Source organism: Ramlibacter rhizophilus (assembly GCF_004681965.1).
GTDB classification, from domain to species: Bacteria; Pseudomonadota; Gammaproteobacteria; order Burkholderiales; family Burkholderiaceae_C; genus Ramlibacter; species Ramlibacter rhizophilus.
The window spans coordinates 439,808-497,478 of the sequence record NZ_SMLL01000003.1; the positions used below are offsets into that span (position 1 = coordinate 439,808).

At 69.2% G+C, this 57,671-nt stretch carries 47 protein-coding genes and 1 tRNA gene (2 of these 48 running past the window's edge); 31 read left to right on the forward strand and 17 right to left on the reverse strand.

Annotated elements, in window-relative coordinates; genetic code table 11:
• The 7 genes from EZ242_RS08565 to EZ242_RS08595 form a co-directional block, all read left to right on the forward strand.
• A protein-coding gene (locus EZ242_RS08565; RefSeq protein WP_135284718.1) for a DNA translocase FtsK crosses the window boundary here: on the forward strand, positions 1 to 457 show its 3' end. Its footprint begins 1,880 nt before the window's first position; the window shows 457 of its 2,337 coding nt (coding positions 1,881-2,337); its start codon lies beyond the left edge, outside the window; the stop codon is at positions 455 to 457.
• A 42-nt stretch (positions 458 to 499) separates the two neighbouring features.
• Positions 500 to 1,150: an outer membrane lipoprotein periplasmic chaperone LolA gene (gene lolA / locus EZ242_RS08570; protein WP_205960621.1), complete on the forward strand. Its 651-nt coding sequence runs from the start codon at positions 500 to 502 to the stop codon at positions 1,148 to 1,150.
• 28 nt (positions 1,151 to 1,178) lie between these two features.
• Positions 1,179 to 2,486, forward strand: coding sequence for a replication-associated recombination protein A (locus EZ242_RS08575; protein WP_135284719.1), 1,308 nt, complete (start codon positions 1,179 to 1,181; stop codon positions 2,484 to 2,486).
• A gap of 181 nt (positions 2,487 to 2,667) precedes the next feature.
• Positions 2,668 to 3,597, forward strand: a complete 930-nt coding sequence (locus EZ242_RS08580) for a branched-chain amino acid ABC transporter permease (protein ID WP_135284720.1) — start codon at positions 2,668 to 2,670, stop codon at positions 3,595 to 3,597.
• Between the two features lie 15 nt (positions 3,598 to 3,612).
• Positions 3,613 to 4,704, forward strand: a complete 1,092-nt coding sequence (locus tag EZ242_RS08585) for an ABC transporter permease subunit (protein WP_135284721.1) — start codon at positions 3,613 to 3,615, stop codon at positions 4,702 to 4,704.
• 10 nt (positions 4,705 to 4,714) lie between these two features.
• Complete coding sequence (locus tag EZ242_RS08590) at positions 4,715 to 5,485, forward strand: ABC transporter ATP-binding protein (RefSeq protein ID WP_135284722.1); 771 nt, start codon at positions 4,715 to 4,717, stop codon at positions 5,483 to 5,485.
• The gene (locus tag EZ242_RS08595) at positions 5,486 to 6,202 is read left to right on the forward strand and encodes an ABC transporter ATP-binding protein (protein WP_135284723.1); all 717 of its coding nucleotides are present in this window, start codon (positions 5,486 to 5,488) and stop codon (positions 6,200 to 6,202) included.
• 85 nt (positions 6,203 to 6,287) lie between these two features.
• On the opposite strand, the gene EZ242_RS08600 is transcribed toward EZ242_RS08595, so the two are convergent.
• The 3 genes from EZ242_RS08600 to EZ242_RS08610 form a co-directional block, all read right to left on the reverse strand.
• Positions 6,288 to 6,896, reverse strand: a complete 609-nt coding sequence (locus EZ242_RS08600; protein WP_167784696.1) for an outer membrane beta-barrel protein — start codon at positions 6,894 to 6,896, stop codon at positions 6,288 to 6,290.
• 97 nt (positions 6,897 to 6,993) lie between these two features.
• The gene (locus EZ242_RS08605; RefSeq protein ID WP_135284725.1) at positions 6,994 to 7,965 is read right to left on the reverse strand and encodes a Bug family tripartite tricarboxylate transporter substrate binding protein; all 972 of its coding nucleotides are present in this window, start codon (positions 7,963 to 7,965) and stop codon (positions 6,994 to 6,996) included.
• Between the two features lie 45 nt (positions 7,966 to 8,010).
• A complete protein-coding gene (locus EZ242_RS08610) occupies positions 8,011 to 9,093 on the reverse strand; it encodes a CDP-6-deoxy-delta-3,4-glucoseen reductase (protein ID WP_135284726.1) in 1,083 nt (360 codons plus the stop codon).
• A gap of 46 nt (positions 9,094 to 9,139) precedes the next feature.
• Here EZ242_RS08610 and EZ242_RS08615 point away from each other — a divergent pair, with 46 nt between their 5' ends.
• A complete protein-coding gene (locus EZ242_RS08615) occupies positions 9,140 to 10,072 on the forward strand; it encodes an SDR family oxidoreductase (protein WP_135284727.1) in 933 nt (310 codons plus the stop codon).
• Here the strand turns inward: EZ242_RS08615 and EZ242_RS08620 are convergent.
• Complete coding sequence (locus tag EZ242_RS08620) at positions 10,069 to 11,760, reverse strand: hypothetical protein (RefSeq protein WP_135284728.1); 1,692 nt, start codon at positions 11,758 to 11,760, stop codon at positions 10,069 to 10,071. The two genes, EZ242_RS08615 and EZ242_RS08620, sit on opposite strands and share 4 nt — an antisense overlap.
• A gap of 362 nt (positions 11,761 to 12,122) precedes the next feature.
• On the opposite strand from EZ242_RS08620, the gene EZ242_RS08625 reads away from it, so the two are divergent.
• Positions 12,123 to 12,590, forward strand: a complete 468-nt coding sequence (locus EZ242_RS08625) for a type III secretion system chaperone (RefSeq protein WP_167784697.1) — start codon at positions 12,123 to 12,125, stop codon at positions 12,588 to 12,590.
• Here EZ242_RS08625 and EZ242_RS08630 read toward each other — a convergent pair.
• The 3 genes from EZ242_RS08630 to EZ242_RS08640 form a co-directional block, all read right to left on the reverse strand.
• Positions 12,553 to 13,125 (reverse strand): ATP-binding protein, encoded by a 573-nt coding sequence (locus EZ242_RS08630; protein WP_135284730.1) that lies wholly within the window; start codon positions 13,123 to 13,125, stop codon positions 12,553 to 12,555. The two genes, EZ242_RS08625 and EZ242_RS08630, sit on opposite strands and share 38 nt — an antisense overlap.
• A gap of 50 nt (positions 13,126 to 13,175) precedes the next feature.
• Entirely contained in the window at positions 13,176 to 13,799 is a 624-nt protein-coding gene (locus EZ242_RS08635; RefSeq protein ID WP_135284731.1) for a BspR family type III secretion system anti-sigma factor, read from the reverse strand.
• A gap of 109 nt (positions 13,800 to 13,908) precedes the next feature.
• A tRNA-Leu gene (locus EZ242_RS08640) sits at positions 13,909 to 13,993 on the reverse strand.
• Positions 13,994 to 14,035: 42 nt separating this feature from the next.
• Between EZ242_RS08640 and cysM the strand changes: the two genes are divergently transcribed.
• The 3 genes from cysM to EZ242_RS08655 are packed head-to-tail and all read left to right on the forward strand — an operon-like array spanning position 14,036 to position 15,715.
• Positions 14,036 to 14,938 (forward strand): cysteine synthase CysM, encoded by a 903-nt coding sequence (gene cysM / locus EZ242_RS08645; RefSeq protein ID WP_135284732.1) that lies wholly within the window; start codon positions 14,036 to 14,038, stop codon positions 14,936 to 14,938.
• On the forward strand, positions 14,904 to 15,461 hold the full coding sequence (locus EZ242_RS08650) for an NUDIX domain-containing protein (protein ID WP_420821245.1): 558 nt from the start codon (positions 14,904 to 14,906) through the stop codon (positions 15,459 to 15,461). The genes cysM and EZ242_RS08650 overlap by 35 nt, the downstream gene beginning before the upstream one ends.
• A 26-nt stretch (positions 15,462 to 15,487) precedes the next feature.
• The gene (locus tag EZ242_RS08655; protein ID WP_135284734.1) at positions 15,488 to 15,715 is read left to right on the forward strand and encodes a sulfurtransferase TusA family protein; all 228 of its coding nucleotides are present in this window, start codon (positions 15,488 to 15,490) and stop codon (positions 15,713 to 15,715) included.
• Between the two features lie 11 nt (positions 15,716 to 15,726).
• Here the strand turns inward: EZ242_RS08655 and galU are convergent, their stop codons facing one another.
• Positions 15,727 to 16,614, reverse strand: coding sequence for a UTP--glucose-1-phosphate uridylyltransferase GalU (gene galU, locus EZ242_RS08660; RefSeq protein WP_135284735.1), 888 nt, complete (start codon positions 16,612 to 16,614; stop codon positions 15,727 to 15,729).
• 107 nt (positions 16,615 to 16,721) lie between these two features.
• On the opposite strand from galU, the gene EZ242_RS08665 reads away from it, so the two are divergent.
• The gene (locus tag EZ242_RS08665; RefSeq protein WP_135284736.1) at positions 16,722 to 17,684 is read left to right on the forward strand and encodes an NAD(P)-dependent oxidoreductase; all 963 of its coding nucleotides are present in this window, start codon (positions 16,722 to 16,724) and stop codon (positions 17,682 to 17,684) included.
• Positions 17,685 to 17,697: 13 nt separating this feature from the next.
• Here the strand turns inward: EZ242_RS08665 and EZ242_RS08670 are convergent, their stop codons facing one another.
• The 9 genes from EZ242_RS08670 to ugpB form a co-directional block, all read right to left on the reverse strand.
• Positions 17,698 to 20,523, reverse strand: coding sequence for a valine--tRNA ligase (locus EZ242_RS08670; RefSeq protein ID WP_135284737.1), 2,826 nt, complete (start codon positions 20,521 to 20,523; stop codon positions 17,698 to 17,700).
• An 88-nt stretch (positions 20,524 to 20,611) separates the two neighbouring features.
• Positions 20,612 to 20,800 (reverse strand): DUF2783 domain-containing protein, encoded by a 189-nt coding sequence (locus tag EZ242_RS08675; protein WP_135284738.1) that lies wholly within the window; start codon positions 20,798 to 20,800, stop codon positions 20,612 to 20,614.
• Positions 20,797 to 22,530, reverse strand: a complete 1,734-nt coding sequence (locus EZ242_RS08680) for an FAD-dependent oxidoreductase (RefSeq protein ID WP_240787026.1) — start codon at positions 22,528 to 22,530, stop codon at positions 20,797 to 20,799. Before EZ242_RS08680 ends, EZ242_RS08675 begins: the two co-directional genes overlap by 4 nt.
• The gene (locus EZ242_RS08685) at positions 22,530 to 23,156 is read right to left on the reverse strand and encodes a VOC family protein (protein ID WP_135284740.1); all 627 of its coding nucleotides are present in this window, start codon (positions 23,154 to 23,156) and stop codon (positions 22,530 to 22,532) included. The genes EZ242_RS08680 and EZ242_RS08685 overlap by 1 nt, the downstream gene beginning before the upstream one ends.
• A gap of 78 nt (positions 23,157 to 23,234) precedes the next feature.
• Entirely contained in the window at positions 23,235 to 23,987 is a 753-nt protein-coding gene (ugpQ, locus tag EZ242_RS08690) for a glycerophosphodiester phosphodiesterase (RefSeq protein ID WP_135284741.1), read from the reverse strand.
• On the reverse strand, positions 23,984 to 24,994 hold the full coding sequence (locus EZ242_RS08695; RefSeq protein WP_135284742.1) for a sn-glycerol-3-phosphate import ATP-binding protein UgpC: 1,011 nt from the start codon (positions 24,992 to 24,994) through the stop codon (positions 23,984 to 23,986). Before EZ242_RS08695 ends, ugpQ begins: the two co-directional genes overlap by 4 nt.
• Positions 24,995 to 25,048: 54 nt before the next feature.
• Positions 25,049 to 25,900 (reverse strand): sn-glycerol-3-phosphate ABC transporter permease UgpE, encoded by an 852-nt coding sequence (gene ugpE / locus EZ242_RS08700; protein WP_135284743.1) that lies wholly within the window; start codon positions 25,898 to 25,900, stop codon positions 25,049 to 25,051.
• A 13-nt stretch (positions 25,901 to 25,913) separates the two neighbouring features.
• Positions 25,914 to 26,801, reverse strand: a complete 888-nt coding sequence (ugpA, locus tag EZ242_RS08705) for a sn-glycerol-3-phosphate ABC transporter permease UgpA (protein WP_135284744.1) — start codon at positions 26,799 to 26,801, stop codon at positions 25,914 to 25,916.
• 238 nt (positions 26,802 to 27,039) lie between these two features.
• Positions 27,040 to 28,350: a sn-glycerol-3-phosphate ABC transporter substrate-binding protein UgpB gene (gene ugpB / locus EZ242_RS08710; protein WP_135284745.1), complete on the reverse strand. Its 1,311-nt coding sequence runs from the start codon at positions 28,348 to 28,350 to the stop codon at positions 27,040 to 27,042.
• Between the two features lie 196 nt (positions 28,351 to 28,546).
• On the opposite strand from ugpB, the gene EZ242_RS08715 reads away from it, so the two are divergent.
• From EZ242_RS08715 to EZ242_RS08800, 18 genes are all read left to right on the forward strand, one after another.
• Entirely contained in the window at positions 28,547 to 32,437 is a 3,891-nt protein-coding gene (locus EZ242_RS08715) for a DUF3683 domain-containing protein (protein ID WP_135284746.1), read from the forward strand.
• Positions 32,437 to 32,868: an HIT family protein gene (locus EZ242_RS08720; protein ID WP_135284747.1), complete on the forward strand. Its 432-nt coding sequence runs from the start codon at positions 32,437 to 32,439 to the stop codon at positions 32,866 to 32,868. The genes EZ242_RS08715 and EZ242_RS08720 overlap by 1 nt, the downstream gene beginning before the upstream one ends.
• Positions 32,869 to 32,883: 15 nt before the next feature.
• Positions 32,884 to 33,294 (forward strand): gamma-butyrobetaine hydroxylase family protein, encoded by a 411-nt coding sequence (locus EZ242_RS08725; protein ID WP_135284748.1) that lies wholly within the window; start codon positions 32,884 to 32,886, stop codon positions 33,292 to 33,294.
• A 107-nt stretch (positions 33,295 to 33,401) separates the two neighbouring features.
• Positions 33,402 to 34,133: a bifunctional demethylmenaquinone methyltransferase/2-methoxy-6-polyprenyl-1,4-benzoquinol methylase UbiE gene (ubiE, locus tag EZ242_RS08730; protein ID WP_135284749.1), complete on the forward strand. Its 732-nt coding sequence runs from the start codon at positions 33,402 to 33,404 to the stop codon at positions 34,131 to 34,133.
• A gap of 64 nt (positions 34,134 to 34,197) precedes the next feature.
• Positions 34,198 to 35,211: a Tim44 domain-containing protein gene (locus EZ242_RS08735; protein ID WP_205960622.1), complete on the forward strand. Its 1,014-nt coding sequence runs from the start codon at positions 34,198 to 34,200 to the stop codon at positions 35,209 to 35,211.
• Positions 35,212 to 35,261: 50 nt separating this feature from the next.
• Positions 35,262 to 35,819: a hypothetical protein gene (locus EZ242_RS08740; RefSeq protein ID WP_135284751.1), complete on the forward strand. Its 558-nt coding sequence runs from the start codon at positions 35,262 to 35,264 to the stop codon at positions 35,817 to 35,819.
• Positions 35,816 to 37,384, forward strand: a complete 1,569-nt coding sequence (ubiB, locus tag EZ242_RS08745; protein WP_135284752.1) for a ubiquinone biosynthesis regulatory protein kinase UbiB — start codon at positions 35,816 to 35,818, stop codon at positions 37,382 to 37,384. The genes EZ242_RS08740 and ubiB overlap by 4 nt, the downstream gene beginning before the upstream one ends.
• A gap of 83 nt (positions 37,385 to 37,467) precedes the next feature.
• Positions 37,468 to 38,946 carry a high affinity choline transporter 1 gene (locus EZ242_RS08750; RefSeq protein WP_135284753.1) on the forward strand — a complete coding sequence of 493 codons (1,479 nt, stop codon included), beginning with the start codon at positions 37,468 to 37,470 and terminating at the stop codon, positions 38,944 to 38,946.
• Positions 38,947 to 39,065: 119 nt separating this feature from the next.
• Positions 39,066 to 39,419, forward strand: coding sequence for an FmdB family zinc ribbon protein (locus EZ242_RS08755; RefSeq protein ID WP_135284754.1), 354 nt, complete (start codon positions 39,066 to 39,068; stop codon positions 39,417 to 39,419).
• 27 nt (positions 39,420 to 39,446) lie between these two features.
• Positions 39,447 to 40,067, forward strand: a complete 621-nt coding sequence (locus EZ242_RS08760; RefSeq protein WP_135284755.1) for a DUF502 domain-containing protein — start codon at positions 39,447 to 39,449, stop codon at positions 40,065 to 40,067.
• Positions 40,068 to 40,097: 30 nt separating this feature from the next.
• A complete protein-coding gene (gene aspS / locus EZ242_RS08765; protein ID WP_240787027.1) occupies positions 40,098 to 41,900 on the forward strand; it encodes an aspartate--tRNA ligase in 1,803 nt (600 codons plus the stop codon).
• Between the two features lie 110 nt (positions 41,901 to 42,010).
• Complete coding sequence (gene glgB / locus EZ242_RS08770) at positions 42,011 to 43,888, forward strand: 1,4-alpha-glucan branching protein GlgB (protein WP_135284756.1); 1,878 nt, start codon at positions 42,011 to 42,013, stop codon at positions 43,886 to 43,888.
• Positions 43,881 to 45,962: an alpha-1,4-glucan--maltose-1-phosphate maltosyltransferase gene (locus tag EZ242_RS08775; protein ID WP_135284757.1), complete on the forward strand. Its 2,082-nt coding sequence runs from the start codon at positions 43,881 to 43,883 to the stop codon at positions 45,960 to 45,962. The genes glgB and EZ242_RS08775 overlap by 8 nt, the downstream gene beginning before the upstream one ends.
• A gap of 12 nt (positions 45,963 to 45,974) precedes the next feature.
• Positions 45,975 to 49,295: a maltose alpha-D-glucosyltransferase gene (gene treS, locus EZ242_RS08780; protein WP_135284758.1), complete on the forward strand. Its 3,321-nt coding sequence runs from the start codon at positions 45,975 to 45,977 to the stop codon at positions 49,293 to 49,295.
• Between the two features lie 16 nt (positions 49,296 to 49,311).
• On the forward strand, positions 49,312 to 50,037 hold the full coding sequence (locus tag EZ242_RS08785; RefSeq protein ID WP_135284998.1) for a mechanosensitive ion channel family protein: 726 nt from the start codon (positions 49,312 to 49,314) through the stop codon (positions 50,035 to 50,037).
• A gap of 3 nt (positions 50,038 to 50,040) precedes the next feature.
• Positions 50,041 to 52,191: a glycogen debranching protein GlgX gene (gene glgX, locus EZ242_RS08790; RefSeq protein ID WP_135284759.1), complete on the forward strand. Its 2,151-nt coding sequence runs from the start codon at positions 50,041 to 50,043 to the stop codon at positions 52,189 to 52,191.
• A gap of 18 nt (positions 52,192 to 52,209) precedes the next feature.
• Entirely contained in the window at positions 52,210 to 54,051 is a 1,842-nt protein-coding gene (treZ, locus tag EZ242_RS08795) for a malto-oligosyltrehalose trehalohydrolase (protein WP_205960629.1), read from the forward strand.
• On the forward strand, positions 54,044 to 57,671 hold the 5' portion of the coding sequence (locus tag EZ242_RS08800; RefSeq protein WP_205960623.1) for a malto-oligosyltrehalose synthase. Its footprint extends 1,478 nt past the window's final position; 3,628 of the gene's 5,106 nt are visible here — the first part of the coding sequence; its start codon is at positions 54,044 to 54,046; its stop codon lies beyond the right edge, outside the window. The genes treZ and EZ242_RS08800 overlap by 8 nt, the downstream gene beginning before the upstream one ends.

Below are 57,671 nucleotides of genomic sequence, written 5' to 3' on the forward strand. Positions count from 1 at the left end.
CAAGATCGACAGCCGCACCATCCTCGACCAGATGGGCGCCGAAAGCCTGCTGGGCATGGGCGACATGCTCTACATGGCCAGCGGCACGGGCCTGCCGGTGCGCGTGCACGGCGCCTTCGTGAGCGACGAGGAAGTGCACCGCGTGGTGGCCTACCTGAAGGAGCAGGGCGGCGAGCCGAACTACATCGAGGGCGTGCTCGAAGGCGGCACCGTCGATGACGAGGGCGGGCCCGGCCTGGATGGCGGCGACGGCGGCGAGAAGGACCCCATGTACGACCAGGCCGTGGAAGTCGTGCTGAAGAACCGCAAGGCCAGCATTTCCCTGGTTCAGCGGCACCTGAAGATCGGCTACAACCGCGCCGCCCGGCTCGTGGAGGACATGGAGAAGGCCGGCCTCGTCAGCGCCATGAACGGCCAAGGGCAGCGCGATATCCTGGTGCCCAGCCGGGCCGAGTAGCCTCGACGCGAACTCCTCGGTCCTTTCCGGACCCAAGCTGTCATGCCTCGACATTCATCCATCAAGAAAGTGCTCGCATCGCTGCTTCTGGCGGCGGCTTGCATGCCCGCCTTCGCCGACGGGCTCAAGAGCCTGGAAAACTTCCTGCGCGACGCCCGCAGCGGCCGCGCGGAGTTCACGCAGGTCGTGACCTCGCCGCCGCGCCAGGGCGAGGCCGCGCGCAGCAAGACCTCCCGGGGCACCTTCGAATTCCAGCGGCCCAGCCGCTTCCGCTTCGACTACACCAAGCCCTTCCCGCAGACCCTGGTGGCAGACGGCCAGACGCTCTGGATGCACGACCCCGACCTGAACCAGGTCACCGCGCGCAAGCAGGACCAGGTGCTGGCCGCCACGCCGGCCGCGATCATCGCCGCGGCGCCCGACCTGCAGGCCCTGCAGCGCGACTTCGAACTCAAGGCCGCACCGGCACAAGGCGGCCTGGAATGGGTGGAGGCGCGGCCGCGCCAGCGCGAAGGGCAGCTGGACCGCGTGCGGGTCGGCTTCCGCGGCGACCAGCTCGCGGCGCTGGAGATCCTGGACAGCTTCGGCCAGCGCTCTGTGATCAGCTTCGAGCGCATGGAGCTCAACCCGCCACTTGCGGCCCGGACCTTCCAGTTCACGCCGCCGCCGGGCGCGGACGTGATCCGCCAGTGACACCGGGGCGAGCGCCTACACTCGCCGCGTGAGCACCTCGTCCCGACACGCCTCGGCCCATCCCCCGCTGGCCGAGCGCCTGCGGCCCCGCGCCTTGTCCGAGGTCATCGGCCAGCAGCATTTGCTCGGCGATGGCATGCCGCTGCGCATCGCCTTCGAATCCGGCCAGCCGCACAGCTGCATCCTGTGGGGGCCGCCCGGGGTGGGCAAGACCACCATCGCGCGGCTCATGGCCGATGCCTTCGACGCGCAGTTCATCACCATCAGCGCCGTGCTGGGCGGCGTCAAGGACATCCGCGAGGCCGTGGAGCAGGCCCAGGCGGCCGCCTCGGGCCTGCAGGCGCAGCGCACCATCGTCTTCGTGGACGAGGTGCACCGCTTCAACAAGAGCCAGCAGGACGCCTTCCTGCCGCACGTCGAATCCGGCCTCTTCACCTTCATCGGCGCGACCACCGAGAACCCGTCCTTCGAGGTGAATTCGGCGCTGCTCTCGCGTGCGGCCGTGTACGTGCTGCAGCCGCTCACGGAAGACGACCTCAGGCAGCTCGTCGGGCGTGCGCAGGCGCTGGGTGCGGTGCCGGCGCTGGAGGACGCCGCGCTGCAGCGCCTGCTGGCCTATGCGGACGGCGACGCGCGCCGGCTTCTCAATACGCTGGAGACCTTGAGCGTGGCCGCGGGCTCGGCCCAGCTCGCGCAGATCACCGACGCCTGGCTGCTCAAGGTGCTGGGCGAGCGCATGCGGCGCTACGACAAGGGCGGCGAGCAGTTCTACGACACCATCAGCGCGCTGCACAAGAGCGTGCGCGGATCGGACCCGGATGCCTCGCTGTACTGGTTGGTGCGCATGCTCGATGGCGGAGCCGATCCGCGCTACATCGCGCGCCGCCTGGTGCGCATGGCCACCGAGGACATCGGCCTGGCCGATCCGCGGGCGCTGCGCCTGGCGCTGGACGCGGCCGAGGTGTACGAGCGCCTCGGAAGCCCCGAAGGCGAGCTGGCGCTGGCCGAGTGCGTGGTCTTCCTCGCCGTCGCGCCCAAGTCCAATGCGGTCTACAAGGCCTACAACCAGGTGCGAGCCCTCGTGAAGAAGGACGGCACGCGCCCCGTGCCCATGCATCTGCGCAACGCGCCCACGCAGCTCATGAAGGACCTCGACTACGGGCGCGGCTACCGCTACGCGCACGACGAGGAGGGCGGATACGCGGCCGGCGAGACCTACCTGCCCGAGGGCCTGGCGGGCATGCGCTTCTACGAGCCCGTGGAGCGCGGCCTGGAGCTGCGCATCGCGGAGAAGCTCCGGCAGCTTCGCGACCGCGACCGCGATCAGGGTGCGTGAACGGTCCGCGTCGCCCCGGCGTCATCGCCGAGGGAAAACCCCGGGCCCGTGACGCGGCCCGGCGCATAGCTCATCGCTAGAATTCCCCGCACCCCGAAACCCGCATGCTGGCGGGTTTTTTGCTAGTGCTCGGAGGGCGTTTACGAGACGCTCTCCCGGAACGACAACGAAGGAAGCGCGAATGGACATCCTGCTGCAGCAGATCATCAACGGTCTGGTCCTGGGCAGCATGTATGCCCTGGTGGCCCTGGGCTACACCATGGTGTACGGCATCATCAACCTGATCAACTTCGCGCACGGCGAGATCCTGATGGTGGGCGCGCTCACCAGCTGGGCGATCATCGTCGGCATGCAGGACGCGATGCCGGGCGCACCGGGCTGGCTGCTGCTGCTGATCGCCTTGCTCATCTCCTGCGTGGTTGCGGCCACCCTGAGCTTCACCATCGAGAAGGTCGCCTATCGGCCGCTTCGCAACAGCCCGCGCCTGGCACCGCTGATCACGGCCATCGGCATGTCCATCCTGCTGCAGACGCTGGCCATGATCATCTTCAAGCCGAACTACAAGCCCTATCCCTCGCTGCTGCCGGTCTCGCCCATCATGATCGGTGGCGCGGTCATCACCACCACGCAGATCCTGATCCTCGCCATGACGGCCATCTCGCTGGCCGTGCTCACCTACATCGTGAGCTACACGCGCCTGGGTCGGGCCATGCGCGCCACCGCGGAGAACCCGCGCGTGGCCGCCCTCATGGGCGTGCGGCCGGACACCGTGATCTCCGCCACCTTCATCATCGGCGCCGTGCTCGCCACGATTGCCGGCGTGATGTACGCCTCCAACTACGGCACGGTGCAGCACACCATGGGCTTCCTGCCGGGTCTCAAGGCCTTCACGGCGGCGGTGTTCGGCGGCATCGGCAACCTGCCGGGCGCCGTGGTCGGCGGCGTGCTGCTCGGGCTGATCGAGTCCATCGGCTCGGGCTACATCGGCGCCCTGACCGGGGGCGTGCTGGGCAGCCACTACAGCGACATCTTCGCCTTCGTGGTGCTGATCGTGATCCTCACCCTGCGGCCCTCCGGCCTGCTGGGCGAGCGCGTGGCCGACCGCGCCTGAGCCCGGAGGTCCGACATGCTGAACTTCAAGGACAACCGGCGCGCGCTGATCATCGGCGGCGTGCTGCTCCTGCTGCTGCCGCTCCTGCTGCAGTACATGGGCAACTTCTGGGTGCGCATCGCCGACACCGCGCTGCTCTACGTGCTGCTGGCCCTGGGCCTGAACATCGTGGTGGGCTATGCCGGCCTGCTGGACCTGGGCTACGTGGCCTTCTTCGCCATCGGCGCCTACATGTACGCGCTCCTGGCCTCGCCGCACCTGGCCGAGAACTTCGCCTGGTTCGCGCAGATGTTTCCCGACGGCCTGCATTCCTCCATCTGGCTGATCGTGCCGCTGGGGGCCTTGCTGGCCGGCCTGCTGGGGGTGCTGCTCGGGGCGCCCACACTGCGCCTTCGGGGCGACTACCTCGCCATCGTGACCCTGGGCTTCGGCGAGATCATCCGCGTGTTCCTGAACAACCTGGACCATCCCGTCAACATCACGAACGGTCCCAAGGGCATCGGCCAGATCGACTCCATCAGCCTCTTCGGCCTGAACCTCGGGCGGCGGCAGGACATCGGCGACTTCAGCATCTCCTCGGTCACGCTCTACTACTACCTCTTCCTGCTGCTGGTCGTCTTCAGCGTCATCATCTGCCACCGCCTGGAGCTCTCGCGCGTGGGCCGCGCCTGGATGGCCATCCGCGAGGACGAGATCGCGGCCAAGGCCATGGGCATCAACACCCGCAACATGAAGCTGCTGGCCTTCGGCATGGGCGCGACCTTCGGCGGCGTGGCCGGCGCCATGTTCTCCGCCTTCCAGGGCTTCGTCTCGCCCGAGTCCTTCGCGCTGATGGAGTCCATCATGATCGTGGCCATGGTGGTGCTGGGCGGCATCGGCCACCTGCCCGGGGTCATCCTGGGGGCGGTGCTGCTCTCGGCGCTGCCCGAGGTGCTGCGCTGGGTCTCGGGCGTGTTCGACCTGCAGGCGCTGACCGGCGGGCGGCTGGACCCGGCCATCCTGCGCCAGCTGCTGATCGCCCTGGCCATGATCGTCATCATGCTGATGCGACCGCGCGGCCTGTGGCCCTCGCCCGAGCACGGCAAGTCGCTGCAGGGCAGCCGCTGAGGGCACGACCATGACGCAAACCGTACTTCGCGTGGCCGGCATCTCAAAGCGCTTCGGCGGGCTGCAGGCGCTCTCCGACGTGGGCATGACCATCGAGCGGGGCCAGATCTACGGCCTCATCGGCCCCAATGGCGCGGGCAAGACCACCTTCTTCAACGTCATCACGGGACTCTACGCGCCCGACAGCGGCAGCTTCGAGCTCGCCGGCCAGCCCTACAAGCCCAGCGCCGTGCACGAGGTGGCCCGCTCGGGCATCGCGCGCACCTTCCAGAACATCCGCCTCTTCGCGGAGATGACGGCCCTGGAGAACGTGATGGTCGGCCGCCACGTGCGGACGGACTCCGGCGTGATCGGCGCCGTCCTGCGCACCCGCCGCTTCAAGGAGGAAGAGGCCGCCATCGCGCTGCGGGCGCGCGAGCTGCTGGACTACGTGGGCATCGGCCGCTACGCCGACTACAAGGCGCGCACGCTCTCCTATGGCGACCAGCGCCGCCTGGAGATCGCCCGGGCTCTCGCCACCGACCCGCAGCTCATCGCGCTGGACGAACCGGCCGCCGGCATGAACGCGACCGAGAAGGTGCAGCTGCGCGAGCTGATCGACCGCATCCGCAAGGACCAGCGCACCATCCTGCTGATCGAGCACGACGTGAAGCTGGTCATGGGCCTGTGCGATCGGGTCACGGTGCTGGACTACGGCAAGATCATCGCCGAGGGCACGCCGGCGGATGTGCAGCGTGACCCGGCCGTCATCGAGGCCTACCTCGGCACAGGGGGACATTGAGTGAGCGACATCCTGCTGCAGGTCAAGGGCCTGCAAGTGGCCTACGGCGGCATCCAGGCCGTCAAGGGCATCGACTTCGAGGTGCGCGAGGGCGAACTGGTCTCGCTGATCGGCTCCAACGGCGCCGGCAAGACCACCACCATGAAAGCCGTCACCGGCACGCTGCCGCTGGCCGGGGGCGAAATCTTCTACCTGGGCGAGAGCATCCGCGGCCAGGGCGCCTGGAACCTGGTGAAGAAGGGCCTGGCCATGGTGCCGGAAGGCCGCGGCGTGTTCACGCGCATGACCATCGTGGAGAACCTGCAGATGGGCGCGCACATCCGGCGCGACAAGGCCGGCATCGCCGCCGACGAGGAGAAGGTGTTCACCATCTTCCCGCGCCTGAAGGAACGGCGCGACCAGTTGGCCGGCACGCTATCGGGCGGCGAGCAGCAGATGCTGGCCATGGGCCGCGCGCTCATGAGCCGCCCGAAGGTGCTGCTGCTGGACGAACCCTCCATGGGCCTGGCGCCCATCATGGTGGACAAGATCTTCGAGGTGGTGCGAGAGGTGCACGCGCAGGGCGTCACCATCCTGCTCGTGGAGCAGAACGCCAGCCGCGCCCTGCAGATCGCCGATCGCGGCTACGTGATGGAGTCCGGCCTCATCAGCATGAGCGGCGAGGGCCGCGAGATGCTGGCCGACCCGCGCGTGCGCGCGGCCTACCTGGGCGAGTGAGCGGCGCGGCGCCGCACAAGGAAACGCCCACGGCACCGGTCGGCACCGTGGGCGGTCCTGCTCTTGCCGTTCCCTGAGCTTTATTTCAGTAGCGCCACTGCAGCCCCAGGCTCGCGGCGCGAACCGGGTCGCGGCCGCCATTGGCGAAGCGGAAGTCGTGGCTGTCCAGTTCCACCACGGCGGACAGGCGCGGCGAGAACTGCCAGCTCAAGCCGGCCCCGAAAGACATGCCGAAGCCGGTGGCCGAGCCGCCTTGCAGGCCCGAACCGGGCAGGCCCATGCTGGAAGTGTGGCTGTAGGTGGTGCCCACCTTGCCGTAGGCACTGAGCGATGCGGACAGCGGCATGCGGCCCACCACGCTCAGGCTGATGCCCTGGGCACGGGCGCTGCCGCCCTCGAAGCCGATGCGGCCGGTGTCCAGCAGGCCGACCTCGGCGCCCCAGTGCTCGCCCATGGCGCGGTTGTAGAGGCGCAGCGACCGCTCCCCCTCCTCGCAGCGCGGGAGCGTGCAGGCCAGGCCGTCGCTGAAGACGCCGAGGGACAGGCCGATGCCCTTGTGCGCGCCGGGCGGCTTGAGCGTGGCGGCGTTCACATCGGGATCCAGCGCCAGTGCCGGCGCCGACGCACCGCACAAGGCCAGGACGCAGGCGGCGCAACGAGCGCCATCGGACAGCCTTGGGAGTGCAGTCGTCACAACCGTCTTTCGTGTTGTTGATGCGAGCCCCCAATCTAGCGAACGGCAGACCTTGCCGCTATCGGAATCGCCCTACAGCCTTGTAGGACGAGCCGGGTCAGTCCACTTTCGCGCCCGAGGCCTTGACGACCTTCTCGTACTTGGCCAGCTCGAAGCGCATGAAGGCGCCGAAGGCGTCGGGCGTGGTCGGCACGGGTTCGGCCATGAGCTGGGCGAAGCGGGTCTTGACCTCCTGCGACTGCAGGGCGCTCACGAAGGCCTGGTTCAGGCGCTGGATGGCGTCGCGGGGCGTTCCGGCCGGCGCCACCAGGCCCCACCAGGTGTCGATGGCGAAGCCCTTGAGCGTGTCCGCCATGGGCGGGATCTCCGGCAGGTAGGGCGATCGCTGCAGCGTGGTCACGGCCAGGGCCTTGAGCTTGCCCGCGCGGATGTTGGGGGCGGCCGTGGCGAGGTTGTCGAAGTTGAAGTCCACCTGGCCCGCCAGCAGGGCGAGCTGCGCCGGGTTGCCACCGTTGTAGGGGATGTGTACGGCGAAGATGCCGGCGTCGCGCTTGAACATCTCGCCGGCCAGGTGCCCGGCGCTGCCGTTGCCGCCGCTGCCGTAGTTCAGGCGCGCGGGGTTGGCCTTGGCATAGGCGATCAGGTCGGCCAGCGAGTTGATCTTGAGGCGGTCCGCCGTCTCGGCGTTCATCACCAGCACGTTGGGCACGCGCACCATCTGCGTGACCGGCGCGAAGTCCTTGGCCGCGTCGTAGGGCATCTTGGAGAAGAGCCAGGGGTTGATGGCGTGCGTGGCGACGGCGGCGATGCCGACCGTCATGCCGTCGGGCGCGGCCTTGGCGATGGCGTCGGCGCCGATGTTGCCGCCGCCGCCCGGGCGGTTCTCGATGATCACGGTGCCCAGGCTGTCCTTGACGCGCTCGGCGAGCAGGCGGGCCGTGGTGTCGATCGGGCCGCCGGGGGCGTAGGGAACGATGATGCGGATCGGCCGGCCGGCGGTCTGGGCCAGGGTGGTCAGGGGCGCGGCCAGGGTGGCGGCGGACAGGAGGAGGGCGGTACGACGTTGCATGGGGGCGTATTGTGTCGTGCTCCCCGGCCTCTGTGAATTCGTTCCTCAGCCTAGGTGCTTGTCCGCTTCCGTGGTGAAGGCGTCGGCGAAGAACTCCTCGGGCGGCAGCTGCGCGAGCGCGGTGTAGTCGCTGCGCGCGGAGTCCACCACCACCGGCGCACCGCAGGCGTAGACCTGGTGGCCCGAGAGGTCCGGGACGTCCTCCAGCACCGCCTTGTGCACGAAGCCGGTGCGGCCGGTCCAGTTGTCCTCCGGCAGGGCGTGCGAGACCACGGGCACGTAGCGCAGGTTCGGCATCTCGGCGCAGCGCTGGCGCACCCACTCATGGAGGTACAGGTCGGCCGGGCGCCGGCCGCCCCAGTACAGAGTGGCGGGCCGCGTGATCCCCTTGGACTGCATGTGCTCGATGACGGCCTTGATCGGCGCGAAGCCCGTGCCCGAGGCCAGCAGGATCATGGGCTTGTCGGAGTCCTCGCGCAGGAAGAAGCTTCCGTAGGGCCCCTCCAGGCGGAGGATCTCCTTTTCCTTCATGGCGGTGAACACATGGTCGGTGAACTTGCCGCCGGGCATGTGGCGGATGTGGAGTTCGATCACCGGCACCGCGGGCGCACCGGCCTCGCTGCGCATCATCGTATGCGGCGCATTGGCCATGGAGTAGCTGCGGCGGTCGCCGTCGCGCAGGATGAACTCCACGTACTGGCCGGCGTGATAGCGCATCACGTCGTTGGCGGGCAGTTGCATGCGCACGATCATCACGTCGTGAGAGACCTTTTCCAGACCCTGCACGCGCGAGGGCATCTTGCGGATCGGGAAGGCGCTCTCGTCGGTGACCTGGCGCGACTCCAGCACCAGGTCGGTCTGCGCCGTGGCGCTGCAGGTCAGCACGTAGCCGGCCGCTTCCTCCTCGGCGTTGAGGGCCTTGCTCTGGTGCGCGCGGTGCGTCACGCTGCCTTCGAGCTTGCGGCACTTGCACGAGCCACAGGCGCCGTCCTTGCAGCCGTAGGGAAGCCCGACGCCCTGGCGGATGGCGGCCGCGAGGACCGTCTCGTCCGCCTCCACCTGGAAACTGCGGCCACTGGGCTGCACGGTCACCTGGAACGGGCCCGAAAGGGCCGTGGTGCTCGTCATCTTGGCTATCCTTACCTGTTTCATTGCTGCTGCGGGACCTGCGATTTTGCCGTCAAACCAAACGCCCCTCGGCGCGCTGCCGGCGCGCTTTCGCCGTGAGCGGCTCCTGATCGTCGGCTGCGGCGACGTGGGCCTGCGGGTCGCGCGTGCCGTGACATCCCGCCTCGGGCTGTTCGCGCTTACCTCCAGCGCAGAACGCGTGCCCCTGCTGCGTCAGCAGGGGCTGCGGCCGCTGGTGGGCGACCTGGACGATCCGGCGACCCTCGGCCGGCTCGCGGGACTGGCCACGCGGATCGTGCATCTGGCGCCGCCGCCTTCAGAGGCGCAGGCCCAATGGTGGCGTGATCCGCGCACCGCCGCCCTGGTGCGCACGCTCGCACGGCGCTCGCCACCGCAGGCGCTGGTCTATGGCTCGACCACCGGCGTCTATGGAGACTGCCAGGGCGAGCGGGTGGCCGAGACCCGCCCACCCGCGCCGCGCACCCCGCGGGCGCAGCGGCGCGTCGATGCGGAGGCGCTGCTGCGGCACTTCGGCCGCGCCCACGGCGTGCGCACCAGCGTGCTGCGCATCCCCGGCATCTACGCGCCCGACCGCCCCGGCGGCACGCCGCGCGAACGCCTGCAGCGTGGCCTGCCGGTCCTGCGTGCCGAGGATGACGTGTACACCAACCACATCCATGCCGACGACCTGGCGCGGGCGATCGTGGCGGCGCTCTGGCGCGGCCGCCCACAACGCATCTACAACGCGAGCGACGACACGGAACTCAAGATGGGCGACTACGTGGACCTCGCCGCCGATCTCTACGGCATGCCGCGCCCGCCGCGCCTGAGCCGCCGGGAGGCCGGCACGGCACTGTCCTTGAACGTGCTGAGCTTCATGGGCGAGTCCCGCCGCCTGGACAACGAGCGGCTCAAGCGCGAGCTGCGTTTCCGGCACGGGTACCCCACGGTGCAGGAGGGTCTGCGCGAGCGCGCCTAGTTCACGAATCCCGGCGTGACCGACCAGCCGGGCAGCGTCGAGGGCGCGAGCGGCGCAAGGGGCACGGGCGGCTGCGTGGTCGCGAGGGGTGCGAGGATGTCGCGTTCGAGCCGTTGCCGCAGCCGGGCGGCCAGCGTCGAGGAGCCGCCATCGAGCACCGCGTATTCCACCAGGGCGATGCGTTGCAGCACGTGCTGCACGACGTTGTAGCTCCCAGCCGGGCTGGCCTCGAGTTCACCCAGGATCATCCGGCTGGCCCGCTCGAACAGGTACTGCGCCAGCCGATCGTCCACGTAGCGCACGAGCTGCGGCCGCATCGAGCGCGGGAAGAGCGCCGCGCCATCGCGCATGAAGCGGTACCGCTCGCGCACGGTGGCCGCAATGTCCTCCAGCCAGGGCTGCAGGTCCGCCCGCAGGGAAGCGGGCTGCCAGATTTCGACCGGTGCCTCACGCATGAGGCGCAGGTCCAGCAGGCGCAGGAGTCCTTCGCGCAGGCGGACCCGCTCTGGCGCGAGGGTGAAGCGTCGGTCTGCCTCATCCCAGCGCAGGCCGCCACTCGCACGGGCCAGCTGCTCGGCCCGGCGCCTCAGCTGGGCGTGCTGCGATTCGGCATCCGCCCGCACCTGCTCGACCCCTCGCGGCCCGAGCAGCGCCACCTCGCCCATGTGCGACAGCAGGCGTTCGTAGTCGGCGCCGAGCGGCGGCACGGGCGAACGCAGCCAGGCATGGGGATCCTGCGCCAGGACCGCCTGCTGGCGGCCGATGGCCTGCGCGGCCGATGCCATCCGCGCCGCGCTGGGGCCGAGCCCGATGCGGCTGGACGACTCGAACAGCACTGCCGGCGCAAGCCGGGAGAGTTCGTCTTCGGCCCCGAGCAGCTCGTTGCCGGCGAACCACCGGGCGTGCAGGGCGACCATGGACTTGGTCGCGCTGCAGCGCACGGCCGCGCCCAGCCTTTCCCGCAGCGCTTCCAGCTCGGGGCCGGGCAGGGAGGCCTGCGACAGGAACATCGAGATGCTGCGCGAGGCCGAGCCGGACAGCTCAGCGCCCAGCGTGTAGCGCACCAGCAGGCGCATGTCGTCGGGGCGCGCCGAGCGGGAGTCCTGCAGGGCGACGAGCGAGTCCACCGCACGGTCGAGCTGACGAATCGCTTCGAGCTGCTGCGCGGCGGCGGCGAACTCGGGAAGATCGCCCAGCGCAGCCACCCGGCCCTGCGCGGCGGTGGGCAAGGCCGCCGCGCGGCAGTCGGCGCTGGCCTGGAGCATGCCGGAGCCAGGGTCCAGCGGCACGCCGGTGATCGTGGCCGTTCGGTTCTCCAGTTCGCGCCGGATGGTCTCCACCACCACATGACCGAAGGCGCGGTCGACAGTTGCGGCGGCACGCTCCTCCAGGTCGTCGATCCAGCGCCACGAGCCGGGCATGACCAGGGACCAGCTCGTGTCGGCCCGCAGGCGCTCCACGGCCGAGAGCAGAGCGAGCGCTCGCTTGCGGTACCACTGGGGATGCACCTGGTCCCGTTGGCGCACGCTCGCGCGCAGCAGCTCGTCGCTGCGAAGCTGGATGAGAACGCGAGTCAGCTCCTCCTGCCAGGCGTTCAGGCGAACGGCCGCCACGGCCAGCCCGCACGCCCAGGCCAGCAGCAGGGCTGCCAGGAGCACTCTCAGCGCCTGGTATCGGCTGAGGGTCATGGGTTGGCCAGCATCTCCCGCACCGGCCACGTGTGCCACCACCAGAGCATCTGGCTGACCGCGAGCAGGGCCAGGGCGACGACCCAGTACGGCCCCCATCGCCGCAGATGTCGCAGCAGGCGATCACGAGGGGGGCGGCGAGTGATCCGGGACATGAGGCGGGAAGCGGGGAGGCAAGTTCCTGAAGGCTTTCGAGGCTAGCGCCGGGTCAGCGCTGGCGCGTCGGCCACCGGCGACAGCCGGCGTGGGAGCCGGACTGCAGAAACCTCATCCATTCGGGTACATCGGCGTTGACGGTTGAGTTCGATTGGATGAAGCTAGCGGCCGTTCAGCACGAATCCGCGCCCTGCGGAACCTTCATCATGGAACTCGGCGACCTGGACCGTTTGCTCTCCGACCTGGGGCAGCTGATCGGACTGCCACAACTCAAGGCCGACGAAGAGGGCCTGTGCCAGCTGCTCTTCGGGCGCGCCTGGCTGGTCACGCTGGTTGCACACGAGCCGGCCGGACGCATCTTTCTGCATTGCCCCTTCGGAACGCCGGACACTGCGGAACAGGTCGATGCCACCGCGCTTCGCATGCTGCTGCAGGCGAGTTTCCTCGGCCACGGGGCCGGCGGCGGCACCCTGGCGCTGGGACCGGACGGGCGCCTGTGCCTGCAGCGGGAACTGCTGATGGTGCGGCTGGACGGGCGGCAGGTGCTCGAGGAGATCGAGCGCCTGGTCGCAGCGGCGCAGGCCTGGGCGCTTCGCCTCGCCGAGGCGCCCGCGCCGGTCACGGCCCCCGCGAAACTCAGGCCACGACCGAGCCTGGCGAGCCGGATGGCGTGAGTTCGGGCCGCAGGCGCTTGCTGAACCAGACCCGGTTGCAGGCGGGCGAGCCGGTGCCCTCCACGCGCCGGTAGTGCAGTTCATCGGCCGTGCGCCGCACGAACAGCAGCCCCAGCCCCCCGGGTTGGCGTGCCTCCAGCGGCAGGCTGGTGTCGGGCAGCGGCACGAGCAGCGGGTTGAAAGCGGGTGCGAAGTCGGTGATGCCGATGACGAGCGCGTCGTCCTGCACCCGTGCCTGCACCAGCACGCGCCCGTCGGGGCGCTGTTGGTACAGCCAGGTGGACAGCTCCGAGGCGCCGCGAAAACTGGCGTAGCTGTGCGCGGCCTCGACGAAGGCCTGCTGGGTCAGGTCCTCGGCGTCCGAGCCCCAGCCGATGTGCTTGACGATGAAGCGGTACAGCCTATGCCGGTGATCCAGCACCAGTTGCCGGAACAGCGCGTCTTCTGCGGCACGGTCCCGCGGTGCAGGCGGGCATCCGCCCAGGAGGGCGGCCGAAGGGGATGCAAGCGCTTGGTTCTCAGGCTGGGAAAGCATGGCAACTCCAGAACTACAAAGTAGTCCGGAAGTTGCCTGATCATGAGAACTTAGTCAACAGCAGTTAATGCTTTTTTGATCACGGATTCGAGCCCGACGGTGGAAGCCGGGGAGCGGTTCAGCGCAGCCTCGGCCGCCACGTAGTCCCGCAGCTGCTCGTCGATGCGGACGCGTTGCTCGGCGGAGACGGCGCTCAGAGACATGCCCAGGCTTTCGAGGACGGAGCGGAAGCATGGACCGCTGCTCACGGCAGAGTAGCGCGCCAGGCTGGCGAAATCGACGCCCTGCAAGGCTTCGCGTGCGCAATCGGCGGCTGCGAGCCGCTCCAGGATCTGCTCGGAGGCGAGGACGTCGCGCTTGCCGGTCACGTCGGCCACCGAACTCGTGTCGAGCTGGAAGACACCGGATGTGAGTTGTTCGGCAAGGCGCTCGCCATAAGCCTGCGTGAGGGCAGACTTGAACAGGGCGGCCGTGGAGCCGGGCGCCGAGACCCAATGCACTTCTTCCGTTCGGCCGGTGGACGCACTGGCGTACAGCGAGGTGCCGAGCACCTGCATGGCGCCGCCCGCACCCGGTGCGATGCAGACGAAGTCGTTGTCCTGCGCGCGCGCCCGGAACTCCTCGAGGCGGGGAGCCAGGTGCCGATCGCTTCCGGTGGAATGGAGTTGGGTCATGGGTGGCGGTTCTGGAGCCGCAAGCACGAGGCTCCACGCGGCGACCCCACCTGAGTGGCCGCCCCTCGGGACGGGTTCCCGCGGCAGAGCTGTCAGAGCTGCCACACGCTGGTGCCCGAGGCCGGACTCGAACCGGCACGCCTTGCGGCGGGGGATTTTGAGTCCCCTGCGTCTACCGATTTCACCACTCGGGCAGTGAGGGAAGAGCAGCCAAAAATTATGGCACAGTGCTGCGGATGCATTACCCCACGATCGAGGACGCCATCGGAAAAACGCCCCTGGTGGCATTGCAGCGCATCGGTGCGGCATCGAATCGCGAGCGCGGCAATGTCGTGCTGGGCAAGCTGGAGGGCAACAACCCGGCCGGGTCGGTCAAGGACCGTCCCGCACTGTCGATGATCCGTCGGGCCGAGGAGCGGGGTGAGGTCAAGCCCGGCGACACCTTGATCGAGGCCACGTCCGGCAACACCGGCATCGCCCTGGCGATGGCAGCAGCCATCCGGGGCTACCGCATGGTGCTGATCATGCCGGAGGACCTGTCTATCGAGCGGGCCCAGACCATGAAGGCATTCGGGGCCGAACTCGTGCTCACGCCCAAGAGCGGCGGCATGGAATACGCGCGCGACCTGGCCGAGAACATGCAGCGCGAGGGCAAGGGGCGCGTGCTGGACCAGTTCGCCAACCCCGACAACCCCCGCGTGCATTACGAGACGACCGGGCCCGAGCTGTGGGAGCAGACGCAGGGCCGCATCACGCACTTCGTGAGCGCCATGGGCACCACGGGCACGATCACCGGCGTTTCGCGCTTTCTCAAGGAGCGCAATGCCGCGGTGCGCATCATCGGTGCGCAGCCGAGCGAGGGTTCGCGGATCCCGGGCATCCGGAAGTGGCCGCAGGAGTACCTGCCGCGCATCTACGACCCCAGCACGGTGGACGAACTGGTGTACGTGAGCCAGGAGGACGCCGAGGAGATGTGCCGGCGCCTGGCGCGCGAGGAGGGCATCTTCGCGGGCATTTCCGCTGCCGGTGCGTGCTGGGTGGCGCAGCAGATCGCCGCGCGGGTGGAGAACGCGACCATCGTCTTCGTGGTGTGCGACCGCGGCGATCGCTACCTCTCCACCGGCGTCTTTCCCGCCTGACGTGGATTCGCCCGCCTGGCACTTCTGTCCCCTGTGCGCCGGCGCGCTGGCGCCTGCGGTGCAGCGCGAGGATGGCGGCATGCGCGAGCGGCTGCGGTGCGCCGCCTGCGGCTGGACCCACTGGAACAATCCGACCCCCGTCCTGGCCGCTGTCGTGGAGTACCGGGGCCAGGTGCTGCTGGCCCGCAATGCCGCCTGGCCCGGCCGCATGTTCGCGCTCATCACCGGTTTCATGGAGGCGGGCGAGACGCCGCAGGACGGAATCGCGCGCGAGCTGAAGGAGGAGACGAACCTGGACGCGACGGCCGTCCGGCTGATCGGTGCCTATGACTTCCAGCGCATGAACCAGGTCATCATCGCCTATCACGTGCGTGCCGAAGGCGAAGTGGTCCTCTCGCCGGAGCTGGCGGAGTGGCGCCTGTACGACTACGATGCGGTCCGCTGCTGGCGTTCGGGAACCGGCCTGGCCCTGGCCGACTGGTTGCGCAGCACGGGACGCGAGCCGCGCTGGCTCGAGCCCTAGAATCCGCCTCAGCTCAGGAATTAGCCATGGACATCGCCAAGGAAATCGACACGCGCGGGCTCAACTGCCCGCTGCCCATCCTCAAGGCCAAGAAAGCCTTGGCCGACATGCAGGCGGGCCAGCTGCTCAAGGTGGTGGCCACCGATGCCGGATCGGTCCGCGACTTCCAGGCCTTCGCCCGGCAGACGGGCAATGAACTCGTGGACCAGCAGACGGCCGGCCAGGAGTTCATCCACGTCCTGCGCCGGCGCTGAGCCACGGGCCTTCAGCAGACTGTCTTGCGCAGGTAGGCGCGGAATTCCTCGCCGACTTCAGGGTGCTTGAGCGCCAGCTCGACGGTTGCTTCCAGAAAGCCGTGCTTGCTGCCACAGTCGTAGCGCTTGCCCTCGTACTGGTAGGCGTGCACCCCTTCGGTGTCCATCAGCCGCGCGATACCATCCGTCAGCTGGATCTCGTTGCCTGAGCCCCGGGGCTGCTGGCGGATCTGCTCGAACACCGCCGGGGTGAGGACGTAGCGGCCGGCCACGCCCATGCGCGACGGCGAGTTCTCCGGCTTCGGCTTCTCCACCATCTGCCGCACGCGGGTGAGGCGATCGCCCGCCGCGTCGCCGGCCACGATGCCGTAGCGGCGAACGTGCTCCAGCGGCACTTCCTGCACCGCCAGGACCGAGGTGCGCACCCGCTCGAACACCTCGACCATCTGCGACAGCACCGACTTGCCGCCGTCAGGCCCGGTCATCAGGTCGTCGGCGAGCAGCACGGCGAAGGGCTCGTCGCCGACCAGGGCCTGGGCGCACAACACCGCATGACCCAGCCCCAGCGAACGGGGCTGGCGAACGTAGGAGCAGTCCATGTCCTCGGGCTTGATGGATCGGACCAGCGCCAGCAGGTCGTTCTTCTGGGCAGCCTCGAGTTCGGTCTCCAGCTCATAGGCGGTGTCGAAGTGGTCCTCGATCGCCCGCTTGTTCCGACCGGTCACGAAGATCATGTGGCGGATGCCGGCTTCGTAGGCCTCCTCGACGGCGTACTGGATGAGTGGCTTGTCCACCACAGGCAGCATTTCCTTGGGCGCTGCCTTCGTCGCGGGAAGAAAGCGCGTGCCCAGGCCGGCGACAGGGAAGACAGCTTTGCGAACGGGGGTGGAAGGGCTCATCGACTCTGAAATTATTTGAAGCTAAAGTTCACGAATTTTTTCATGGCGTGTCGGGAAGGGGCTGTCGTCCACGACCTGATGTCGCTGTCGGACGGAAGCTTCTGCCCATGGACATCTTACTGACCGAGCCCTTGATCCCCGAGGCCATGGCGTGGCTCGGGCAGCGCTACCCCCTCGTGCTGCGCCCGGAGCTGGCCTCCGATGCGGCGGCGCTGCGCGCTGCCGCGTACCGACCGCAGGCGATGGTGCTCTCGCGCAAGCTGCGGGTCACGCGCGAGTTCCTGGACTTCGCGCCGCGCCTGCGGGTGCTGGCCCGTCTGCATGCCGATACCGACAACACCGACCTGGAGGCCTGCCGCGAGCGCCGCGTGCGGGTGATCCAGGCGCGGTCGGCCCACGTGCGCCCGGAGGCCGAGTACCTACTGTCCGCCTTGCTCATGCTGTACCGGCCCGGCATCGGCTTGCCCTTGGCCGGCCAGCGGCATGCGCAGATCGGCCTGGGGCGGGAGGTCAACGGCAGCACGGTGGGACTGCTGGGGCTCGCGCCGGCCGCGCACACGCTGGCCTTGCTGCTACGGGGACTGGGTGCCCGGCTGATCGGCTACGACCCGGCGGTGCATGCGTCCTCGCCCACCTGGCGCCAGTTGCAGGTCGAACCCGTGACGCTGCCCGAGCTGGTGGCTCAGGCCGATGCGGTGTCGGTCCAGGTCATCTACGCCTCGCGCTACAAAGGCCTCGTCGGCGAGCCGCTGCTGTCGCACTGCAAGCCGAAGCAGTGCTGGGTGGGCATCAGCCGGTCGGACCTCTTCGACGCCGATGCCCTGGCCCGGGCGCTGGCGGACGGCCGGATCGAGGCCTGCGTGCTGGACGGGGCCGAGGCGGGCTTCGCCTCGCGCGGCACGCCGCTGCACGAGGCCGCCAACCTGTACCTCACGCCCCGGCTCGGCTCGCACACCCGCGAGGCACGGGCGCGGGCCAGCTGGTACGTGGCCGCGCGCATCCACGAACTCCTGCGCACCGGGATGCCCGAGCGGGGCGGCTCGGCGCAGCGGGAGGCCCTGCCGCGCTGAGCGCCGGCCGCGATCAGCCCTCCAGCCGGGCGAGCTGGCTGCGCAGGCGCTCGAGCGTGGTCGAGAACTGCGCGATCCGCTGGTGCTCCTGCTCGATCACCGCCGCGGGCGCCTTGGCGACGAAGGCCTGGTTCGACAGCTTGCCCTTCGCCTTGGCCAGCTCCGCTTCCAGACGAGCCGCTTCCTTGCCCAGGCGGGCCTTCTCGGCGGCCACGTCGATGGTCATGTAGAGGCACAGCCGCAGCCCACCCACCACGGCCACGGGGGCCGCCTGCGCCGCCGCCGCCCAGGCGGCCTCGTCGGTGAACAGGCGTACTTCGCCGAGCTTGGCCAGGGCCTGCAGGACCGCGGACGATTCGCGCAGCACGCTGTCCTCACCCAGGGCATACAGGGGCAGCCGGGTCGAAGGCGAGACGTTCATTTCCCCGCGCAGGTTGCGGCAGGCATCGACCAAGGCCTTGAGCTGCGCCACCCAGGCTTCGGCCTGCGGGTCGATGCGGCTTTCGTCGCTGGACGGGTAGGGCGCCACGCTGACCGACTCGCCCTCGACGCCGGCCACGGGCGCCACCTTCTGCCAGAGCTCCTCGGTGATGAAGGGCACCAGCGGGTGCGCCAGGCGCAGGATGGCTTCCAGCACGCGGATCAGCGTGCGCCGCGTGCCGCGCTGCTGCGCGGGCGTGCCGGTCTGGATCTGCACCTTGGCGATCTCCAGGTACCAGTCGCAGTACTCGTCCCAGACGAACTGGTAGATGGCATTGGCGACGTGGTCCAGGCGGTAGTCGGCGAAGCCGCGGGCGACCTCGGCTTCCACGCGCTGCAGCAGCGAGACGATCCAGCGGTCGGCGGCGCTGCGCTCGGCGCCGTCCTCCGAGACCTCGTGGCCCTCGCAGTTCATCAGCACGAAGCGCGTCGCGTTCCAGAGCTTGTTGCAGAAGTTGCGGTAGCCCTCGCATCGCTTGGCGTCGAAGTTGATGCTGCGGCCCAGCGAGGCCAGCGAGGCGAAGGTGAAGCGCAGCGCGTCGGCGCCGTAGGCCGGGATGCCTTCGGGAAATTCCTTCTCGGTGGCCTTGCGCACGGCTGGAGCGGTCTCCGGCTTGCGCAGGCCCGTGGTGCGCTTGTCCAGCAGCGGTGGCAACGCGATGCCGTCGATCAGGTCGACCGGGTCGAGCACGTTGCCCTCGGACTTGGACATCTTGCGGCCCTGGGCGTCGCGCACCAGGCCGTGGATGTACACGTCGCGGAAAGGCACTTGGCCGGTGAAGTGCGTGCTCATCATGATCATCCGGGCGACCCAGAAGAAGATGATGTCGTAGCCCGTGACCAGCACGGTGGAGGGCAAATACAGGTCCAGGTCCTGCGTGGCCTCCGGCCAGCCCAGGCTGGAGAAGGGCACCAGGGCCGATGAGTACCAGGTGTCCAGCACATCCTCGTCCCGGCGCAGCGTCTTGCCGGGTGCCTGGGCCTGAGCCTCTTCCTCGCTGCGGGCCACATACACCCTTCCGTCCTCGTCGTACCAGGCGGGGATCTGGTGGCCCCACCAGAGCTGGCGCGAGATGCACCAGTCCTGGATGTTGTTCATCCACTGGTTGTAGGTGTTGACCCAGTTCTCGGGCACGAAGCGCACCTGGCCCGACTGCACCGCGTCGATGGCCTTCTGCGCGATGGACTTGCCCGTGGGGTCGCCGTCGCCCACCTTGCTCATCGCGACGAACCACTGGTCCGTGAGCATGGGCTCGACCACCTGGCCGGTGCGGGCGCAGCGCGGCACCATGAGCTTGTGCTTGCGCGTCTCCACCAGCAGACCCTGTGCCTGCAAATCGGCGACCACGCGCTTGCGGGCTTCGAAGCGGTCCAGGCCGCGGTAGGCCGCCGGCGCGTTGTCGTTGATCTTCGCGTCCAGCGTCAGCACCCCGATCTGCGGCAGGCCATGGCGCTGGCCGACGGCATAGTCGTTGGGGTCGTGCGCCGGCGTGACCTTCACCACGCCGGTGCCGAACTCGCGGTCCACGTAGGCGTCCGCGATGACGGGAATCTCACGGTCGCACAGCGGCAGCTTGACGCGCTGGCCGACCAGGTGGGCATAGCGTTCGTCCTCGGGGTGGACCATCACGGCCACGTCGCCCAGCAGGGTCTCGGGGCGCGTGGTGGCCACGGTGAGCGCCCCGTCGCCCGAGGCCAGCGGGTAGGCGATGTGCCAGAGGAAGCCTTCCTCCTCCTCGCTCTCCACCTCGAGGTCGCTCACGGCGGTCTTGAGTTCCGGATCCCAGTTGACCAGGCGCTTGCCGCGGTAGATGAGCCCCTGCTCGTACAGGCGCACGAAGGTCTCGGTCACCACGCGCGAGAGCTTCTCGTCCATGGTGAAGTACTCGCGCGACCAGTCCACGCTGTCGCCCATGCGGCGCATCTGCGTGGTGATGGTGTCGCCCGAGCGCTCCTTCCATTCCCACACCCGGGCCACGAAGTTCTTGCGGCCCAGGTCGTGGCGGCTCGTTCCCTGCTGCTGCAGCTGGCGCTCGACCACGATCTGCGTGGCGATGCCGGCGTGGTCGGTGCCGGGGATCCACACGGCGTTGAAGCCGCGCATGCGGTGGTAGCGCGTGAGGCTGTCCATGATCGTCTGGTTGAACGCATGGCCCATGTGCAGCGTGCCGGTGACGTTGGGCGGTGGCAGCTGGATCGCGAAGGCGGGCTCGCCGGCGCGGGCTTCGCCCGTGCCGCGCCAGCCGGCCCGGCCGTACCCGCGCGACTCCCACATCGGGCCCCACTGCGCCTCGATGGCGGCGGGCTCGAAGGACTTGGACAGGCTGTTCAGCCCGGGTTGCTGCGGGGTATCGCTCATGGCTCAGGGGAAAAAAACGGCATCCGAAGATGCCGTGGGATCAGGGGGTCGGACCGATTTTATGCAAGCGGGCCGGTCGCGGCCGCGGTCAGTCCGGCATCTGCGCCGCCGCGTCGATGCAGTCCTTGAGCAGCTTCGCATCGCCCACCTGGTTGGCCAGCAGCAGGATCAGCCGTGCGTTCAGGAGCTGCGAGCGCTCGGGACTGAGGCCCGTGTGGGCGTCCAGCAGCTGCTCGTAGAAGGTGTCGGCGTCCTGGAAGTTGAGGGTGGTCTTCATGCGGTCGCTCCTTCCGTCAGGGCCAGCGCGGTGCCCACGGCCTTGACCAGGGCGCCGTCGATGCTCTCGCCGGTCGCTGCCACGTAGGCGTCGGGGCGTACCAGCGCCCAGGCGTGGCCGAACACATGGCAGGCGCCCTGCAGGTGCCCCTTGGGGTCGCGCACGTGCTCCAGGGCCTGCGGCCTGCCCTCGCCGACCACCTGCACCACGCGCACCGGTGCGCTCGCCGCGAGGGCGCGCAGGCGCTCCCGCGCGGCGGCGGACAGGTCGCCGAAGACCAGCAGCAGCAGGTCGCCGCCGGCCCAGCCGATCAGGTCGTTCACCGTGCCATCCGAGCCGTCGGCCCACTGCAGGGCCACGTTCTGCACCGACAGCCCGCCGCCGGCGGCGCAGCAGGGCGAGCGGGTGTAGGGGTTGGCCACCGCCATGCGGCCCGTGTTGACGAGATGGCGCGCGAACACGTGCTGCTTGGCCAGGCTGATCGTGGCGCTGCGGAACAGCCGTTCCACGCCGTCGGCCGGACGCAGGAAACGCGCCGTGCGGTTGGTCACCCGCACGTTCTGCTGCGCTGCCTCGTGCCGCTCGGCGTGGTAGCTCTCCAGCAGCTTGCGCCCGGCGCGGCCGCGCAGCACGGCGGCGAGCTTCCAGCTCAGGTTGTCCGCGTCGGACACGCCGGTGTTGCCGCCGCGCGCGCCGAAGGGGCTGACCACCTTGGCCGAGTCGCCCATGAAGAAGAGGCGCCCGTGGCACATCTGGTCGATGCACTCACTGCGATAGGCATAGGGGCCGACCCAGACGATCTCCACCTCGGTCTCGGGACCGAACTGCCGCGCCAGGCGCTCGCGCACCACGTCCTCGCGGCTCACGTAGGCCGGGTCGGCATCGGGTGCCATCTGGTAGTCGATGCGCCAGACCTCGTCGGCCATCAGGTGCTGCCACACCGCACGGTTGTCGTTGAAGGGCGCCTCGATCCAGGTATGGCGCTCCACCGGCGGGTGCTTGGTGAAACGCACGTCGGCGATGCACCAGCGGTCGTCGCCCTTCTTGGCCGTCACGCTGGCGCCCACCCAGCCCCGGAAGGGCGTGCGCGAGCCGGTGGCATCCACCACGTAGTCGGCGCGCAGCTGGTAGTCGCCGGCCGGCGTGCTCACCGACAGCAGCGTGCCGTTCTCGTCCTGGCTGAAGGCGGTGACGCGGTTGTTCCAGCGGATGTCCACGTGGCCGAGCTCGCGGATGCGGTCGACGAGGAACGCCTCGATGTAGAACTGCTGGATGTTGATGAAGGGCGGCTGGCTGGACAGGTCGAAGCCGCGCTGCTGGCGCATGTCGAAGGAATAGACCTCGTCGGCGCCGGCGAAGGTGCGGCCCACGCTCCAGCGCGTGCCCTTGGCCGCGATGCGCTCGTAGATGCCCAGGCGCTGGAACACCTCCAGCGACTTCTGCGTGTACACGATCCCGCGCGAGGACGCGCCCTTGACGCCCACCGTGTTGTCCTCGTCCAGCAGCACCGCCGGCATGCCCAGGCGCGCCAGGCAGCAGGCCAGGGTGAGCCCGGTGATGCCGCCGCCCACGATCACCAGCGGCTGGTGGCCGGGTGAGCCGGCCTTGATTTCCGGCGGCTCGACGAAGGGGTACTCGGGCAGCACGTAGCCGCTGCCCTGGGTGAACTGGTAGTCGTTGGAGAACGCCGTCTCGGCATAGCGCTGGTCGAGCATGGAGGACTCCAGCATCACGGCTTGACGAACTCCGGGCGGTCGTTGCGCTGGGGCTTGAGCGGCTGCGCCGCCTGGCCTTGCGCGCGCTCGCGGCGCCACTGCTCCTTGCGCGCGGTCCATTCGGCCAGGCGTGCGTGCGCGGTCTTGCTTTCCTCCAGCATCTGGAACTCGTCGGCGTGCTGGGCCGACAGCTCCAGGCGCACCCCGTTGGGGTCGAAGAAATAGATGCTGTGGAAGATGTGGTGGTCGGTGATGCCCAGCACCTCGACGCCGTGCGCCTCCAGCCGCGCCTTCATGTCCAGCAGGTCCTGCTGCGAGTTCACGCGGAAGGACACGTGGTTCACCCACTTGGGGGTGTTGGGCGAGGGCTCCGCGGCCTGGTCGTCGCCCAGGTCGAAGAAGGCGATGAAGGAGCCGTCCTGCAGGCGGAAGAAGAAGTGGGTGTAGGGGCAGTACTCGCCCGTGCTGGGGACGTAGTCGCTCTGGATGATGTGGTAGAGCGGCAGGCCCAGGATGTCTTCGTAGAAGCGGCGGGTCTCTTCCGCGTCGCGGGCGCGCCAGGCGAAGTGGTGCAGCTGCTGGATGCCGGGGGGCGCGGGAAGCTGGGACAGGGCTTGGGGGGAACTCAGGATGGCGGCCATGGACGTCTCCGGGGGTTTACCATTGCGTAACGCGTTTACTATATCGTAATCGCGACGCAGGGCCTCGGGTGGCCCTGCTCACGCCGGGGCGAAAACGTCCACCCGATCCGTGATGATCCCGTCGGTGCCCAGCGCCAGCAAGCGCTGCGCGTCCTGCGCCTCGTTGACGGTGTAGCTCAGGCAGCGCATGCCGGCGGCGTGGACCTGCGCCACCAGCGCGGCGTCCCACAGCAGGTGCTTGCAGACCACCGCCACGCAGTCCAGCTCGCGCGCGAACTCGAACCAGCCCTCCCAGGGCGCGTCCAGCAGCAGGCCGCGCGGCAGCTCGGGCGCGGCCTCGCGCGCGCCCGCCAGCGCCTGCGGCTGGAAGGAAGTCAGCAGTGGCGGCACGGCGGCGTCGCGCCACAAGCGCCGGGCTTCGCGGGCGACCACCTCGCCGGTGTGCCGTTCCAGGCCGGGCGTGGGCTTGATCTCGATGTTGAGCAGCACGTCCTCGTCCAGGCACCAGCGGGCCAGCGCCTCCAGCGTAGGCAGGGCTTCGCCGGCATAGGCGGGCGAATGCCAGGCGCCGGCGTCCAGTGCGGCGAGCGCGGACCAGGGCAGGTCCCCGGCGATGCCGTGGCCGTTCGTCGTGCGTTCCAGCGTGGCGTCGTGCAGCAGGAAAGGCACCTCGTCGGCCGAGAGCTTCACGTCGCACTCGGCCATGCGATAGCCGTGACAGGCCCCCAGGCGGAACGCGGCGAGGGTGTTCTCCGGCGCGAGCTTGCCGGCCCCGCGGTGGGCGATCCAGCGCGGGTAGGGCCAGGGGCTTACTGGACCCGGCGCGCTCATGCCGCCACGCGCTTGCCGGTGCCGGCGTCGAACCAGTGCAGGCGGTCGGGGCGCGGCGCCACGCGCAGCACGGTGCCGGGCTGCGGCGCGAGCCCGCCTTCGTCCACCCGCACGATCAGCGGCTCGTCGCCCACCTTGCCGTAGATGAGGCGCTCGGCCCCGAGCAGTTCCACCGTGTCCACGCGCAGCTCCCAGCCCTCGGCGCCCACGTCCAGGTGCTCCGGGCGGATGCCCAGCAGCCGCCCGGGCTGGCCGCCCGGCGCGTGCTTGAGCAGGTTCATGGGCGGCGAGCCGATGAAGCTGGCCACGAAGGTGGAGGCGGGACGGTGGTACACCTCCTCGGGCGTGCCGAACTGCTCCATGTTGCCGGCGTTCATGACGATCATGCGCTGCGCGAGCGTCATCGCCTCGACCTGGTCGTGCGTGACGAACAGCGAGGTGATGCCCAGCTCGCGGTGCAGCTTCTGGATTTCCAGGCGGGTCTGCGCGCGCAGCTTGGCGTCCAGGTTGGACAGGGGCTCGTCGAACAGGAAGACCTGCGGCTGGCGCACGATGGCCCGTCCCATGGCCACGCGCTGGCGCTGGCCGCCCGAGAGCTGGCGCGGCTTGCGATCGAGCAGGTGCGACAGCTCCAGGATGCCCGCGGCCTTGTCCACCCGCGTCTTGATCTCCTGCACCGGCATCTTGCGGATCTTCAGGCCGTAGGCCATGTTGTCGAACACGCTCATGTGCGGATAGAGCGCGTAGTTCTGGAACACCATGGCGATGTCGCGCTCGGCGGGCTCCAGCTGGTTCACCACGCGATCGCCGATGGCGATCTCCCCGCCGGAGATCTCCTCCAGCCCCGCGACCATGCGCAGCAGCGTGGACTTGCCGCAGCCCGAGGGCCCGACGATCACGACGAATTCGCCGCGGTCGATCTCCGCGCTCACGCCGTGGATGACCTGCAGCTCCTGCTTGCCCTTGCCGTAGCGCTTGACGATGTTCCTGAATGAAATGGCTGCCATGTTTCCTCCGTGCGCCCGCTCAGCGCGTGCGCACGCTCCTCTCGTGTGCTTGTCTTACTTTTCCGAATCGACCAGGCCCTTGACGAACCAGCGCTGCATCAGCAGCACCACGAGCGCCGGCGGGATCATGGCCAGGATGGCCGTGGCCATCACGATGTTCCAGTCGTTGGCGGCATCGCCGCCGGAGATCATCCGCTTGATGCCCATGACCACCGGGTACATGGATTCATCCGTGGTCACCAGCAGCGGCCACAGGTACTGGTTCCAGCCGTAGATGAACTGGATGACGAACAGCGCCGCGATGCTGGTGGACGACAGCGGCAGCAGCACGTCCCAGAAAAAGCGCATGGGTCCCGCGCCATCGACACGGGCCGCCTCCACCAGTTCGTCGGGCACCGTGAGGAAGAACTGCCGGAACAGGAAGGTGGCCGTTGCGCTGGCGATCAGCGGCACCGTGAGGCCCGCGTACGAGTTGAGCATGCCCAGGTCGGACACCACCTGGTAGGTCGGCCCGATGCGCACCTCCACCGGCAGCATCAGCGTCACGAAGATGGCCCAGAAGAAGAACATCCGCCCCGGGAAGCGGAAGTACACGATGGCGAAGGCCGAGAGCAGCGAGATCGCGATCTTGCCCACGGCGATCACCAGCGCCGTGATGGTGCTGACCATCATCATGCGGCCCACCGGCGCGGTCGATGCCGCGCCGCCGCCCGTTCCGGAGATGGCATGGGCGTAGTTCTCGATCATGTGCGGCCCGGGCAGCAGCGGCATGGGCACCTGCACGATGTCCTGCGCCGTGTGCGTGCTCGCCACGAAGGTGATGTAGAGGGGAAAGGCCACCACGATCACGCCCAGCACCAGGACGAGGTGCGAGACGAAGGTGGCCAGGGGACGTCTTTCGACCATGTTCTGTCCTGGACTAGTAGTTCACTTTCCGCTCGACATAGCGGAACTGGATGACCGTGAGCACGACCACGATGGCCATGAGCACGACGGACTGGGCCGCCGAGCCGCCCAGGTCCAGGGCCTTGAAGCCGTCGTAGTAGACCTTGTAGACCAGGATGGCCGTGTCCTTGCCCGGGCCGCCCTCGGTCGCCGCATCGACGATGGCGAAGGTGTCGAAGAAGGCGTACACCACGTTGATCACCAGCAGGAAGAAGGTCGTGGGCGACAGCAGCGGGAACACGATGCTCCAGAAGCGCCGCCAGGGCCCGGCGCCGTCGATGGCGGCCGCCTCGATCAGGCTGCGCGGGATGGACTGCAGTCCGGCCAGGAAGAACAGGAAGTTGTAGGAGATGTGCTTCCACACCGCGGCGAACACGATCAGCGCCATGGCCTGGCCGCTATTGAGCAGGTGGTTCCACTCGAAACCGATCTGCCGCAGGCCATAGCTCACGACGCCGATGGACGGTGCGAACATGAACAGCCACAGCACGCCGGCCACCGCCGGCGCCACCGCGTAGGGCCAGATCAGCAGGTTCTTGTAGAGGGACGAGCCGCGCACCACGCGGTCGGCGAACACCGCCAGCGCAAGCGACAGCGCCAGACCGATGCCGGCCACCAGCACGGAGAAGATGGCCGTGGTCTTGAAGGAGGCGAGATAGCTCGTGTCGTCGATCAGCCGGCGGAAGTTGTCCAGGCCGACCCATTCGACCGAGGTGCCGAAGGCATCCTGCTGCTGCAGCGACTGCACCAGGGCCTGGCCGGCCGGCCAGAAGAAGAAGATGGCGATGACCGCCACCTGGGGCGCGAGCAGCGCGGCGGGAAGCCACCAGCTCTTGAAGCGAACTCTTTTTTCAACGGTCAAGGCGGACCTGCGCAGAGTGGGTCAAACGGAAACGCCCTTCACCGAAGTGAAGAGCGCAGGAAAAGGCCCGCCGGAGGGGCGGGCCGGGAGCCGCGAATCAGGCGGTCATCAACCAGAGAAGGCGTGAAGGAATCGTAGCGAGCGGCCCGAGGTGGCGCCGAGCATCGAAGCCGTACATGGGTACGGCGAGAAGCGCAGGCGCCAGATCGGGTCGCGCAGTAGATTCATTCGCGCCTTCTCAACCCTTGTTGGCGCGCTCGAAGCGTTCGAGCTGCTCGTTGCCGCGCTTGACGGCGGTGTCCAGGGCTTCCTTGGCCGTCTTCTTGCCGGCCCAGACCTGCTCCAGTTCCTCGTCCATGATGGCGCGGATCTGGTTGAAGTTGCCCAGGCGCACGCCGCGTGACTTGTCGGTGGTCTTGCGGACCATCTGGTTCACCGCCGTGTCCGTGCCCGGATTCTCCTTGTAGAAGCCTTCCTTCTCGGTCAGCTTGAAGGACGCCAGCGTGATGGGCAGGTAGCCGGTGCGCTGGTGGCTCTTGGCCTGCACCTCCGGGTTGGTCAGGTAGTCGAAGAACTTGGCCACGCCCTTGTATTCGGCCGCCGGCTTGCCGGACATCACCCACAGCGAGGCGCCGCCGATGATGGTGTTCTGCGGTGCGCCCGGAACGTCCGGGTAGTAGGGCAGGGGCGCGATGCCGAAGTCGAACTTGGCGTTCTTCTTGATGCTGGCGTAGGTGGAGGAGCTGGCCGTGGCCATGGCGCACTCACCCGAGTAGAAGGGCGCATCGCCCTTGTTGCCGCGGCCGCGGTACTGGAACAGGCCCTGCTTGGCCATGTTGGCCAGGTTCTCGATGTGGCGCACGTGCAGCGGGCTGTTGAAGGCCAGGCGCGCGTTGGTGCCACCGAACCCGTTGTTCTGCGTCGCGAACAGGGTGTTGTGCCAAGTGGAGAAGCTCTCCAGCTGCGTCCAGCTCTGCCAGCTGGTGGTGAAGGGGCATTCGACGCCGGAGGCCTTGAGCTTGGCGGCGGCCAGGGTCAGTTCGGGCCAGGTCTGGGGCGGCTTGTTGGGGTCCAGGCCCGCCTTCTTGAACAGGTCCTTGTTGTAGTTCAGCACCGTGGTGGAGCTGTTGAAGGGGAAGCTCAGCATCTGGCCGTTGGGGGCCGTGTAGTAGCCCACGACGGCCGGGATGTAGGCGCTGGCGTCGAACTTGTAGCCGGCGTCCTGCATCACCTTGCCCACGGGCACGACGGCGCCCTTGGCGGCCATCATGGTGGCGGTGCCGACTTCGTACACCTGGAGGATGTGCGGCGCATTGCCGGCGCGGAAGGCGGCGATCGAGGCCGACATGGCCTCGTCGTAGGTGCCCTTGTAGGTGGGGACGATCTTGTAGTCCTTCTGGCTGGCGTTGAAGCCGTTGGCCAGGTCGACGACCCAGTCGTTCAGGCCGCCGGTCATCGAGTGCCACCACTGGATCTCGGTCTGCGCCCAGGCCGGGGCGTGCAGCGCTGCGGCCATGGCGGCCAGCGCGAGGGGTTTCGTGTACTTCATGAATGGTCTCCTAGACGGTCGGGACCCGGACGATAAGGCCGGTTTGTGACACTTTGTGGGAGGCGTATTGTGGTGCCAAGCGGATGGCTGGCCATCAGGGGTTTTCCTCCTGCCGCGAAAAAGCGCATTGATGCGCTGCGGTAACATCGCCGGCCAGCCGCGTCACGCATGCTTTCGGCTGCAACCTCCGTCTGCGATGAACGCCCCCGCCGCCCTCGACCATCTCCTCTCCGCCGATGCGCAGGCGCCCCGGCTGCGCGAGATCCCCTACAACTACACCTCGTTCTCGGACCGCGAGATCGTCATCCGCCTGCTCGGCGAGCGGGCCTGGGAGGTCCTGGGCCAGTTGCGCGAGGAGCGGCACACGGGCCGGTCCGCGCGCATGCTGTACGAGGTGCTGGGCGACATCTGGGTGGTCCAGCGCAATCCCTACCTGCAGGACGACCTGCTGGACAACCCCAAGCGGCGGCGCCTGCTGGTGGAGGCCTTGCGCCACCGCCTGGCGGAGGTGGACAAGCGCCGCACGCACGACGGCACCGGCCGCGACGCGCTGGTGGGCGAGCTGCTGGCGCTGGCGCAGCGGGCCGTGCAGGACTTCGACGCCGGCTTCGACCAGGTCGCCGAACTGCGCCGCCGCGCCCGCCGCACGCTCGGCCGGCTCACCGCGCGCGACAACATCAAGTTCGACGGCCTCTCGCGCGTCTCCCACGTCACCGACGCGACCGACTGGCGCGTCGAGTACCCCTTCGTGGTCCTCACGCCCGACACCGAGGCCGAGATGGCGGCCCTGGTGCAGGGCTGCATCGAGCTGGGCCTGACCATCATCCCGCGCGGCGGCGGCACGGGCTACACGGGCGGTGCCATCCCGCTCACCTGGAAGAGCGCGGTGATCAACACCGAAAAGCTCGAAGCCATGACCGAGGTGGAGCTCGTTCCCATTCCCGGCCATGCCAAGCCGGTGGCCACCGTGTGGACCGAGGCCGGCGTGGTCACCCAGCGCGTGGCCGACGCCGCGGAGCGTGCCGGCTACGTCTTCGCGGTGGACCCCACCTCCGCCGAAGCCTCCTGCATCGGCGGCAACATCGCCATGAACGCGGGTGGCAAGAAGGCCGTGCTCTGGGGCACGGCGCTGGACAACCTGGTCTCCTGGCGCATGGTCACGCCCGACGCGCGCTGGCTGGAGGTGGTCCGCCTGGACCACAACCTGGGCAAGATCCACGACGCCGAGCTCGCCACCTTCGAGCTGCGCTACTTCGACGCCGACGTGCGCCGCATCGACTGGAGCCGCCCCGACCGCACCGAGCGCCTCGCCATCCCCGGCCGCACCTTCCGCAAGGAGGGCCTGGGCAAGGACGTGACCGACAAGTTCCTCTCGGGCCTGCCGGGCGTGCAGAAGGAAGGCTGCGACGGCCTCATCACCAGCGCGCGCTGGGTGGTCCACCGGATGCCGGCGCACACGCGCACCGTCTGCCTGGAGTTCTTCGGCAACGCCAAGGACGCCGTCCCCAGCATCGTGGAGATCAAGGACTTCATGTTCGCCGAGCAGCGCCGCACCGGCACGCTCCTGGCCGGCCTGGAGCACCTGGACGACCGGTACCTCAAGGCCGTGGGCTATGCCACCAAGGCCAAGCGCGCGGTGCTGCCCAAGATGGTCCTGATCGGCGACATCGCGGGCGACGATGCCGACGCCGTGGCCCGCGCCACGTCGGAAGTGGTGCGCCTGGCCAACTCGCGCAGCGGCGAGGGCTTCATCGCCATCGGCGCCGAGGCGCGCAAGAAGTTCTGGCTGGACCGCAAGCGCACCGCCGCCATCAGCCGCCACACCAACGCCTTCAAGATCAACGAGGACGTGGTCATCCCGCTGCCTCGCATGGCCGAATACACGGACGGCATCGAGCGCATCAACATCGAGCTGAGCCTGCGCAACAAGCTGCGCCTGCTGGACGAACTGGAAGCCTTCCTCGCCCGCGGATCGCTGCCGCTGGGCCGGCAGGACGACGCGGGCGAGATCGCGCCGGCCGAGCTGCTGGAAGACCGCGTCTCGCAGGCCCTTGCCTTGCTGGCCGAGGTGCGGGCCCTGTGGGGCGACTGGCTGCAGCGCGTGGACGACCTCTTCCCCGGCTTGCAGGACCACACCCTGCGCGCGAGCTGGAAGACGCAGGTGCGCGCTCCCTTGCGCGGCATCTTCGCGGGCCAGGCCTTCGCGCCCATCCTCGCCGAGCTGGACGCCATCCACCAGCGCGTGCTCAAGGGGCGCGTCTGGGTGGCGCTGCACATGCACGCCGGCGACGGCAATGTGCACACCAACATCCCCGTCAACAGCGACGACTACGAGATGCTGCAGGCCGCCCATGGTGCGGTCCGGCGCATCATGGTGCTGGCCCGCTCGCTGGGCGGGGTCATCTCGGGCGAGCACGGCATCGGCATCACCAAGCTGGAATTCCTCAGCGACGAGGAGCTGGCGCCCTTTGCCGAGTACAAGCGCCGGGTCGATCCCGAAGGCCGCTTCAACGCCGGCAAGCTCCTGCGCAGCACCGACCCGCAGCCCGAGGCGGCCCGTGCGCTGCACGCCGACCTGACCAACGCCTACACCCCCAGCTTCGGCCTCATGGGGCACGAGTCGCTGATCATGCAGCAGTCGGACATCGGCGCCATCGCCGCCAGCGTCAAGGACTGCCTGCGCTGTGGCAAGTGCAAGCCGGTGTGCGCCACGCACGTGCCGCGCGCCAACCTCCTGTACAGCCCGCGCAACAAGATCCTGGCCACCTCGCTGCTGGTCGAGGCCTTCCTCTACGAAGAGCAGACGCGCCGGGGCGTGTCCATCAAGCACTGGGAGGAGTTCGAGGACGTCGCCGACCACTGCACCGTCTGCCACAAGTGCTTCAACCCCTGCCCGGTGAAGATCGACTTCGGCGACGTGTCCATGAACATGCGCAACCTGCTGCGCCGCATGGGTCAGAAGAGCTTCCGGCCCGGCAATGCGGCGGCCATGTTCATGCTCAACGCCACCAACCCGCAGACCATCAAGCTGGCGCGCACGGCCATGGTGGACGTGGGCTTCAAGGTGCAGCGCGCGGCCAACGACCTGCTGCGCGGCCTCGCCCGCAGGCAGACCCAGGCGCCGCCGGCCACCCATGGCACGGCGCCGGTGCGCGAACAGGTCATCCACTTCATCAACAAGAAGCTGCCGGGCGGCCTGCCCAAGAAGACCGCGCGGGCCCTGCTGGACATCGAGGACAAGAACTACGTCCCGATCATCCGCAACCCGCAGGCGACCACCAGCGAAAGCGAGGCGGTTTTCTACTTCCCCGGCTGCGGCTCCGAGCGCCTGTTCTCCCAGGTCGGCCTGGCCACGCAGGCCATGCTGTGGCATGCGGGCGTGCAGACCGTGCTGCCGCCGGGGTACCTGTGCTGCGGCTACCCGCAGCGGGGCAGCGGCCAGTTCGACAAGGCCGACCAGATCATCACGGACAACCGGGTGCTGTTCCACCGCGTGGCGAACACGCTCAACTACCTGGACATCAAGACCGTGGTGGTCTCCTGCGGCACCTGCTACGACCAGTTGCAGGGCTATGAGTTCGAGCAGATCTTCCCCGGCTGCCGCATCGTGGACATCCACGAGTACCTGCTGGAAAAAGGCATCCGGCTGGAGGAGGCGGGCGCCTATCTGTACCACGACCCCTGCCACTCGCCCCTGAAGCAGCAGGAGCCGATGAAGACCGTCAAGGCGCTGGTGGGTGAGAACGTGCGCAAGTCCGAGCGTTGCTGCGGCGAGTCCGGCACGCTGGGCGTGAGCCGCCCGGACATCTCCACCCAGGTGCGCTTTCGCAAGGAAGAGCAACTGCGCGAGGACGCGGCCGCCCTGCGCGAGTCGGCGGGCCTGCCGCAGGACGGCGCGCTCAAGGTGCTCACCAGCTGCCCCAGCTGCCTGCAGGGCCTGTCCCGCTACGGCGGCGACCTGCAGGGCGGGCTGCTGGAGGCCGACTACATCGTGGTCGAGATGGCCAACCGCATCCTCGGCGCCGACTGGATGCCCCGCTACGTGCAGGCCGCCAACCAGGGCGGCATCGAGCGGGTGCTGGTCTGATGGCCGCTGCCTGCCCCTTGTGCGCGGCCGACGGCGGCCGCCTGGTCCTGCGCACGCCCCGGTGGCGATTGATCCACGCCGAGGGGGCGGGCTTTCCGGCGTTCTACCGGCTGGTCTGGAATGCGCACGTGGCCGAGTTCTCCGACCTGGACCGCGGGGAACGCGCCGAGCTCACCGAGGCGCTGGCGCTGGCGGAGCAGCTCATCCGTGAGCACCTCGCGCCCACCAAGATGAACGTGGCCAGCCTGGGCAACATGGTGCCGCACCTGCACTGGCACCTCATCGCGCGCTTCGAGGGGGATTCCCACTTTCCGGCGCCGGTCTGGGCCACGGCGGTCCGTGAGCCCGATGCGGCGCAACTGGAGGGCGTGCGCGCACGCCTTCCCGCGCTGGAATCGGCGATGCGCGAGCGCATGGCTTCGGCGCGCTGACCATAATCGCTTTCCATGGCAGGCCTGAACGCGAACACCCCCACCCCCGTGTCCCTCACCGTGCACGGCCAGTCCCGCGCGCTCGAAGTCGCTTTCTCCGACGGCGCGAGCTTCCGGCTCCCCTTCGAGCTCATGCGCGTCTATTCGCCTTCGGCGGAGGTCCAGGGCCATGGCCCCGGGCAGGAGGTGCTGCAGACCGGCAAGCGCGAAGTCACCCTGAACGCGCTGGAGCCGGTGGGCAACTACGCCGTGCGCCCGGTCTTCTCGGACGGGCACGACACCGGCATCTTCTCCTGGGACTACCTGTACTTCCTCGGCGCGCAGCAGGACCAGCTCTGGCAGGACTACGAGCGCCGCCTCGCGGCCGCCGGCGTCTCGCGCGATGCGCCGATGCCGGTGGCCTCCGGGCCGTCCTGCGGGCATTGAGCGCCGTCTGCGCCCGTGTGGCGCGCCGCTTACAGTCGCTGACCCTTTTGCGTCCGCCAGGCCTCGCGCGGGGCCTGCGCAGCCCTGGCTTCTTCTAGCATCCACCCATGAGCACCACCGATTTCGGCTACCAGCAGGTCGACGAGCGCGAGAAGGCCCGCCGGGTGCGCGGCGTCTTCGACTCCGTGGCGCCGCGCTACGACCTGATGAACGACCTGATGTCCCTGGGCCTGCACCGCGCCTGGAAGGCCTTCACGGTCATGGTCGCCAACGTGCGCCCTGGCCAGCGGGTGCTGGACATCGCCGGTGGCACCGGCGACCTGGCGCGTGCCTTCGCCGGCAAGGTCGGGCCGACCGGCATGGTGGTGCACACCGACATCAACGAGACCATGCTGCGCACCGGGCGCGACCGCCTGGTCGATGCGGGCCTCGTGCTGCCCACCCTGGTGTGCGACGCCGAGCGGCTGCCCTTCGCCGACGCCAGCTTCGACCTGGTGAGCGTCGCCTTCGGCCTTCGCAACATGACGCACAAGCTGCAGGCCATCACCGAAATGGCACGCGTGCTGCGACCCGGTGGCCGCCTGCTGGTGCTGGAGTTCTCGCGCGTCGCGCGGCCGCTGCAGGGCGCCTACGACTTCTATTCCTTCCAGGTGCTGCCTCGCCTCGGGCGTGCCGTGGCCGGTGACGCCCAGAGCTACCAGTACCTGGCCGAGTCGATCCGGATGCATCCGGACCAGGAGTCGCTCAAGGCCATGATGAAGGAAGGTGGTTTTGGTCATGTGGACTATCACAACCTCACCGGAGGCGTGGTGGCCCTGCATGTTGGAATCAAGTGCTGATGACCCAGGCCGTTCTGGCGGGTCTCGGCGGTGAAGTGATCGATTGCTCAGTCAAACGGAGACAGTGATGAAACTTTGGTCGGCTCTTCTTGCAGGTGTGCTCGTTCTCGGAGCGATGGATGCCGAGGCGGCGCGCCGCCTCGGTGGCGGCCGCTCCATCGGCAAGCAGTCGGGCAACGTGACCCAGCGCGAGGCCGCGCCGCAGGCGCCGGCCACGCCGGGCGTGAGCCAGGGCACCAACGCCACCCAGGCGGCGCCCGCGGCGGCCCCGCGCCAGGCGCAGCCCGCCGCCGGCGCCGCAGCGCAGGCACCCCGCCGGCCCTGGGGCGGCATGCTGGGCGGCCTGGCCGCGGGCCTGGGGCTGGCGTGGCTCGCCAATGCCCTGGGCTTCGGTGCGGAGTTCGCGCAGTTCCTGCTCTTCGCGCTGCTGGCGCTGGTGATCATGGTGGTGGTGGGCATGGTCATGCGCCGGCGTGCCGCCGGTTCGGCGTCGTCCGGCCGGCCCTATGCCTTCGCCGGCGCCGGCGCCCCGGCCGAACGTGCGGCCCAGCCGCGCCACTACAGCCCGGACAAGGTCGGCAATGACGCCTCGGCGCGCCCCTGGGAGCGCTCGGGCTCGGGCCTGGACGCCTCGCGCGGCGGGGCCGGGGTGCAGATCGGCTCGGCCCTCGCGGGGACGCAGGGCTGGGGCATCCCCGCCGACTTCGACGTCAGCGGCTTCGTCGAGGCGGCCCGGCGCAACTTCATCAGCCTGCAGGACGCCTGGGACCGCGCCGACCTGCCCACGCTGCGCGCCATGATGACCGACGAGATGCTGGCCGAGATCCGCCACCAGCTCGACGAGCGCGAGGCGCAGCGCGGCAGCCAGCCGAACAAGACCGAGGTCGTCATGCTGGACGCGCAGCTCCTGGGCATCGAGGACCTGGGCGAGGCCTACATGGCCAGCGTCGAGTTCTCCGGCCTCATTCGTGAAGATGCCTCGGCGGGGCCCAATCCTTTCCGCGAGGTCTGGAACATGACAAAGCCCAAGGACGGGCGCAGCGGCTGGCTGGTGGCCGGGGTGCAGGCGCTGCAGTAGGGGCGTCGCGCCCGCGGGACGGGCGCTGTTCACGGGAATAATGGGGGGCTATGGCGACACAGTCCCCCTTTCCTTTTCTGGACGACCTGGCCGACCGCGTCGGCGAAGCCCTCCAGCCGCCGCCCTGGTTCGTGCACGAGGCGCAGCGCCGCATCGTGCTGCTGGTCAACCACGTGCTGATGCAGGAGCCCGAGGCGCAGAGCCGGCTGGCACGGCACAAGGGGAGCGTCGTCGAGGCGCACTGGCGCCACTTCCAGGTGCGCGTGGTGGCCACCCCGGCCGGACTGCTCGACCTGGCCGACCCGGCCATCACGCCTGACCTCACCCTCACCATGGTGGAGCCCTCGCCGCTGGCGCTGGCGCGCTCCGCGCTGCAGGGCGAAAAGCCGCAGGTGCGCATCGCCGGCGACGTGCAGTTCGCCGCCGAGATCAACTGGCTGGTGGACCACGTGCGCTGGGACCTGGAAGAGGACCTGGCCCGCCTCATGGGCGACGCGCCCGCCCACTTTCTCGCGCAGGGCGCGCGGGGCATGGCCGACGCGCTGCGCCGGTTTGCCGGCGCAGCCCCCGGCCGGCCACCGGCGCCGCCTTCGGGCACCGCCCGATGAGGCGGTACTTCCGCGCCGCCTTCATCCTCTGGATCGTCTTCCGGTACGGTCTGGACGAGCTGTTCCTGCGCAGCTTCGAGCATCCGGGGCTGCGCACCGTGGCGCGCGTCATGAGCATCGGGCGCGACCTGCGCGCCCCGCGCGGCCAGCGCCTGCGCGAAGCGCTGGAGCGCCTGGGACCCATCTTCGTCAAGTTCGGCCAGCTGCTGTCCACCCGGCGCGACCTGCTGCCGCACGACGTGGCCGACGAGCTCACGCTGCTGCAGGACCGGGTCCCGCCCTTCGATCCAGCCATCGCCCTGGCCACCATCGAGCGCGCCTTCGGCCGCTCCGTGGACGTGCTGTTCGCGAGCTTCGACCGCGAGCCGGTGGCCAGTGCCTCCATCGCCCAGGTGCACTTCGCCACCCTGCGCCTGAAGGGCGGCGAGGTCAGGGACGTGGCCGTCAAGGTGCTGCGCCCCGGCATGCTGCGCATCATCGAGCAGGACCTGGACCTCATGCGCATGATGGCCCGCTGGCTGGAGCGGCTGTCTTCGGAAGGGCGGCGTCTCAAGCCCCGCGAAGTGGTGGCCGAGTTCGACAAGTACCTGCACGACGAACTCGACCTCGTGCGCGAAGCCGCCAACGCGGCGCAGCTGCGGCGCAACATGGCCGGGCTGGGCCTGGTCCTCATCCCCGAGATGCACTGGGACCTGTGCCACACCGAGGTCATCGTGATGGAGCGCATGTCCGGCGTTCCCATCAACCACACGCAGCGGCTGGTGGAGGCGGGCGTGGACTTGAAGCAGCTGGCCCGCGACGGCGTCACCATCTTCTTCACGCAGGTGTTCCGGGACGGCTTCTTCCATGCGGACATGCACCCGGGCAACATCCTGGTGAGCCTGGCTCCGGACCACTTCGGGCGCTACATCTCGCTGGACTTCGGCATCGTGGGCACGCTCACGGAGTTCGACAAGGAGTACCTGGCGCAGAACTTCACGGCCTTCTTTCGCCGCGACTACAAGCGCGTGGCCGAATTGCACATCGAATCAGGCTGGGTGCCCGCGGACACACGGGTGGATGAACTGGAAGCGGCGGTGCGGGCGGTCTGCGAGCCGTACTTCGACCGGCCGCTCAGCGAGATCTCGCTGGGCATGGTGCTCATGCGCCTCTTCCAGACCTCCCGCCGCTTCCACGTGGAGATCCAGCCGCAGCTGGTGCTGCTCCAGAAGACCCTGCTGAACATCGAGGGCCTCGGGCGCCAGCTGGACCCCGACCTCGACCTGTGGAGCACCGCCCGCCCGTTCCTGGAGCGCTGGATGCTCGAGCAGATCGGCCCGCAGAAGCTCTGGGCCGAGCTCAAGGACCAGGCGCCCCGCTACGCCAAGATGCTGCCCGAGCTGCCGCGCCTGCTGCACGACTTCCTCGCGCACCGCACGCATGGGGGCGTCGAGCGGGACATGAAGGCCATGCTGCAGGAGATCCGTCGCACCAATCGGCTGCTCCAGGGTCTGACCTACGGCGCCGTCGGCTTCGCGCTGGGTTTGCTGTCGATGCAACTCATCGTGCGCGCCGGCTGGCTCTAGCGCGACCGTTTGTCGATAATGCGCCGGCCGCGCGTACGCCACGCGGACGTTCCCGATCACCTTCAACATGGAGAGCCCGTGTCATGTTGATGACGTTCATCGTCCTGTACCTGCTGGCCTCGATCGCCATCGGCCTGTACGCCGCGCGGCGGGTCCACAACACGGCCGACTACGCCGTGGCCGGCCGCAGCCTGCCGCTGGCCATCGTGATCGCCACCACCTTCGCCACCTGGTTCGGCTCGGAAACGGTGCTGGGCGTGCCGGCGCGCTTCGTCTCGGAGAACCTGGGCGCGGTGGTCGAGGACCCGTTCGGCTCGTCGATCTGCCTGATCCTGGTCGGCCTGTTCTTCGCCTACAAGCTCTACCAGCGCAACCTCATCACGCTCGGTGACTTCTACCGCCAGCGCTTTGGGCGGCTGATCGAGGTGCTGGCCTCGCTGATGATCATCATGAGCTACCTGGGCTGGGTGGCCGCCCAGGTCACGGCGCTCGGCCTGGTGTTCCACCTGCTCGCGCCCGAGACGCTGTCCGTCACGGCCGGCATGGTGCTGGGCACCGGCATCGTGCTGATCTACACCCTCTTCGGCGGCATGTGGTCCGTGGCCCTGACCGACTTCGTGCAGATGATCGTGATCGCCGTCGGCCTGCTGCTGATCGCCTGGTTCGCGGCCGACCTGGCCGGCGGCGCGGGGCGGGTGATCGAGTACGCGGCCACCAACGGCAAGTTCCAGTTCTTCCCCGAGGGCGGGGCGCAGGAGTGGCTCTTCTTCTTCGCCGCCGCCATCACCATGATGCTGGGCTCCATTCCGCAGCAGGACGTGTTCCAGCGCGTCATGTCGGCCAAGGACGCCAAGACCGCCGTGCGCGGCCCCATCATCGGCGGCTCGCTGTACCTGCTGTTCGCCTTCATTCCCATGTTCATCGTCGCGGCCGCCGTCGTCGTGATGGGCGACTCGGCGGTGCAGCTGCTGGCCGACGACCCGCAGAAGGTGCTGCCCTCGCTGGTGCTCGAGCGCATGCCGGTGCTGCTGCAGGTGGCCTTCTTCGGCGCGCTGCTGTCGGCCATCATGTCCACGGCTTCGGCCACGCTGCTGGCGCCCAGCACCACCTTCGTCGAGAACATCCTGCGCAACCTCGTCCCCGGCATGAGCGACCAGGCCACGCTGCGCGCCATGCGCATCTCGGTACTTGTCTTCACCGGCATCGTGCTGGGCTATGCCATCGTGATGCAGGGCACCTCCATCTACGACCTGGTGGCCGGTGCCTACCAGGTGCCCCTGGTGGGGGCCTTCATCCCGCTGGTGTTCGGCCTGTACTGGAAGCGGGCGACCACCCAGGGCGCGCTGGCCTCGGTGGTCCTGGGCCTGGGCACCTGGCTCTTCTTCGCGTTCACGCCCTTGTCGGTCGTGTTCCCTCAGCAGCTCGCCGGCCTGCTGGCCGCCCTGGCGGGCATGCTGGCGGGGTCGCTGGCCCCGCAGTGGATCGCCAATCACCACGGCCATGTGCATCACTTCCAGGGCTCGGGCGAAGGCGGCCGGGAAACGGTGGGCGCGCGCGGCTGATGCTGCAGCGCAGGCGCGGCGCCGGTGCTCTTGAGTTCCGCGCCCGCTGCCTATAATTGCGGGCTTTGCCGAGGGGCGCGCCAGCCCCTGGCCTTTCCAGTCCGACACCCCCGTTCGCCATGCCCATCTATGCCTATAAGTGCGGCTCCTGTGGCCATGCCAAGGACGTCCTGCAGAAAGTTTCGGATGCCCCGCTGACCGCCTGCCCCGCCTGCGGCGCCGAGGCCTTCAGCAAGCAGATCACCGCGGCCGGATTCCAGCTCAAGGGCTCCGGCTGGTACGTCACCGATTTCCGCAACGGAAGCAAGTCGGGCAGCACGTCCACCGGCGAGGCCGGCAAGACGGACGCGGGCGACAAGGCGGGCAGCCCCTCCGAGGGTGCCGGTGCCAAGCCGGCCGATGCGCCGGCCACCAAGTCGGACGGTCCCGCGGCTTCCGCCGGCGGTTGCGGCAGCGCCTGCGCCTGCCACTGAGCCCGCACTCGCCGAGCCCCGTCCGTAATGCATGCTGCGCGCAAGTGGTTTTTCGCCGGGCTGCTGGTGGTGCTGCCGGTGGCCGTCACGATGTGGGTGCTGCAGTGGATCATCGCCACGCTGGACCAGACGCTCCTGATCCTGCCCAACGCCTGGCAGCCCGACCGGCTGCTCGGCTTCCACCTGCCTGGCCTGGGCGTGCTGCTCGCGCTGGGCATCCTGCTCACGGTGGGCGCGGTGGCCAGCAACTTCGCCGGCCGCAAGCTCCTGGCCTGGAGCGACGGCGTCTTCCATCGCATTCCCGTGGTGCGCTCGATCTACTCGGGCGTCAAGCAGGTCTCCGACACGCTGTTCTCCGAGAACGGCAACGCCTTCCGTACCGCGGTGCTGATCCAATGGCCCCGGCCCGAGGTCTGGACCATCGGCTTCGTCACCGGCTCGCCCGGCGGCGACGTGGTCAACCACCTGCTGGGCGACTGGGTCAGCGTGTACGTGCCCACCACGCCCAACCCCACGGGCGGCTACTTCGTCATGCTGCGCCGCACCGAGTGCATCGAGCTGCGCATGAGCGTGGACGAGGCGCTGCGCTACGTCATCTCCATGGGCGTGGTCGTGCCGCCGGCCGTCGCCCCTTCACTTCTCAAGTAACGCGCCCGCGCGGCGCCGGATGCCTTTGCCATGTCTAGCCAGAAAATGCGTACGACCTACTGCGGTCTCGTGACCGAAGCCCTGCTGGGCCAGACGGTCACCTTGTGCGGGTGGGTGAACCGCCGGCGCGACCACGGCGGCGTCATCTTCGTGGACCTGCGTGACCGCGAAGGCTACGTGCAGGTGGTGTGCGACCCCGACCGCCCCGAGATGTTCAAGGCTGCCGAGGGCCTGCGCAACGAGTTCTGCGTGCAGGTCAAGGGGCTGGTGCGCGCGCGCCCCGAAGGCACCGCGAACGAGGGCCTGCGCAGCGGCAAGGTGGAAGTGCTGTGCCAGGAGCTCACGGTGCTCAACCCCTCGGTCACGCCGCCCTTCCAGCTCGACGACGAGAACCTCTCCGAGACCACGCGCCTCATGCACCGCGTGCTGGACCTGCGCCGGCCGTACATGCAGAACAACCTGATGCTGCGCTACAAGGTCACGATGGAGGTGCGCAAGTTCCTCGATGCCAATGGCTTCATCGACATCGAGACCCCCATGCTCACCAAGAGCACGCCCGAGGGCGCGCGCGACTACCTCGTGCCCAGCCGCGTGCACGACGGCATGTTCTTCGCGTTGCCGCAGTCGCCGCAGCTGTTCAAGCAGCTGCTGATGGTGTCCGGCTTCGACCGCTACTACCAGATCACCAAGTGCTTCCGCGACGAGGACCTGCGCGCGGACCGCCAGCCCGAGTTCACGCAGATCGACGTGGAGACCTCCTTCCTCACCGAGGAAGAGATCCGTGACATGTTCGAAGGCATGATCCGCAGCACCTTCAAGAACGTCATCGGGGTGGAGCTGCCCGCGTTTCCCGTGATGAAGCACGCGGACGCCATGCGCCTGTACGGTTCGGACAAGCCCGACCTGCGCGTGAAGCTGGAATTCACCGAACTCACCGACGTCATGAAGGACGTGGAGTTCAAGGTTTTCTCCGGCCCCGCCAACCAGGCCGACGGCCGCGTGGTGGCGTTGCGCGTCCCCGGCGGCGGCGAGATGAGCCGCGGCGAGATCGACGCCTACACCGAGTTCGTGAAGATCTACGGCGCCAAGGGCCTGGCCTGGATCAAGGTCAACGACGCTTCCGCCGGACGCGAGGGCCTGCAGTCGCCCATCGTCAAGAACCTGCACGACGCGGCCATCGGCGAGATCCTCGCGCGCACCGGCGCCGCCAGCGGCGACCTGATCTTCTTCGGCGCCGACAAGGCCAAGGTGGTCAACGACGCCATCGGCGCCCTGCGCGTCAAGGTCGGCCACAGCGAGTTCGGCAAATCGCGCGGCCTGATCCAGGGCGAATGGAAGCCGCTGTGGGTGGTGGACTTCCCGATGTTCGAGTACGACGACGACGCCCAGCGCTGGAACGCCGTGCACCACCCCTTCACCTCGCCCAAGGACGGCCACGAGGACTGGCTGGAAACCGACCCCGGCCGCTGCATCGCCAAGGCCTACGACGCCGTGCTCAACGGCATCGAGCTGGGCGGCGGCTCCGTGCGTATCCACCGCGAGGACGTGCAGAGCAAGGTCTTCCGCGCCCTCAAGATCGGCGCCGAAGAGGCGCAGGCCAAGTTCGGCTTCCTGCTCGATGCGCTGCAGTACGGCGCGCCGCCGCATGGGGGCATCGCCATCGGCCTGGACCGCTTCGTCATGCTCATGACCGGCGCCGAGAGCCTGCGCGACGTCATCGCCTTTCCCAAGACCCAGCGTGCCCAGGACCTGCTCACCCAGGCGCCCGGCCCGGTGGACGAGCGCCAGCTGCGCGAGCTGCACATCCGCCTGCGCAATACGCAGGCGGCCTGAGCATCGAAGCGGGGGCGAGGCCTACCCAGCAGTGAGTAGGACAGATACCCCATGGGCTTGGGGTCCACACGGACCCCCGTGTACGCCATCGCCTGCTAAGGTCGGTCCGCATGATCGGCCAAGACGACCTGTACTTCTTTCGGGAAGGCACCCACGCACGCCTGTACGACAAGTTGGGCTGTCAACTGCAAGCCGGTGGCGGTGCGCATTTCGCGGTCTGGGCCCCCAATGCCCGCGCGGTCTGCGTGATCGGCGACTGGAACGACTGGCGCCCCGGCGCCGACGAGCTCCACGCGCGGCCTGACGGCAGCGGCATCTGGGAGGGCACGGTCCCCGAGGCGCAGCGCGGTCAGATCTACAAGTACCGCATCGCGTCCAGCGTGGGCGACTACGTGGTGGACAAGGCCGACCCGTTCGCGTTCTACGCCGAGCCGGCCCCGGCCACCGGATCGCGCGTGTGGAGCCTGGAGCATCACTGGCACGACCAGGACTGGATGGCCAAGCGCCGGGCGCACAACGCGCTGGATGCGCCCATGTCGATCTACGAGATGCATCCGGGCTCGTGGCGCCGCCAGGACGGCTCCTTCCTCAACTACCGCGAGCTCGCGCACCAGCTGGCCGACTACGTGCGCCACATGGGCTTCACCCACGTGGAGCTGATGCCGGTGACCGAGCACCCCTTCTACGGCTCCTGGGGCTACCAGACCACCGGCTACTTCGCGCCCACCTGCCGCTACGGCACGCCGCAGGACTTCATGTACTTCGTGGACCACCTGCACCAGTGCGGCATCGGCGTGATCCTCGACTGGGTGCCCTCGCACTTCCCCACCGACGAGCACGGCCTGGCCTACTTCGACGGCACGCACCTGTACGAGCACGCGGACCCGCGCCAGGGCTTCCACCCGGAGTGGAGTTCCTGCATCTTCAACTACGGCAGGAACGAGGTGCGCAGCTTCCTCGTCTCCTCGGGCCTGTTCTGGCTGGACCGCTACCACATCGACGGCCTGCGGGTCGATGCCGTGGCCTCCATGCTGTACCTGGACTACGCCCGCAAGGACGGCGAGTGGATTCCCAACCGCTATGGCGGCCGCGAGAACCTGGAGGCCATCGACTTCATGCAGATCCTCAACCGCGAGGTGTACCGGTCCTTCCCGGACACGGTCACCATCGCCGAGGAATCCACCGCCTGGCCGAACGTCTCGCGCCCCATCGAGATGGGGGGGCTGGGCTTCGGCATGAAGTGGAACATGGGCTGGATGCACGACGACCTGGCGTACATGCACGAGGAGCCGGTGCACCGCCGCTGGCACCACGGGAAGATGACCTTCTCGATGATCTACGCCTTCAACGAGAACTTCGTGCTGCCGCTCTCGCATGACGAGGTGGTCTACGGCAAGGGGTCGCTCCTGAACAAGATGCCGGGCGACGCCTGGCAGAAGCTGGCGAACCTGCGTGCGCTCTTCGGCTACATGTGGTGCCACCCCGGCAAGAAGCTGGTGTTCATGGGCGGCGAGTTCGGCCAGTGGCGGGAGTGGGCGCACGAAGGCGAACTCGATTGGGGCCTCACCCATGACCCGGGCCATGCCGGCCTGCAGCGCTATGTCGCCGAGCTCAATCGCGTCTACCGCGAGCGGCCGGCCCTGTGGCAGATCGACTTCCACTCCGCGGGCTTCGAGTGGGTCATTGCCGACGACGCCGACCACAGCGTCTTCGCCTTCCTGCGCAAGGCCCGGGACGACGCGCCGCCGCTGCTGGTCGTGAGCAACATGACGCCGGTGCCGCGCAGCAACTATCGCGTCGGCGTGCCCCTGCCGGGCCACTGGCGCGAAGTCCTCAACAGCGATGCGCACGACTACGGCGGAGCGGGCTGGGGCAACATGGGCGGCCTCGACACCGACCCCGTGCGCGCCCACGGCCGCATGCACTCGCTCAACCTCACCCTGCCGCCCCTGTCCACGCTGATCCTGGAGCACACGCGACATGCCTGAGAAGAAGAAGGAACCTCAGTCGAAGGCCCCCCAGCCGAAGGACCTGCAGCGCCTGCCCACCGCCACGCCCGACGGGCATGACGGCCGGGCGCGCGCCGTCATCGATGCGGTGCTGCCGGTGGTGGACCACGGCCGCTTCGCGGTCAAGCGCATCGCCGGCGAGACCTTCCACGTCCAGGCGCACTGCTTCACCGACGGCCACGACGTCATCCGCGCCGTGCTGCGCTGGCGCGCGGAGGACGAGCCCGACGCGGCGGCCCAGGAGCTGGAAATGGCCCCCGTGGGCAACGACGTCTGGAAGGCGTCCTTCGTGCCGCCGGCCGTGGGGCGCTGGCGCTACACCGTCATCGCCTGGGTCGATTCCTTCGCCTCCTGGCACCACGAGATGGAGCGGCGCATCGAGCTGGAAGACATCCGCATCGCCTCGCGCGTCGGCGCGCAGGAGATCGCCGCGGCGGCCAAGCGGGCCAAGGGCGAGCACCGCAAGACCCTGGACGACTGGGCCAAGGCGCTGGAGAAGGCGGCCAAGGCCAAGAATGCCGTCGCCGAGGAACTCAAGGCCCTGGCGCTGGACGAGATGCTCTCGGCGCTGGCCGCCTGCTACCCGGACCGCCGCCTCGCCGTGCGCCACCCGGTGGACCTGCCGCTGGTGACCGACCGCCTGCGGGCGCGCTTTTCCAGCTGGTACGAGCTGTTCCCGCGCTCGGCCAGTCCGCAGCCCGGGCGCCACGGCACCTTCAAGGACGTGGAGGCGCGCCTGCCCGCCATCGCGGAGATGGGCTTCGACGTGCTGTACTTCCCGCCCATCCACCCCGTCGGGCGCGAGCAGCGCAAGGGCAAGAACAACGTGCTCACCACCGAGCCCGGCGACGTGGGCAGCCCCTGGGCCATCGGCGCGGCCGAAGGCGGCCACAAGTCCATCCTGCCGGAACTGGGTACGCCCGAGGACTTCCGGAGCCTCCGTCAGAAGGCCGAGGAGATGGGCATGGAGATCGCGCTGGACATCGCCTTCCAGTGCGCGCCCGACCATCCTTACGTCAAGGAGCATCCCGAGTGGTTCCGCTGGCGTCCCGACGGCACCGTGCAGTACGCCGAGAACCCGCCCAAGAAGTACCAGGACATCTACCCCTTCAACTTCGAGTCGGAGGACTGGCCGGCGCTGTGGGCCGAGCTGAAAAGCGTGCTGGACCACTGGATCGGCGAGGGCGTGAACATCTTCCGCGTGGACAACCCGCACACCAAGGCCTTCGCCTTCTGGGAGTGGGCCATCGCCGAGGTCAAGCGCGAACACCCGGGCGTCATCTTCCTGTCCGAGGCCTTCACGCGCCCCAAGGTCATGCACCGCCTGGCGAAGGTGGGATTCACGCAGTCCTACACCTACTTCACCTGGCGCAACACCAAGCACGACCTCACCGAGTACTTCACCGAGCTCACCACCGCGCCGGGCAGCGACTACTTCCGCCCCAATGCGTGGCCCAACACGCCCGACATCCTGCACGCGCAGCTGCAAAGCGGCGAGATGCCGGTGTTCATGTCGCGCCTGGTGCTGGCGGCCACGCTCTCGTCCAACTACGGCATCTACGGCCCGGCCTACGAGCTGCGCGAGCACAAGCCGCGCGGGCCGGGCAGCGAGGAGTACCTGGACTCGGAGAAGTACCAGCTGCGCACCTGGAACCACAACGACCCCAACAGCCTTGCGCCCTTCATCACCCGGGTCAACCGCATCCGGCACGGCAACCCGGCGCTGCAGGACATGCGCATCCGCTTCCTGGACATCGACAACGACCAGCTGATCGCCTACGCCAAGACCTCGGAGGACGGGCGCAACATCGTCATCACCGTGGTCAACCTGGACCCGTACCACACGCAATCGGGCTGGCTGCAGCTGGATCCGTCCACCATCGGGGTGGAGCCGGGCCACTCATTCCAGGTGCATGACCAGCTGAGCAACCAGCACTACGATTGGCAGGGCGACCGCCATTTCGTCCGGCTTGATCCGCATGCCGTTCCCGCGCACATCTTCGTCGTGCGCAGGCGCGTGCGGGACGAGCGCGATTTCGATTACTTCATGTAAGGCTCTCACCTCATGAGTGGACCGACGCCGCAACTTGCACTGGACAGCCCCGTCATCGAATCGCGAGACGACCCGCTGTGGTATCGCGACGCGGTCATCTACCAGCTCAATGTCAAGGCGTTCAACGACTCCAACGGCGACGGCATGGGGGACTTCAAGGGGGTCACCGCCAAGCTCGATTACGTCAAGGAGCTGGGCGTCAACACCATCTGGCTGATGCCCTTCTACCCCTCGCCGCTGCGCGACGACGGCTACGACATCTCCGAGTACAAGAGCATCCATCCGCAGTACGGCACGCTGGACGACTTCCGGGAGATGCTGGACGCCGCGCACGCGCGGGGCCTGCGCGTGATCACCGAGCTGGTCATCAACCACACCTCCAACGAGCACCCCTGGTTCAAGGCCGCCCGGCAGGCACCGCCCGGCTCGCCCGAGCGCGACTTCTACGTCTGGAGCGACACCGACCAGAAGTACCAGGGCACGCGCATCATCTTCACCGACACCGAGGTCTCCAACTGGACCTGGGACCCGGTGGCCAAGGCCTACTTCTGGCACCGTTTCTTCAGCCACCAGCCGGACTTGAACTTCGACAACCCGGCGGTGCTGGAGGCGGTCTTCGACGTCATGCGCTTCTGGCTGGACATGGGCGTGGACGGATTCCGGCTCGACGCCATTCCCTACCTCATCGAGCGTGACGGCACCAGCAACGAGAACCTGCCCGAGACGCACGCGGTGATCAAGAAGCTGCGCGCGGCCATCGACGCGCGCTACAAGAACCGCTTCCTGCTGGCCGAGGCCAATATGTGGCCCGAGGACGTGCGCGAGTACTTCGGCGATGGTGACGAGTGCCACATGGCCTACCACTTCCCGCTCATGCCGCGCATGTACATGTCCATCGCGCAGGAGGACCGCTACCCCATCGTGGAGATCATGCAGCAGACCCCGGAGATCCCCGAGGGCTGCCAGTGGGCCATCTTCCTTCGCAACCATGACGAGCTCACGCTGGAGATGGTCACCAGCCGCGAGCGCGACTACATGTACAGCATGTACGCGGCCGACCTGCGCGCGCGCATCAACCTGGGCATCCGCCGGCGCCTGGCGCCGCTGATGGACAACGACCCGGACAAGATCAAGCTGATGAACGGCATGCTGCTGTCCATGCCGGGCTCGCCCATCATCTACTACGGCGACGAGCTGGGCATGGGCGACAACGTCTTCGTGGGCGACCGCAACGGCGTGCGCACGCCCATGCAATGGAGCCCCGACCGCAACGCCGGCTTCTCCCGGGCCGACCCGCAGCGGCTGTACCTGCAGCCGATCATGGACCCCATGTACGGCTACGAGGCCATCAACGTGGAGGCCCAGGGCCGCTCCAGCAGCTCGCTCCTGAACTGGACGCGTCGCATGCTCGCCGTGCGCGCCACCAGCCACGCCTTCGGCCGCGGCCGCCGCACCTTCCTCAAGCCCGGCAACCGCAAGATCCTGGCCTACCTCACCGAGTACGAGGACGACGTCATCCTGTGCGTCTTCAACCTCGCCCGCGCCGCGCAGGCGGTGGAGCTGGACCTCTCGGCCTACAAGGGGCGCGTGCCCGTGGAGATGGTGGGCCGTTCGGCCTTCCCGCCCGTGGGCGAGCTCACCTACCTGCTCACCGTGCCCGGCTACGGCTTCTACTGGTTCCGACTCACGCAGGACGTGAGCGCGCCGGCCTGGCACCAGGAGGACGTCACCTTGCAGGACCGACCCACGCTGGTGCTCTTCGACGGCTGGACCAGCTTCTTCCGCGAGCAGGTCATGCCCTGGCGCATCGGCATGGCCGACCGCATGCGCGAGCAGCTGGAGACCGACACCCTGCCGCGCTTCGTCGAGATCCAGCGCTGGTACGCGGCCAAGGGCACCACCGTCGATCGAGCCCGCCTGTTCGACCAGGCCGTCTGGGACCAGGACGGCCACAGCTTCATGCTGCCCCTGGTGGACCTGGACAGCGCCGGCGAGCCGTGCCGCTACTTCGTCCCCCTGGCCCTGGCCTGGGAGGACACCGAGGAGGAGCGCACCCACCGCCTGCAGCCCGCGGCCCTGGCCAAGGTGCGCCAGCAGGCCAACGTGGGCGTCATGAGCGACGCCTTCCACGACGAGGCCTTTTGCCGCGCCGTCATCAGCGCCATCGGCGCCGGCGCGCAGATCCCCACCGCGCGCGGCAAGCTCGCCTTCAGCGCCACCACGGCCTTCCGCGAGCTGGTGGGCGACGTCTCGCAGCTGCCGGTCTCGCGGCCGCTGGGCATGAGCAGCAACACCGTGGTGATCGTGGACGATCGCCTCTTCCTCAAGGGCTACCGCCACGTGCGCGAGGGCCTCAACCCCGAGCTGGAGATGGGCCGCTTCCTCACCGAGGTGGCGCACTACCCCAACTGCGTTCCGGTCCTGGGCGCACTGGAGTACCTGGGTGCGGACGGCCGCGTCATGACGCTGGCGCTGGTGCAGTCCTACATCGCCAACCAGGGGGACGGCTGGGACTACACCCTGGGCTACCTGGAGCGGCACCTGGAGTTCCTGCGCACCGCCTCGGGCGAAGCGGAGCCGCCGGAGATCGCGCACGGCGGCTTCCTCGCGCTGGCCGCCACGCTCGGGCAGCGCACGGCCGAACTGCACCGCGCGCTCACCATCCGCAGCGGCGACCCGGCCTTCGATCCCGAGCCGCTGTCGAGCGAGGACCGCGAGGCCATGCGCTCGCACGCGGCCGCCGAGGCCCGGCAGACGCTGGACATGCTGCGCGCGCGGGTCGAACACATCTCGCCGCAGGCCCGGGACGACGCCGAGCGCCTGCTCGGGCGCGGCGAGGAACTGCTCGCGCGCATCGAATCGGCCGAGGCGGGGGAGGGCCAGGCGCTCAAGACCCGCTACCACGGCGACTACCACCTCGGCCAGGTGCTGGTCACGGGCAACGACTTCCTCATCATCGACTTCGAGGGCGAGCCCGCGCGCACCTTCGAGGAGCGCCGCCGCAAGGGCAGCGCCTGGCGCGATGTCGCCGGCATGCTGCGCTCCTTCAACTACGCGCGCTGGGCGGCGCTGCGCCGCACGGCCCGCAGCAGCGCCGAACTGGACCGGCTGGCGCCGGCCGCGCGCGACTGGGAGCTGGCGACCCGCAACGCCTTCTTCGCGGCCTACGTGCAGACCCTGGGCGCGGACGCCATCGACCTGCGCCTCTTGTCCCTGCTGGAGATGGAAAAGGCGCTCTACGAGCTGCGCTACGAGTTGAACAACCGTGTCGACTGGGTCCAGGTGCCGCTGCAGGGCATCCTGGCCCTGCTGGACGCGAACCCGCCGCACTGAAGGAGCCGCCATGGACATGGACCGAATCGGAGTTACGCTGGAGCCTGCCCGCGCCTTCCTGCTGCAGGTGGTCGCCTTCCTGCCGCGCCTGCTGGGCGCGGTCCTCATCCTGGTGGTCGGCTGGCTGCTGGCCAAGGCCGCCCGCTTCGCCGTGGAGAAGGCCCTGCGCGCCATCAACTTCCACGTACTCACCGAGCGCGCCGGACTGGACAACTTCCTGCGCCTGGGCGGTGCGCGCAGCGACACCACGGCCCTGGTGGCCTGGGCCGTCTATTGGCTCATCATCCTGGCCAGCCTCATGGTGGCCTTCAACAGCCTGGGCTTCAGCTACCTTGCGGACCTGCTGGCGCGCATCGTCTGGTTCGTGCCGCGTGTCTTCCTCGCGGTCGTGGTGCTGGCCTTCGGCTCGTACTTCGCGCGCTTCGTGGGCGACACCACCACCGGCTACCTGCGCAGCGCCAAGGTCCAGGACGCCTCGCTCCTGGGCAAGGTGGCGCAGTACGCGGTGATGCTCTTCGTCATCCTGGTCGCCCTCGACCAGATCGACATCGGCGGCAACATCGTCCTCTACACCTTCCTCCTGATCCTGGGCGGCATCGTGCTCGCCCTGGCCCTGGCCTTCGGCCTGGGAGGAAGGGAATGGGCCGCCCAGCGTCTCGAGCAGTGGTGGCCCAGCCCCGGTGCGCGCGGCCAGGCGGCCGACCCGGCGGCACGACGCCGCCCTCCACCGGACCTTCCCTGATCCATGAGTCCCTTTGATCGATTGAACGAGGTCTGGCCCGGACGGCCCTATCCTCGCGGCGCCACCTGGGACGGCCAGGGCGTCAACTTCGCCCTGTTCTCGCAGCACGCCGAACGGGTCGAGCTGTGCCTGTTCGACCCGCTGGGCCGCCACGAGCAGCAGCGCATCGAGATGCGCGAGCGCACGGCCGACGTCTGGCACTGCTACCTGCCGCAGGCGCGACCGGGCCTGACCTACGGCTATCGCGTGCATGGGCCCTACCGGCCCGAGGACGGGCACCGCTTCAACGGCCACAAGGTCCTGCTCGACCCCTACGCCAAGGACACCGTGGGCCGCCTGCGCTGGAGCGACGCCCTGTACGGCTACAGCATCGGCTCGAAGCGCCAGGACCTGTCCTTCGACCGGCGCGACAGCGCCTCCTTCGTGCCCAAGGCGCGGGTGGTGGATTCGGCCTTCTCCTGGAACGACGACCGCCCGCCCGCCGTGCCCTGGGAGGACATGGTCATCTACGAGATGCACGTGCGCGGCCTGACCATGCGCCACCCCGACGTGCCCGCCAAGCTGCGCGGCACCTACGCGGGCCTGAGCTGCGCGCCGGTCATCGACTACCTGCGGCGCCTGGGCGTGACCACGGTCGAACTGCTGCCGGTGCACAGCTTCCTCGATGACCGCTACCTGGTCGAGAAGGGCCTGCGCAACTACTGGGGCTACAACACTCTGGGCTACTTCGCGCCCGAGATGCGCTACAGCGCCACCGGCCGCATCTACGAATTCAAGTCCATGGTGCGGACCCTGCACTCGGCGGGCCTGGAGGTCATCCTGGACGTGGTCTACAACCACACCTGCGAGGGCAACCACATGGGGCCCACGCTGTCCATGCGCGGCATCGACAACGCGTCCTACTACATCCTCAACCCCGATCAGCGGCGCTACTACGACGACTTCACCGGCTGCGGCAACACGGTGAACCTGGAGAACCCGCACGCCCTCCAGCTGGTCATGGACTCGCTGCGCTACTGGGTGCAGGAGATGCACGTGGACGGCTTCCGCTTCGACCTCGCCTCGGCCCTCGCGCGCGAGGCCGGCAAGGTCGAGAACCTCAGCGGCTTCTTCAACGCCATCCGCCAGGACCCGGTGCTCAATCGCGTCAAGCTCATCGCCGAGCCCTGGGACCTGGGCCATGGCGGCTACCAGGTGGGCAACTTCCCCGCCGGCTGGTCGGAGTGGAACGACCGCTACCGGGATGCCGTGCGCGGCTTCTGGCGCGGCGACCCCGGCCTGCTGGGCGAAGTCACCCGCCGCATCACGGGCTCCGAGGACTTCTACGGCTGGTCGGGCCGCAGGCCCTACGCGAGCATCAACTTCATCACCGCGCACGACGGCTTCACGCTGCACGACCTGGTCTCCTACAACGACAAGCACAACGAGGCCAACGGCGAGGACAACCGCGACGGGCACAACCACAACCTGTCCTGGAACCATGGCGTCGAAGGGCCCACCGACGACCCGGCCATCGTGGAGCTGCGCGAACGCCAGAAGCGCAACATGCTCGCGACGCTGCTGCTGTCCCAGGGCGTGCCCATGCTGCTGGCCGGGGACGCGCGGGGCCACACCCAGAACGGCAACAACAATGCCTACTGCCAGGACGACGAGCTGAGCTGGATCGATTGGGACTCCGGCGACACGCAGGATTCGCTCACGCGCTTCGTCATGCACCTGATCCGGCTGCGCCGCGAGCATCCGAGCTTCCGGCGCAAGACCTTCTTCCGCGGCCAGCCGCTCGGGGACGATCCGCTGGCCGACGTGTGCTGGCTGCGCGCGGACGGCCACGCCATGACCCACGACGACTGGCACAACGCCGAGAACCGCTGCGTCGGCATGCTGATCTCCGGCCTCGGCCTGGCGGACCTGGGGCCGCGCGGCGAACGCGAGCGCGACGACGACTTCCTGCTGCTGCTGAACGCGCACCCGCACGCCATCGAGTTCTCGCTTGCGCCGGCGATGCAGCACGGCGGCGACGGCTGGCGCGTCCTGGTCGATACCGCGCGACCGCAGGATGTTGAATCCGGTAACCCCTCGGCGCTGCCGGACCAGCAACACTACCCCTTGGAGGCCCGCTCGCTGGCCTTGCTGAGTCGTCCAAGGAGTCTTTGATTGAAGCGCGTGCATGACATGCCCTTCGGCGCGCGGCTGCTGCCGGCCGGGGGTGTCGAATTTCGTCTATGGGGGCCCGGCGCCTCCCAGCTGCAGCTCGAACTCGACCGCAACCAGCAGGGCGGCACGCCGCGCCTGCTGCCGATGCAGCGCGCGGATGGCGGCTGGCACCGCCTGCTGGTCGAGGAAGCCGGTCCGGGCGATGCTTATCGATTCGTGCTGCCGGACGGGCTTCGCGTGCCCGACCCCGCTTCGCGCTTCAACCCCGGCGACGTGCATGGCGCCAGCCGCGTGGTTGATCCCGAGCGCCACGCCTGGAAGGACGGCGCCTGGCGCGGCCGTCCCTGGCACGAGGCGGTGGTCTATGAGATGCACCTGGGCACCTTCACGCCCGAGGGCAGCTGCGCCGCCGCCCGCGAGCGGCTGCCCGAACTCGCGGCCCTGGGCATCACCGCCGTCGAGCTCATGCCCGTGGCGGACTTTCCCGGTGGACGCGGCTGGGGCTACGACGGGGTGCTGCACTTCGCGCCCGAGGCCAGCTACGGCACGCCCGAGGAGCTGAAGGCCTTCATCGATGCGGCGCACGGCCTGGGGCTCATGGTGCTGGTCGATGTGGTCTACAACCATTTCGGCCCCGAAGGCAACTACCTGCACGCCTATTGCGAGCAGTTCTTCAACCCCGCCCACCAGACGCCCTGGGGCGCGGCGATCAACTTCGATGGCGAGCACGCGCGCACGGTGCGCGACTTCTTCATCCACAACGCGCTGTACTGGATCGAGGAGTTCCACGCCGACGGCCTGCGCATGGACGCGGTGCACGCCATCCGCGACGACTCTCCCAAACACATCGTCACCGAGATCTGCGAGGCGGTGCAGGCCGGCCCGGGCCGGCAGCGGCAGGTGCACATCGTGCTGGAGAACGACGCCAACCAGGCGCGCTTCCTCACCCGCGACGCCCAGGGCCGGCCGCAGGCCGCCACCGCGCAGTGGAACGACGACCTGCACCACGCGGCCCACGTCCTCACCACCGGCGAGGCCGACGGCTACTACGTCGATTTCGCGGACGACCCGCCGGCGGTCTTCGCACGCGCGCTCGGCGAGGGCTTCGTGTACCAGGGCCAGCCCAGCGGCTTTCGCGAAGGCGAGCGGCGCGGCGAGCCTTCCACCGATCTTCCGCTGCAGGCCTTCGTCTCCTACCTGCAGACGCACGACCAGGTGGGCAACCGCGCCTTCGGCGAGCGCATCACCGCGCTGGCCGACCCGGTCCTGCTGGACGCGGCGCATGCCTGCCTGCTGCTGTCCCCGCACGTGCCCATGCTCTTCATGGGCGAGGAGTACGCCGCCTCCACACCCTTCCAGTACTTCTGCGACTTCGGCCCCGAGCTGGCCGAGGCCGTCTCGCGCGGGCGGCGCGAGGAGTTCGGCCGCTTCGCCGCCTTTTCCGATGAAGCCGCGCGGGCGCGCATCCCCGACCCGAACGCGCGCCGCACCTTCGAGGACTCCACCCTGCGCTGGTCCGAGCGCGGCCAGGGCGAGCACGCGCGCGTGCTGGCGCGCATGCGTGAGCTGCTGGCGCTGCGCCACCGCGAACTGGTGCCCCGCATGGGCGGTGGCAGCGCCGGCAAGGGCTGGCGCGCGAACAAGGGCCTGATCGAGGTGCATTGGGCGCTATGGTCCGTGGACGGGGCGCAGGCGATGCTGCACCTGCTCGCGCATTTCGGGCCCCAACCCGCCGCGGGCGTGGCCGCACCGCCCGGGCGCGTGCTGCATGCGCAGGGCGTGGAGGACGGCGGCGGCACGCTGCGCCTCGCGCGCGGTGGCGTGCGCGTGAGCCTGCAGGAGGGCGCGGCGCGTGGCTGAGGGCATCGACCGCGGCGCGCTGGAGCGCCTGTGCGCGCACTTCGGCGTCGCCACCGACTTCCACGACATCTGGGGCCAGCGCCACCCGGTGGCCCCGGCGCATCTCGCGGCGCTGCTCGGCGCATTGGGGGTGCAGACCGATGGCGGCGCCCAGGCCGGGCAGGCGCTTGCCCAGGCCACGCGCGATGCCTGGGCCGAGCCCTTGGCGCCGGTGGTCGCCATCGAGGCGGGCCGCGGCCACTGGTCCATGGCGCTGCGCCTGCCGCCGGCCTGGGAGCGCGTGCAATGGCGCTTGACGGAGGAGGGCGGGGCCACGCACGAGGGCGAGGCGCTCGTGCGCGAGCTGGCCCAGACCGGCCACGGCGAGGCGCACGACGGCCCGCGCATCGAGCGGCGCCTGCAACTGCCCCCGGCGCTGCCGGCCGGCTACCACCAGCTGCGCATCGAGGGCATGCCCGGCGAGGCGCTGGTGATCAGCGCCCCCGCACGCTGCTGGCGCCCGCCGGCGCTGGAGGGCGAAGGGCAGGTCTGGGGACCGGCCGTGCAGCTCTATGCGCTGCGTTCGCGGCGCAACTGGGGCATGGGCGACTTCAGCGACCTCGGCGCACTGGCCGACCGCGCGGCCGAGCGCGGCGCGGGCATCCTGGGCCTGAACCCGCTGCACGCGCTCTTTCCGCACAACCCCGCGCACGCGAGCCCCTACAGCCCGTCCTCGCGCCGCTTTCTCAACGCGCTCTACATCGACGTGGAGGCCGTACCCGGCTTTGCGGATTGCGAAGCCGCCGCGCGGCGCGTGCGCTCGCCCGAGTTCCAGTCGCGCCTCGCGCGGCTGCGCGAAGCGCCGCTGGTGGACTACCCCGGCGTCGCGGCCGCCAAGTTCGAGGTGCTGGAATTGCTGTGGCGCGACTTCGAGGCGCGCGAGCTCGGCGGCGCCGGGGGTGAGGGCGCGCAGGCCACGAGCGATGCGGGCGCGCGCTTCCTTGCTTTCGTGCAGGAGGGCGGCGAATCGCTCTATCGGCACGCGCTCTTCGAGGCCCTGCAGGCGCACTTCCACCAGGCGGACCCCGGCGTCTGGGGCTGGCCGGTCTGGCCCCCCGAGTTCCGCGACCCGGCCGCCCCCGCCGTGCGCGAGTTCGCCCGCGAGCAGGCCAGCCGCGTGCGCTTCCACCAGTACCTGCAGTGGCTCGCGTCCACCCAGCTGGCCCAGGCCGGCCAGCGCGCACAGGCGCGCGGCATGGGCGTGGGCCTGTACCTGGACCTGGCGGTGTCGGTGGACCGCGCCGGCTCCGATGCGTGGAGCGCCGCCGACTGCTTCGCCCTGGACGCCGGCGTGGGCGCACCGCCCGACGACTTCAACGCGCAGGGCCAGGCCTGGGGGCTGCCGCCGCTGCGCCCCGACCGGCTGCGCGCGCGCGGCTACGACGTCTTCATCGAGACGCTGCGCAGCAGCATGCGCGGCGTGGGCGCGCTGCGCATCGACCACGTCATGGCGCTCATGCGCCTGTTCTGGATCCCGCCCGGGCTCTCGCCGCGCGAGGGGGCCTACGTCCACTACCGGCTCGACGAGCTGCTGGCCATCGTGGCCCTGGAGAGCCAGCGCCATCGCTGCCTGGTCATCGGCGAGGACCTGGGCACCGTGGCCGAGGAGGTGCGCACGGGCCTGTCACGCATCGGCGTGCTCTCCTACCGGCTGCTGTACTTCGAGCGCGCCGAGGGCGGCGACTTCAAGCCGCCCGCGCAGTACCCGGCCCAGGCCCTGGTGGCCGTGAGCACGCACGACCTGCCCACGCTGTCCGGCTGGTGGGCCGGCCACGACCTGCGCCTGCGCGAGCAGCTCGGGCTCTTTCCCACGCCCGAGTTGATGCAGCGCCAGCTCATGGACCGCGCGCAGGACCGCGTGCGCCTGCTGCTGGCCGTGCAGCAGGCTGGCCTCCTCACGCCATCCGAGGTGGCCGCCGCCAGCGGCTCGCCGGTCCTGGAGCCGCGCGTGATCGAGGCGGTGCACGCCTGGCTGGCGCAGGCCCCCTCGCAGGTGATGATGGTCCAGCTGGAGGACGTGCTGGGCATGAGCGAGCAGGCCAACCTGCCGGGCACCACCGACCAGCATCCCAACTGGCGCCGCAAGCTGGTCGCGAGCCTGGACGACCTGGACGGCAACCCGCGCTGGCAATCGCTCGCCGGCCGGCTGTCGCAGCAGCGTCCCCGCCGCCGGCCCGAGTCGCCGGCCCAGGCCTGCCGCGCGCGCATCCCGCGGGCCACCTACCGGCTGCAGTTGCACAAGGACTTCGGCTTCGACGCCGCCGTGGCCGTCCTGCCGTACCTGGAGCGCCTGGGCGTGAGCCATGTGTACTGCTCGCCCGTGCAGCGCGCGCGGCCCGGCAGCATGCACGGCTACGACGTGGTGGCCCCCGGCGAGATCAACCCCGAGCTGGGCGGCGCGGCCGGCCTGGAGCGCCTGACCAGCGCGCTGCGTGAGCGCGGCATGGGGCTGCTGCTGGACATGGTTCCCAACCACATGGGCGTCTGGGGCGACGACAACGACTGGTGGATGGACGTGCTGGAGAACGGCCCGGCCTCGCGCTTCGCCCAGCACTTCGACATCGACTGGCGGCCGCTGAACCCGGAGCTCACGGGCAAGCTGCTGGTGCCGCTCCTGGGCGACCATTACGGCGACGTGCTCCAGCGCGGGGACCTGGTGCTGCGCTTCGACGAGGCGCGCGGTGCCTTGTCGCTGCACTACTACGAGCACCGCCTGCCGCTCGCGCCGGACAGCTATCCGCTGGTGCTCGCGCGTGCGGAGGCGCGCCTGGCCGACCCGGACCTGGCCGCGCGCCTGGGCAGCATCTCCACCGCCTTCGGCCACCTTCCGGCGCGCAGCCTCGACGCCACGCCCGAAGCCATTGCCGAGCGTGACCGCGACAAGGAACTCCTCAAGGCCCGCCTGGCCCGCCTGGTGCAGCGCGAACCCGAGGTGAGGCAGGCGGTGCTGCAGGTGCTCGAAGACCTCAACGGCGACGCCTCGCGCGACGACCTGCATGCGCTGGTGGACGCCCAGGCCTGGCGCCCGGCCTACTGGCGCGTGGCGGCCGACGAGATCAACTACCGCCGTTTCTTCGACATCGGCGACCTGGCGGCCCTGCGCATGGAGCGCGAGGAGGTCTTCGAGGCCACGCAGGACTTCGCGCTGGACCTCGCGGCCGAGGGCCGCGTCGATGGTCTGCGCATCGACCATCCCGACGGCCTCTACGACCCCGCGCGCTACTTCCGCATGCTGCAGGAGGGCTATGCCCGGCGTGCCGGGCTGCCGCTGGCCGAGGAGGACGAGTCCAGCCGACCCTGCAGGCCGCTCTACGTGGTGGCCGAGAAGATCGCCGCCGGCCACGAGGAAGTGCCCGAGGGCTGGCATGTGCACGGCACCACGGGCTACCGCTTCGCCAACGTGGTCAACGGCGTCATGGTGGACACCGAGGCCGCCGGCCGCTTCCTTCAGATCTGGCAGCGCTACACCGACGTGCGCCAGCCCTTCGAGGAGGTGATGCGGCGCGGCAAGATCGACATCATGCGCACCGCGCTGGCCTCGGAGCTCACGGTGCTGGCCACCGAGCTGCTGCGCATTGCCC

Bases quoted from the DNA above. Each gene is read 5' to 3' on its own strand.
- ubiB (WP_135284752.1), top strand. From the start codon at position 35,816: ATGAGGCGGTACTTCCGCGCCGCCTTCATCCTCTGGATCGTCTTCCGG.
- ubiE (WP_135284749.1), top strand. From the start codon at position 33,402: ATGAGCACCACCGATTTCGGCTACCAGCAGGTCGACGAGCGCGAGAAG.
- aspS (WP_240787027.1), top strand. From the start codon at position 40,098: ATGTCTAGCCAGAAAATGCGTACGACCTACTGCGGTCTCGTGACCGAA.
- galU (WP_135284735.1), bottom strand. From the start codon at position 16,614: ATGAGCCCTTCCACCCCCGTTCGCAAAGCTGTCTTCCCTGTCGCCGGC.
- EZ242_RS08605 (WP_135284725.1), bottom strand. From the start codon at position 7,965: ATGCAACGTCGTACCGCCCTCCTCCTGTCCGCCGCCACCCTGGCCGCG.
- glgB (WP_135284756.1), top strand. From the start codon at position 42,011: ATGATCGGCCAAGACGACCTGTACTTCTTTCGGGAAGGCACCCACGCA.
- lolA (WP_205960621.1), top strand. From the start codon at position 500: ATGCCTCGACATTCATCCATCAAGAAAGTGCTCGCATCGCTGCTTCTG.
- cysM (WP_135284732.1), top strand. From the start codon at position 14,036: ATGCATTACCCCACGATCGAGGACGCCATCGGAAAAACGCCCCTGGTG.
- ugpQ (WP_135284741.1), bottom strand. From the start codon at position 23,987: ATGAGCGCGCCGGGTCCAGTAAGCCCCTGGCCCTACCCGCGCTGGATC.
- treS (WP_135284758.1), top strand. From the start codon at position 45,975: ATGAGTGGACCGACGCCGCAACTTGCACTGGACAGCCCCGTCATCGAA.
- EZ242_RS08775 (WP_135284757.1), top strand. From the start codon at position 43,881: ATGCCTGAGAAGAAGAAGGAACCTCAGTCGAAGGCCCCCCAGCCGAAG.
- glgX (WP_135284759.1), top strand. From the start codon at position 50,041: ATGAGTCCCTTTGATCGATTGAACGAGGTCTGGCCCGGACGGCCCTAT.
- EZ242_RS08680 (WP_240787026.1), bottom strand. From the start codon at position 22,530: ATGCTGGAGTCCTCCATGCTCGACCAGCGCTATGCCGAGACGGCGTTC.
- EZ242_RS08590 (WP_135284722.1), top strand. From the start codon at position 4,715: ATGACGCAAACCGTACTTCGCGTGGCCGGCATCTCAAAGCGCTTCGGC.
- EZ242_RS08655 (WP_135284734.1), top strand. From the start codon at position 15,488: ATGGACATCGCCAAGGAAATCGACACGCGCGGGCTCAACTGCCCGCTG.
- EZ242_RS08755 (WP_135284754.1), top strand. From the start codon at position 39,066: ATGCCCATCTATGCCTATAAGTGCGGCTCCTGTGGCCATGCCAAGGAC.
- EZ242_RS08725 (WP_135284748.1), top strand. From the start codon at position 32,884: ATGGCAGGCCTGAACGCGAACACCCCCACCCCCGTGTCCCTCACCGTG.
- EZ242_RS08670 (WP_135284737.1), bottom strand. From the start codon at position 20,523: ATGAGCGATACCCCGCAGCAACCCGGGCTGAACAGCCTGTCCAAGTCC.
- EZ242_RS08585 (WP_135284721.1), top strand. From the start codon at position 3,613: ATGCTGAACTTCAAGGACAACCGGCGCGCGCTGATCATCGGCGGCGTG.
- EZ242_RS08665 (WP_135284736.1), top strand. From the start codon at position 16,722: ATGGACATCTTACTGACCGAGCCCTTGATCCCCGAGGCCATGGCGTGG.
- EZ242_RS08635 (WP_135284731.1), bottom strand. From the start codon at position 13,799: ATGACCCAACTCCATTCCACCGGAAGCGATCGGCACCTGGCTCCCCGC.
- EZ242_RS08785 (WP_135284998.1), top strand. From the start codon at position 49,312: ATGGACCGAATCGGAGTTACGCTGGAGCCTGCCCGCGCCTTCCTGCTG.
- EZ242_RS08580 (WP_135284720.1), top strand. From the start codon at position 2,668: ATGGACATCCTGCTGCAGCAGATCATCAACGGTCTGGTCCTGGGCAGC.
- EZ242_RS08610 (WP_135284726.1), bottom strand. From the start codon at position 9,093: ATGACGAGCACCACGGCCCTTTCGGGCCCGTTCCAGGTGACCGTGCAG.
- EZ242_RS08740 (WP_135284751.1), top strand. From the start codon at position 35,262: ATGGCGACACAGTCCCCCTTTCCTTTTCTGGACGACCTGGCCGACCGC.
- treZ (WP_205960629.1), top strand. From the start codon at position 52,210: ATGCCCTTCGGCGCGCGGCTGCTGCCGGCCGGGGGTGTCGAATTTCGT.
- EZ242_RS08620 (WP_135284728.1), bottom strand. From the start codon at position 11,760: ATGACCCTCAGCCGATACCAGGCGCTGAGAGTGCTCCTGGCAGCCCTG.
- EZ242_RS08695 (WP_135284742.1), bottom strand. From the start codon at position 24,994: ATGGCAGCCATTTCATTCAGGAACATCGTCAAGCGCTACGGCAAGGGC.
- EZ242_RS08750 (WP_135284753.1), top strand. From the start codon at position 37,468: ATGTTGATGACGTTCATCGTCCTGTACCTGCTGGCCTCGATCGCCATC.
- EZ242_RS08685 (WP_135284740.1), bottom strand. From the start codon at position 23,156: ATGGCCGCCATCCTGAGTTCCCCCCAAGCCCTGTCCCAGCTTCCCGCG.
- EZ242_RS08675 (WP_135284738.1), bottom strand. From the start codon at position 20,800: ATGAAGACCACCCTCAACTTCCAGGACGCCGACACCTTCTACGAGCAG.
- EZ242_RS08715 (WP_135284746.1), top strand. From the start codon at position 28,547: ATGAACGCCCCCGCCGCCCTCGACCATCTCCTCTCCGCCGATGCGCAG.
- ugpB (WP_135284745.1), bottom strand. From the start codon at position 28,350: ATGAAGTACACGAAACCCCTCGCGCTGGCCGCCATGGCCGCAGCGCTG.
- EZ242_RS08630 (WP_135284730.1), bottom strand. From the start codon at position 13,125: ATGCTTTCCCAGCCTGAGAACCAAGCGCTTGCATCCCCTTCGGCCGCC.
- EZ242_RS08625 (WP_167784697.1), top strand. From the start codon at position 12,123: ATGGAACTCGGCGACCTGGACCGTTTGCTCTCCGACCTGGGGCAGCTG.
- ugpE (WP_135284743.1), bottom strand. From the start codon at position 25,900: ATGGTCGAAAGACGTCCCCTGGCCACCTTCGTCTCGCACCTCGTCCTG.
- EZ242_RS08720 (WP_135284747.1), top strand. From the start codon at position 32,437: ATGGCCGCTGCCTGCCCCTTGTGCGCGGCCGACGGCGGCCGCCTGGTC.
- EZ242_RS08760 (WP_135284755.1), top strand. From the start codon at position 39,447: ATGCATGCTGCGCGCAAGTGGTTTTTCGCCGGGCTGCTGGTGGTGCTG.